This is a genomic window from Fodinicola feengrottensis (genome assembly GCF_039530045.1).
In the GTDB taxonomy this organism is placed as follows: Bacteria; Actinomycetota; Actinomycetes; order Mycobacteriales; family HKI-0501; genus Fodinicola; species Fodinicola feengrottensis.
This window is the reverse complement of sequence record NZ_BAAANY010000005.1, coordinates 267856-324205: the sequence shown is the minus strand read 5'-3', so window position 1 is coordinate 324205 and position 56350 is coordinate 267856. Positions and strand designations below refer to the sequence as shown.

Here is a 56350-nt window from a genome sequence, read left to right as displayed (position 1 = left end):
TGCTGTATATGGAAAGCGCGGCCTTGGCTGCGCTGTAGAGAAGTGGACCGGTGGTCGGCATGCGGCCCGCGATGGACGTGATGTGCACGATCGCTCCGGAGCCTTGGGCGATGAGCGACGGCAGGAATGCCCTGTCCAGCCTGACCGCGGAGAGCAGATTCAGCTCCAACGTCCGCTGCCAGTGCTCGTCGTGGTAGGTGGTCGCCGGCCCCGGCTCAACGTCGTACCCGCCAGCGTTGTGTACGACGATGTCGATCCCGCCGAATATCCGCAAGACCTCCCTCGCAACCTGGTCCGTCCCTTTGCTGGTGCCAATGTCGGCCTTGATGAACAGCTCTGCCTTTGTTGGCGCGGATGATCGCGCGGTGGTGGCTACTCGTACGCCCGCATCGGCCAATCTGGCCACGACGGCGGCACCAATTCCTTTGGTACCGCCAGTGACCAGGGCGCGTTTGCCTTGAAGGGATGGCTCGATGAATGCCGTGCCGGTCATGGTGGGGGTCCTCTCCGGTGTCCTGGTGAGAACGACGTTATCGGCGGCTCGTGAGACGATCCATGGTTGAATATCTCAACTTTATGTCCCATCGTCTCAATGCTGATACTCTGAGGCAGTGGATCTGATAGGCGACGTGCTGGCTTCGATGCGGTCGGGAGCGCCGCTGTCGTCCCGGTGCCGCCTTCAGGCGCCGTGGGGCATGCGGTTCGCGCCGGTCATGGGAGTGGGATTCCACGTGCTCCTGCAGGGCTCGGCCTGGCTCGTGCCACCCGGCGGCGGTGACCCGCTGCGGCTGCAGGTCGGCGACATCGTCTTTGTTTCGCACGGTCGCGGTCACGCGCTGGTCGACTCCCCGGGCGCCATCGAATACGAGGTGCCGCCGGACGCGCAAGGCGATGTCCCGGAAGATCTCGCCATTCCCAACGGATCCGGGGCGCCGACGACGTTGCTTTGCGGGTCGTACATTTTCGGTGACCGCCGGCCGCATCCGCTGATCACCGCGTTGCCCGAGGTGATTCACCTGCCCGCGCGGATCGGCCCGGACCCGGCGATCCGGTCGGTCGTCGATTTGCTCGGCGCCGAGCTGGCCGATCGCGGCGCCGGCTCCAGCGCCGCCGTGCCGGCGCTGCTGGATCTGCTGCTGTTGTACGTGCTGCGTGGCTGGTTCGAGCAGCAGGCTCGTACCGGCGCTGGCGGTTGGGCGGCGGCACTGAACGACCTGTCCATTCGCAACGCCCTCCAACACATCCAGAATGAGCCCGCCGAGCCGTGGACGGTGGCCACGCTCGCCGACCGCGCCGGAATGTCCAGGGCCACCTTCGCCCGGCGCTTCAGCTCCTTGCTGGGCGAGTCGCCGCTGGGCTATCTCACCTGGTGGCGGATGACCAGGGCCGGGCAGCTGCTCACGCTGACCGACGATTCGATGGCCGCCATCGCCAGTCAGGTCGGATACCAGTCCGAATTCGCGTTCGGCAAGGCATTCAAACGTGAGTTCGCGGTGGCTCCCGGCGCGTACCGCCGCCAGCGCCGGACCCCTGGACGGTAGACTGACGGCCGTTTGGCCGTACGAATGGAGGAGATCGCATGGCGCTCGACAGGCCCGAGGTGGACCCGCCCGAGGGTCCGGCGCCGGACTACCTGGATATTCAGGATCTGGTGGTGGGGGACGGAGTCGAGGCGACCAAGGGCACCAACGTCTCGGTGCATTACGTCGGGGTCGCCCACTCGACTGGTGAGCAGTTCGACGCGTCCTGGGACCGCGGCCAGGCCTTCACCTTCCCGCTCGGCGGTGGACGGGTGATCAAGGGCTGGGACATGGGCGTCGTGGGCATGAAGGTCGGCGGCCGTCGCAGGCTGGTCATCCCAGCGCACCTGGGCTACGGCGACCGGGGAGCGGGCGGGGCGATCAAGCCCGGCGAGACGCTGGTGTTTGTCGTCGACCTGTTGAGCGTCGGCTAGCCCCAGCCCATCCGGGTGAGCACATGTCGGACCTGGTAGCGCGGCTCGCGGAACGCATTCCGGAGATCACCGAGCTGGCGGTCCAGGCGGTGTTGCGTGAGTTGCCGTATTACCACCAACTGCCGCCGGCCGCCATCGAGGTCGACGTCCGCGAGATCGCTCGCTTCAATCTCGAGCTTTTCGTTCGTGGTATCGAGCAAAGCCGTCCACCGACCGAGCAGGAGATAGCTCGGATCTCGCATTCGGCGTCCCGGCGGGCGCAGGAAGGCATTCCGCTCGGGCACGTGTTGGCGGCGAACTACATTGGCACTCGCGCCTGCTGGGAGGCGGTCGCCGCGATGGCGGGTCCCAGCGAGGCCGCCGATGTCAGCAGGCTCGGCTCGTACGTCATCGACTATCTTTTGTTGCTCAGCCAGGCGGTCACCGATGGCTATATCGAAACCACGATGGCGGTGGCCGGCCATGATCAACAGGCCCGCGCGGAACTGATCGAGGCTGTCGCGGCGGATCGGGAAGCCCCTGAGCTCTGGGAAAAGGCCGGGCTGCAGCCTTGGCGTGACCGTACCGTGGTGGCGTTGCGGCTGGCGCCGCCCGCTGTTGGCAGCGACATCACCATCGCGGTGGACGGTCGCCGGCGTAATCGGGAAATTCGGGAGGCGCTGTCGGTCGCCGGTCCGATCTTGGACTCGCTCTCCGCGACCGGCGGAATTGTCCTGCTGTCCGGCCGATTCTCGTACGAGCGACTGACCGCCCTTATCCAACCGCTGATGACCGCGAACTGGGCCGGCGGCTGGTCCTGTACGGACGTGCCGGCGGACACCGGGGCGGCCATTCAAGCGGCAACAGAAATCGCCGAAGTGGCGCAGCGGTTGAAATTCCCACCCGCGGTCTACCCCTTGACACAGGTCCTGTTCCAGGTGCAGGTGACCCGGCCCGGTCCTGCCCGTACGGCTCTGCTGGAATCTCTTGCTGTGGTTGAGAAAAACGCCGACCTTTGGTCGACTTTACAGGCGTATCTGGACTGCGGCGGGAATCGCCGGGAATGTGCGCGGCTGCTGACCGTACACGTCAACACCCTCGACTACCGGCTCGGCCGGATCCGGATGCTGACCTCGATCGATCCCACCCAGCGCGAAGGCTGGCTGACGTTCGGAGCGGCCCTGACCGCGCACCGGTACGTCAACGGTTAAGCGTCCTTTGGAGATTGTCACAAACTCGCGAGACAAATTTCGGGACGTTGTCCACTAGCTGTGGCGGTGGCCGGTAGACGATGCTGTGTCCCAGTTCATACCTGGGAGGGGACGCGGATGCGCTCGTCTACACGCCTGCATCGTCGGGCCGGTCTGACCGCGGCAGCGATGGCTTGCCTGGTGATGTCGCCGGTGGCCACGTCGGCTGCCCCGCTCAACTACGTGAACATGGGCGACAGTTACAGCGCGGGCAGCGGAGTCCTGCCGCTGGCCAGCGGAATCACCCCGCTGTGCGCGCAGTCGTCGCGGAATTGGGCGCACGACCTCGCGACCACCGCAGGCTTCCGGCTGACCGATGTCTCCTGTGGCGGAGCACAAACTTCCCATTACACAAACGCCCAGTATCCTGGCACGCCACCGCAGCTCGACGCGCTCTCCTCGGCCACCCAACTGGTCACGATGACCATCGGTGGGAACGACGAGAACACGTTCATCTCCGCCATCGTGGCGTGTGGCTCCGCCGGCGTCCTCACCGGCGGCCAGGGCAGTCCCTGCAAGAACGCGTACGGCGACATGTTCGCGAACACCATCAACAACAAGGTCTATCCGAACATCGTCAAAGCCTTACAGGCTGTGAAAACCAAGGCGCCGAACGCTCGGGTGCTCATCGCCGGCTATCTTTCGATCCTCCCGCCGACCAATGGCTGCTTCCCGTCCATCCCGATCGCGACCGGCGACGTTCCCTATCTCGGCGGAATCCAGGCGACGCTCAATGGCGCGGTAAAGCGCGCCGCGGCGGCCACCGGCGCCACGTACGTGGACCTGACGGCGATTTCGCAAGGCCACGATGCCTGCCAGCCAACCAAAAATCGGTGGGTCGAGCCGCTGTTCGGTGCCAACGGGCTGAGCATCGTCCACCCCAACGCGACCGGTGAACAAGCGATGGCACAACAGACCTTGGCGACTTTGTAAACGGGGGTCTTGGTTTGGTTGCACCCCCCGATCGGGAATTTCTCCTTGATCGTCCCGGCTGACGCCCGTCCTCTCGGGTTGCCGAAACCTCCATGATGGAGAACGACCTGCGGTCCGCGGGCCATCTTTGTCAGTCAAGGAGAGGAAAAGCATGTCCATCGCAGTCGACGACTTCGACCTCGACATCCGGCTCGACGAGGCACTTACCGTGCAGGCGTACGAGATCCCGTCGTGCTCGGATACGAACATCACGGTCGGCCGACCGTGTATCAGCATCAACGCGAGCTGTCACCCGGACTGCAACCACACCACGAACTGCGGCTAAAGGCAGCGGTGAGGCAGCGGGCGGGTCAATTCTGACGACCCCCGCTGCCTCACCGCACATCAACGTCACCGGTCAGTGATGGAAGCTGCTGGCGGCCTCGATGGCCTGGACCGGGCCGGGCTGGTTGGCCAACTCCGGGAGCAGCCGCTCGATGTCGGCGACCAGCATGTCGGCGAGGTCGGGGGAGAATCCGTTCCGTACGACGATCCGTAGCGCGGCCAGGTCGGTGCGGTTTTCCGGGAAAGTGTAGGCCGGCACCTGCCAGCCGCGCTCGCGCAGCCGCCGGGACACGTCGAAGACGTTGTACGCGGTGATCTCGGGTTTGGTGGTGAAGGCAAAGACCGGAAGCTCGTCGCCGCGGGTCAGCAGATCGAACGGCCCGAGTTTCTCCACTCGCAGGGCCAACTCCATCGCGGTGTCGCGGGCGGCTTGCTGGACGACTCGGAAACCTTCTTGGCCGAGCCGCAGAAAAGCGTAGTACTGGGCGGCGACCTGGGCTCCCGGGCGGGAGAAATTCAGCGCGAAGGTCGGCATGTCGCCGCCGAGATAGTTGACCTTGAACACCAGTTCCGCTGGCAGCGCGTCATGATTCCGCCAAACAATCCAGCCGACGCCCGGGTAGACCAGACCGTATTTGTGGCCGGACGTGTTGATCGAGGCGACCCGAGGCAGCCGGAAATCCCACTCGAGGTCCGGATCCAGGAATGGCGCGATCATCGCGCCGGACGCGCCGTCGACGTGCATCGGGATGTCCAGGCCAGTACGGGCCTGCAGGTCGTCGAGGGCGGCGGAGATTTCCGCGATTGGTTCGTAGCTGCCGTCGAAAGTGGACCCGAGAATGCCCACCACGCCGATGGTGTTCTCGTCGCACAGCGCGGCCGCCTCGGTGGCCGAGATCCCGAACCGGTCCCCTTCCATCGGGACGTAGCGCGCTTCGACTTCCCAGTAGTTGCAGAACTTTTCCCAGCAGACCTGCACATTGATGCCCATGACCAGGTTCGGCCGGCCTTTCCCGCCACGATTCTGCCAGCGCCGCTTGAGCGCCATGCCGGCGAGCATGCAGGCCTCGGACGACCCGGTGGTCGAGCAGCCGATCACGTCGGCGGGGTCGGGGCAGTGCCACAGGCTGGAGAGGATGTTCACGCAGCGCTGTTCCAGCTCCGCGGTCTGCGGGTATTCGTCTTTGTCGATCATGTTCTTCTCGGCGCATTCGGCGATGAGCTTGGCCGCCTGCGGCTCCATCCAGGTGGTGACGAAGGTGGCCAGGTTGAGCTTGGCGTTGCCGTCCAACATGAGTTCGTCGTGGATGATCTGGTACGCCGTGTCCGGCGCGATCGGTCCGTAGTTGAGACAATGACAGGGTGGCCGGACATCCTGGCAGGGCACCGGATGCGCCTCGTTCAGGATGGGGTTCGCGGTGGCCCGTACGGGCTTGGCCCGGTGATTGCCGCGGTGCAACGCCATCGGGGAATCCTCTCGTCGTTCTCTCGAATTGCGGCCACGGTCGCACGGGAATGCGAGGTCATGGGGCGGCCCCGGTGGCGGCGATGCGCATTCGGGCAGCGCTTGTATCTTCAGTTTTTCTTGAATAATGCCGATCCCGGCTTTACGGCCGGCTCGCAAATCGCTCGAAGAATCCCACTGTGGCCGGCCGGCGCCAGGTGTTTGGCGCTGTTTCGGTACGGCTTAGTGGTCGCCCTGGGGAGCGGAACGGTCCGATGGACCGCTCCTTCGGACCGGCAGACGTGCCCGAGCAGACTGCCTTTCGTGCTGGCGCCGAACAGCCGGGCTGGCGCCGCCAGTCGAGCCGGTGGTGTCCGTCATCTCCACATAGGACAGTCCAGGGCCGGGGGTCGAGTGTCGCGGAACCGGCGGATAGGGCATGATGTCAGTAAGCGCCGGGACCACATCGCAGCCAGCGCCGACCGATCTCACGGTTGGGCAGGGGCGGGTTATGAAGGTCAGCGCGTCCCGTACGCGGGAAGGCCTCGTTTCCCTGATGTCCCAGGGCGAGGTCGCTTTCCAAAAGGCCGTTAGCTGGGCAGCGGGCAGGACTGTGGCCCGCGGTTTTGGCCGTGGCCGGTGAGAGTGATGCCGACCGGGCCAGGGGCTGCTGCCTGGGTGCTCAGGGTGTCGCGGGCGGTGCAGACGAGTTGGTCGGCGGCCATGGTGGAGAGACTGTTGACATCCGCGGCCAAAGTGAGGGTGGCTTGGCCGGTCTGACCGTACGACAGGGTGACAGGTGCGATATTTCCTGGCACGGCACTGCTGAAACCGCGAGTACGCTCGCTGGGATCCGGTCCGGCGGCGAGCAGGTTGAGGGTTTGCTCAGGGGTCAGCTGCTCACTGGTGGCTCGTAGCACCTGGCTGAGTTTTCCGTCCAACACCAGATAAAGGGTGACGCCCTCGGCCGGGCCGCTCGGGGCGGCGTTGCCGGTGATGACGCCGCTGGAGCGTACGCCGCAGCCGGCGACTGCCATCGCCAGCGCGACGACGGCCAAGAATCGAAGCGTACGAACCATTACTTACCTCCGGGGTGGGCCTCGCGGGGCAGCCGCAGGGTGAAGACCGCGCCGCCGCCCTCGCGGTTGCCGGCCACCAGGCTGCCTTCGCGGCCTGCCGCGTCGCGGTGCAGGCGGGCGTTTTCCCAGGAGATGGCGAGGCCCAGGCCGCTGCCTTCGGAGCGCGTACGAGCCGTGTCGGCCTTGTAGAACCGGTCGAACACCTTCGGCAACACGGCCGGGTCGAGGCCCGGTCCGTGGTCTTCGACCAAAATCTCGACACAGTCGGCGTTTGCCCCCAACCGTACCGATATCGGCGGGGCACCGTGCCGCAGGGCGTTGCCGACCAGGTTCGCGACCATCACGTCCAGCCGTCGTGGGTCCAGCCGTGCGAAAACCCGCGGTGGCAGCTCGGTTCGCACCTGGTCCGACCAGCCGCGGCTGCGCAGGGTGGCGGCGATGGCGGCGGCCACGTCGACGGTGTCCAGGACGAGCGCCGCGCCGCCGGAGTCGAACCGGGAGATTTCGATGAGGTCGTTGACAAGCCGGGTGAGGTTGTGGGTCTCCTGGCTGACCTGCCGGGCGGCTTTGCCGGCATCGCCCGGAAGTTGTGGCGCTTCCTCGTCGAGCACGTCGGTGACCGCGGTCATCGCGGCCAGCGGAGTACGCAGCTCATGCGAGACGTCGGCGACGAAACGCCTCGCGTCCGCTTCCATTCTGCGCAGCTCGGCGACGAGCCGTTCCAGCGCGTCGGCGGTGTTGTTGAAGGTTTCCGCGACCCGCGCCAACTCGTCCGAACCTCGTACGGCCAACCGGGTCGTCAGATCTGCGTCACCCAGCCGGCGGGCCGCCTCGTCGAGCTCGCGTACTGGTCGCAGCACACTCCTTGCCGCCAACAGGGCCAGCAGAACAGCGAAAACCAGCGCGAGGACGCCGTACGAGAATGCGGTCAGCTGGATCTGGCTGATGCTGTTCTGTTCGGCGGACAGGCTGTGCACCAGATAAACTTCCAGGCCGGACGCGTGGGCAGGACCGTTTGGCGCGCCGATCAACAACTCGGTGCCGACCACCACGACCGGCTCGCCGCGGAACCACATTCGCTGCCAGACGACCTGGCCGCTGGTCACCGCCTGCCGCAGTTCGGCCGGGAACATGTCCGGGTCCAGGCTGCCGGCGGACTTTTCGCCTCGGTAAACGACCACCGCGGAGTCGAGTCGGTTCGACAGGGTGCCGGCGATCTGGTCCAGCCGATCCTGGCTGGGTGGCAGGTCGCGGAGCGGGAAGAGTTTCGCGAGCCGGTCGGTCAACGAGGTGACCGCGGTGTCCTGGGCTTTTTGCAGAATGACGTTGCTGGCCTTGTAATAGACCGCACCCGCGACCAGGGTCGCGGTGAGAACACCGAGCAGGGCAAAGGAAATCAGCAGCCGGGTACGAAGGCCCAGAGTTCGGGCGTCCAACCACCAGCGGAGTTTCACAGCGGCCCGAAGCGATAACCGAAGCCGCGTACGGTTTGGACGTAGACCGGCAGGGCCGAGTCGTCCTCGATTTTCGAGCGCAGCCGTTGGACGCACGCGTCGACCAGCCGGGAGTCGCCGAGATATCCGTGTTCCCACACGGCTTCCAGCAGGTGCTGCCGGCTCAACACCCGGCCAGCCGCGCCGGAAAGCTCGAGCAGCAGCCGAAGTTCGGTGGGCGCGAGCGCGATCGGCGTGCCGTTCTTGCTGATCACCAGCCCGGCCCTGTCGATGACCAGGCTGCCGTAATGTTCCAGCCCCGGCTGCTGCGCACCATTGTGCCGCGGCTCCGCGCTGGTACGCCGAAGCACGGCCCGAATGCGGGCCTCCAGCACCCGCGCCCGCACTGGCTTGACGATGTAGTCGTCGGCGCCGGCTTCCAGGCCGGCCACCACATCCATGTCGTCGTTGCGGGCGGTCAGCATGATGATCGGCAGGTCCCCGCTGGCCCGGATCCGCCGGCAGACCTCGAAACCGTCCATGCCGGGCAGCATCAGGTCGAGCACCACCACGTCGGCGGGCGCCGTTCGCAACCGCTCCAAACCCAGCTCGCCGGTCTCCGCCGCGTCCACCGTGTGGCCGTGCCGGGACAGCGCCATCCGCAGGCCGTCCCGTACGGCCTGATCATCTTCGATCAACAACACCCGTGGCATGGCCCCAACTATCCCAGCGCCACCCGGAGTCCGCTTGTCCACCTGTCGCGAGGTCGTGGCCACGCTACCTACCATCGCGCGCGTACGTACCGAAATTGTCCGCGTCTCGTCATGGTTCGGTAACAGCAGGCCAACTGTTACCTTCCGGTGACAGAGCTGAGGACTGGGTCGCACAATCATCGTCGACAGTGGACTCATGACCGTGCTCGCCGCCCGTCCCGGCCGCCTGCGGGACCGCCTTTTCGAGGCGGTCACCAACGTGCTGGCGATCCTCCTGCTGCCGATCGCGTTTGTGCGCCGGCCGGGCAACGCGGCGCAGCTGGCTTGCCAGTGGGCGCTGGGGCTGCGGTTTCCGGCCGAAAATCTGGACGGTCTCACCGTGCTGGCGAAAGCCGCTTTCCAGGCGGCGCGTACGGACGCGTTTTGGTGCGACGGCCAGCTGATCGGCCTGACCTCCGGTCACCGGGACGCGGCCGAACAACATCAGCTGTTCAATGACGAGGTTGTTCGCACTGGCTCGGTAAGCGCGGCCCGCCGGCACGTGTTACCGCCGGAGGAATCCACCCATGTCAAGGGAATCGCGATGGACGTACGGCCGGTGGAAGGCGCGCGCTGGCTGGAGGACAACGGCTGGCGCTATGACCTCTACCGTACGTACGACAACGAGTGGTGGCATTTCGAGCACCGGCCACAAAACCCGGGCCAGGCCCCGCGCCGGCTGCCACATCCGGGCTGGACCAGCCGGCCGTATTTGGTCAGCAGTGGCGAAACCACGCGTTGACGACTATCACCGGCCGTAGCGGCCGTAGCGGCCGTAGCGGCCGTAGCGGCTGCAGTGGTCGGCGATCAGCGTCTGTGTCGGCAAACCCGGCGCCCTCGAAGTAAACCACCGAATGTAGCGAAACGGCGCAAATCCGCACCGTTTCGTTGCGTGCGCGGGAACGCCGTACGCTGGACGGGCGGATCTGTTGCCGCTCCGGGAGGTACGGGTGGGGAGACGATGACGGTCGCGAAGCGTCAGGTGCGGGTGGGGTGCGAGTTCCAGTACACGGCTGAGATCGAGACCGCGACGGTCTTCCAGGTCCAGGCGCTCGGGACCGCGCCGGCCACCGTGCTCAAACAGGAGTGGGCCAGCCAACCGGTTGTCGACCGGCACAGCTACCTGGACTTGTATGGCAACGGGTGCCAGCGCCTGACGCTGCCGGTGGGGGACACGACCGTGCGGTACGAGGCGCTCGTGATGGTCCCGGACGCCTCCGAGGAGGTGGACCTCGACGCGCCTGAGGTGCCGGCGGCGCTGTTGCCCGACGACGTGCTCGTCTACACGCTGCCGAGCCGCTACTGCCTGCCGGACGCCCTCGGCGACGAGGCGTGGCGGTTGTTCGGCGACCATCCGCCGGGCTATCGGCGGGTACGAGCGATCTGCGACCACGTCAACAGCCACCTGAGGTTCAGCTACGGCAGCAGCAACGGCACGACCACCGCGGCTGACGCGTACGCGGCCGGATGGGGTGTCTGCCGCGACTTCGCGCACGTCGCGATCAGCTTCTGCCGGGCGCTCTCGATCCCGGCCCGGTATGTGTTCGGTTACCTTCCGTTCCTGGACGTGCCGGTCGCCGACGAGCCAATGGACTTCGCCGCCTGGATGGAGGTCTACCTCGATGGCCGGTGGTGGACCTTCGACCCGCGCAACAACGTGACCCGCAAGGGGCGAGTGCTGATCGGCCGCGGCCGCGACGCTGTGGACGTGGCGATGGCTACCACTTATGGAGGTCCGGAGCTGCGCAGTATGGAGGTGTGGGCCGATGAAGCCTGAGCAGCGGACGTACGTCTTGAAGCAGCGGTTCGTCTACACGTACGACGAGCCGATCCGGCAGCTCGACCACCGCCTCATCGTCGTCCCACCACCCCGGCACGGTGACCAGCGCCGGCGAGGCTACTCACTGAGTGTTACCGGCGCCGACGCGCAGGTCACCCATCAGCGGGACGCCGCCGGCAACACGATCACCCGGACACTGGCGCCGCTCGTACCGGAGCGGGTGGAGTTCCTGCTGGAGGCGGTCGTCGAGCGGGTCGGGCCGGCCGAAGGCGTACCCGTGCCGACGGTTCATCCGTGGCTGCTGCAGCCCACCCGGTTGACCACCCCGGACGCGAAGATCCGGGAAGTGGCGGCCGCACTGAGTGACGGTGACGCGCTGGCCAGCGCTGAGCGGTTCTGTTCGTACGTACACGACGCCATCGCGTACACACCAGGCTCCACCACCGTCGACACGACCGCCGCACAAGCGCTCGCGGCCGGCCACGGGGTGTGCCAGGACTCCGCCCACCTGATGCTCGCTCTCTGCCGGTCCGCCGGGCTGCCGGCGCGGTACGTCTCCGGCCATCTGCTCGGCGAGGGCGGCACTCATGCGTGGGTCGAGGTCGTCGTACCCGAGGCGCGCGCGGTCGCGTTCGACCCGTGCAACGGGCGACGAGCTGGTTGGGACTACCTGACCGTCGCGACGGGCCGCGACTACGCCGACGTTGCGCCGACCTCTGGGACGTATGTAGGTGCGGCCGGCGGGAGCTTGACCGCCTCTAAACAGGTCGAGGTCGTGTAGGTCTTTTAAGCGGCTTCGCGATTAGTCGGTCAACTTCCGCGCTCCCGTTGTCCCGTTAGCGCGCGGATATCACTCGAGGTAATCATTACTTCGCTGCAGGCATGGATAAATTCTGAATCTTTCCCGAGGCGAGCATTTCTCGATAGCCAATAACATCCCACCAATTTCGTCACCGAACCGTAAGAACACAAGCGAACCAGTTTCCAAAGAAATCGGAGCGGTTGCCGAAGGGTCGGCGAAAAATTAATGCAGAGGATGCAACCATATCGGCAGCTGGAAGGTTCTTGTTGGCGCTAAAGGAAAACTAGAGGGTGAGCTGCCCGTCGAGCAGGGCTGAACCGAGAGCCGTCAGGTCGTGTTGGACGGACATTCCGTTGCGCCGGGTGGTGAGGAGGCCGGCTTCGCGAAGCACCGTGGCGTGGTAGCTGGCCGAGGCGGGGGAGATGGCGGCGCGCTGGCCGAGTTCTGTGGTCGTACATCCGGCGGCGGCCGCGACCAGGACTTTTGCCCTGGTAGGGCCCAAGAGAGCGATCAGTGGCGCGTGATCTTCGGGATCCGGTCGGACGCTGTGGGGGGCGAGCCAGGACGAGCCGCCGTCGATGGGATAGACCAGGACCGGTGCGAGGTCGGCGTCCTCCAACACGGTGGGTACGCCACGGCAGAAAAACGAGGGGATCAGCCGAAGGCCGCGGCCCTGCAGTCGCAGATCGCCGTTCACGTGTTGGCCGGCCAGCTCCAAATGTGGGGCCTGCCAGCGCAAACTTGGATGTAGCCCGGTCAGGAGGCTGCCGACGCCGTCGGTGGCCAGCGCCTCCGTACGGCGTGCGCGATCACTGTTCACTCGGGAAGTGATGTATGACCAACGGGGTTCCAGGACGCCGCGGTGGAATTCCCGGATCGCGACGGACAGGTTCTGCATGGCCGGCGAACGCCCGTCGGCCACGTCCCGCGCCCACGGTCCCAACCGGTGGCCGGCGCCGAGTTTTCCCATTTCCGTTCGTAGTCGAGCCCGTGGAGTGGTCAGGACGGCGTCCAGACCGGCGTCCAGCCCGGCGGCGCCCTCGGCCGGGGTGAGGAAATCGGGTGAATACCCCTGCGCCGGCGCCAGCAGCAGGAGTTGTTTCGCCGCGCCGCTGAGTTGGGTCGCTCCGCACCAGCGCCGGAAGGCCACCGAGGTCGCCTTCGCATTGACCAGATGTAGCGCTAGAAGCGTTTCCCACAATGGGTCTGGCGTGCGGGAAATCGTTATCTTCGTGAGGTCCTGAGGGGAAAACTCGATCCGAAGCGTCATCGAATCGCCTTCGTTGGCAATGTCTTGGTAGTTGCAGCGAACGTTCCCACAACACCAGCATCCCACACCCCGCAACCTGGTCCAGGGGAATTGTGAGCAAGCACAGATTTGACATCTGGCGACAGCCCTTCGAGCCACGCCGAAAGGGTTGCCCGTTCGGGTACTTCTGGGCACTATGCCGATATGTCCGCGAGCGGTCCCACTTTTCTCGCCTCCGCCGGAAAGCCGGCGGCGACGGACAGCGCCAGCGCCGGCCTTCGTATTAGTACACGTCCTTCGTGTTGGTACAGGGGTATTGGTATGGGCCAGTTGAGGGAGCGGGTCGTTAGTCAACACATAATGAATACGGAGTACGCCACCATGGATCTCCTTACAGCTACAGCCGTGCGATCAATCCGGGTTCTGATCGCAGAAGACATGAACTTGATTCGCGGCGCGTTGGTCGCGTTGCTGACGTACGAGGACGGCATTGAGGTCGTCTCGGATGTCGGACGCGGCGACGAGATCGTGCCGGCCGCCGTACGCAGCCGTCCCGATGTCGCGGTACTGGACATCGGCCTGCCGGGCCTGGACGGGATCAGCGCCGCCGCTGAACTCACCAGTCGGCTGCCGGACTGCCGGGTGCTGATGCTCACCGCGATCGGCAGCCCGGCGACCGTACGGCAGGCACTCGCCGTCCCGGTCCGCGGGTTGCTCGCCAAGGACGCACCGGCGGAGCAGTTGGCCAATTCGATCCGGCGGGTGCACGAGGGCGAGTTCGTGCTCGACCCGGAGTTGGTCGGGGCGGCTCTGGAGCACGGCGAAAGCCCACTCACCATTCGCGAGGCAACGCTTTTGCAGGAGGTCGCGAGCGGTGCGCCGATGGTCGAGATCGGCACCCGGCTGCGGCTGTCCAGCGGGACCGTCCGTAACTACTTGTCCAACGTCATCGCGAAACTTGGCGCCCGCAACCGGCTGGACGCCATTCGCATCGCCCGCGAGGCCGGCTGGATCTAGTAGTAGCCGAACCGAATGCGCGTACGTCCGGCCCATGTGGAAAGTCCACATGGGCCGGACGTACGTTTTTCCCAGGACGAGAGGGCGTGCGCGGCCTCGGCCTGTTGAGCTACATCCCGCGGATGTGCAGGTAACGCCGGATGTCTCCGACCGACATGAGGCCCATGACAATGACAGTCAGGACGGCGATGGCGAGCAGGACGACGAAAATGTAACCGAGAACCATCATGGGAGTCTCCTCTACCCGGTCCAGAGAGTGAGTGTACCGCCGCGGAGCGGATCGGACCATCCCACGCGGTTGCCTCCGATGGGGGATGACCACGGCGGCGATGGGCGGGAAACTGGTACCGGGCCGCGGGAACCGCGGCGAGGAGGCGGCAATGACCCCGCATGGGCTGGGGTTGGCCGACCCGGAGCGCGAGAACGCCCTGTTGGTGGGCATTATCGAGGCGATTTCGGCCGGACCCGAGGTGGGTGCGCTGGCGGCCCGGGTGGCCGCGCTGATCGTGGCGGCGACCGCCACCGACATCTGTTTCGTGCACGTGCTCGACGACACCGACCGGTCGTTGACGCTGGCCGGCGCCACCGCGCCTTTCGACCGCGAGGTCGGCAAGATCAGCCTGCCGCTGGGCGAAGGAGTGGCCGGCTGGGCGGCGTACCACCAGCGGCCGGTTTTCATCCTGGAGGGCAAGGAAAACGACCCGCGCTACCGGTATTTCCCACAGCTGCGTGGTGAGGACTACACGTCGATGGCGTCGGTGCCGATGGCGAGTTCGCCCGGCGGGTTGGTGGGGGTACTGAATGTCCACACCCGGATGCGGCGGGAATTCACCGATCGGGACGCAAGGCTGCTGACCTCCATCGGGACCCTGATAGCCGGCGCCATCCACCAAGCCCGGATGCACCGCCGGCTGGCCGCCCGAGAGCGGGCGCATGAGCGGTTCACCGAGCAGGTAATCCAAGCGCAGGAAGCGGAAAGACGCCGCCTCGCCGCGGATATTCACGATGGCATCACGCAACGCCTGTGCAGCCTGCAATTCCATCTGGACGCGGCGATGGAGGCGCTCGCCGACGACCGCGACTTTGCCTTGGAACAACTGACGAAGGCGCATGAGCACACCCATCTGACCATTGCCGAGGCGCGGGCCGCGATCAATCTGCTGCGCCCGCCGGTGCTCGACGACCTCGGCCTCGCGGACAGCCTCGCGAGCCTTGCCCGCTCGGCGCCGGGCGTTGAGGCGCACGTCGAGGTGGACCAGTGTGCGCTGTCCGAACATGTGGAAATAGCGCTCTATCGCATTGCTCAGGAGGCAATGCAGAACGTTGTCAAACACGCGCACGCGGCCCGGATCGAGCTGCGCCTTTTCCGGCGTGGATCCGGTGTCGTCCTGCAGGTGACCGACGACGGCCGCGGATTCGACCGCGAGGCCGCGGTGCAAGACATCTCTCAGGGCGGATACGGAATGGGCAGCATGGCCGAGCGTGCCGAGCTGATAGGTGGCCGACTGGAAGTCGAGTCACGGCCTGGTGTCGGGACGACGGTTTCCGCGACCGTCCCGGTTTCCTGACGTCCTATGTGGAGGACCTGGCGCGACGCGATGGAGATCGCTTTGTACGGCGACGGGGGCTTCTATCGCAACGCGGTGCCGCGGAGCGACCATTTCCGTACGTCCGTACACACCTCCCTGCGGTTCGCCGATGCGGTGGTGAAAATCCTGACAAGAATCGACGGTGAACTGAGGAGTCCCGCGCGGTTGGATTTCGTCGACGTTGGTGCCGGTGGTGGTGAGTTGGTGGAGGCTGTGTGGCGGCTGGCGCCAACGGAACTGCGGGACCGGTTAGTGCTGACGGCGGTGGAGGTGGGTGACCGGCCATCCGGACTGACCGAGGCGGCGCGGTGGCGGAGCGAGATTCCGATGAGCATTCGTGGGTTGCTTTTTGCCAACGAATGGCTGGACAACGTGCCCGTCGACGTGGTCGTACGAACGCCGGACGGGCCGCGGCTGGTGCTGGTCGACCCGGCTGGTCGCGAGCGGTGTTCGGCGGATCTGGTGGACGGTGAATGGCTGGATACCTGGTGGCCACTGTCCACAGTGGACGACCGGGCCGAAGTTGGGCGTACCCGCGATGTCGCCTGGGCTTGCGCGGTGCGGCGGCTGGCGGCCGGCGCGGCCATCGCGGTGGACTACGGGCACGTACGATCCGCGCGTCCGTCAGCCGGGACCTTGACCGGTTACCGGCAAGGCCGTCAGGTCATACCGGTGCCGGACGGGCGTACCGATATCACCGCGCACGTGGCGATAGATGCCTGCGCGGAAGCGGGAATGCGAGCGGTGCCGGGATCCGTGGAAGTGGCGACCCAGCGAGAGGTGTTGCGATCGCTGGGATGTGACGGCCGGCGCCCCGCGTTGGACTGTGCTCGTACCGATCAGGTTGGCTACCTCGGTCGTTTGCGAGCCGCCAGCGAGGAAGCGGAGCTGATCGATCCGGCCGGGCTCGGCGGCTATTTCTGGCTGATTCATTCGGTGGGCATATGTTCACCGGTGTCTTTACATGGGACAATAAGGCAATGACGACCGACCTGACCGTCGGCGTTGGGGTGGATGCGGCTGAATTCGACGGTGGCCAGGACATGGTCCTCAACATCGGTCCGCAGCACCCGGCGACCCACGGTGTCCTGCGGCTGCGGCTGATCCTGGACGGCGAGCGGATCCGTACGGCCGAACCCATCATCGGCTATATGCACCGCGGCGCCGAAAAACTCTTCGAGGCTCGGGATTACCGGCAGATCATCATGCTGGCCAACCGGCATGACTGGCTGTCCGCCTTCTGCAACGAGCTCGGGGTGGTGCTGGTGGTCGAGCGGATGCTCGGCATCGAGGTGCCGGTCCGCGCGGTCTGGCTGCGAACGCTGCTCGCCGAGCTCAACAGGGTGCTGAACCACCTGATGTTCCTGGGGTCCTATCCGCTGGAATTGGGCGCGATCACCCCGGTCTTCTATGCGTTCCGGGAGCGGGAGAAGCTGCAGCATCTGATGGAGGAGGTCTCCGGCGGCCGCATGCACTACATGTTCAACCGGGTCGGCGGCTTGAAGCAGGACCTGCCGACGGGTTGGCTGGACCATGCGCGGCTGACCGTCGCCGACGTTCGGAACAGCCTGTCGGACCTGGAAAACCTGATCTTCGGCAACGAGATCTTCCTGGCTCGGACCAAGGGCATCGGCGTGTTGTCAGTCGAGCAAATCGACCAGTTCGGGATCTCCGGCCCGATCGCGCGGGCCAGCGGAGTGGATGTCGATTTGCGCCGAGACGATCCGTATCTGGCCTACGACGAGCTGGATGTTCCTGTCGTCACTCGCAAAACCGGGGACTGTCTGGCTCGTTTCGAATGTCTGCTGGAGCAGGTCCACGTGTCTTTGACACTGGCAGACGACTGTCTGGACCGGATCGTCGACCTGCCGCCCGGGCCGATCTGCGCGCGGACATCCAAGGTGATTCGCCCGCCGGCCGGGCACGCGTACGCGTGGACCGAGAATCCGCTCGGAATCAATGGCTACTATCTGGTGTCGCGTGCGGAGCGGACGCCGTGGCGGCTGAAGCTGCGATCGGCTTCTTTCAACAATATCCAGGTGCTGTCCGAGCTGCTGCCGGGCAACCTGGTCGCCGACATGGTGGCGATTCTGGGCTCAATGTTCTTTGTCGTCGGCGACATCGACCGGTGAAGGCAGTGCGAAGGTCGACAGGGTCAGCGCGGTGACCTCACCCGCCGCGACCCGGATCCGCACTCGTTGGCCCGGTCGCAAGGTCCGCAGTCCACTGTGGAGGAAGACGGCGGTGCTGAAAGGCAGTAAATGGCCGTTGTCCAGGATCACCGATCCGGACCGATCCGGATCCAGGCGTGCCACGGTTGCCTGCATAGTTGCCTTCTCTCACGGGGAAAAGCCGAGCACAAGCCCGGGAACCACGGACAACAGCGCGGTGCCGGCGGTGGCGGCCGCGATGGCGGCGGCCACCGGCCGGGGGACCGGTCCGGATCCCACTGTCAGACCGGCCGGGCGGCGGTCGAACAGCCGGACGGCCCAGGAAAGGTAGTACGAGAGCCCGATCACCGCGTTGATCGCCATCAGCACGGCCAGCCAGCCGTAGCCGCCGGCGACCGTGGCCCGGAACACGAAGATCTTCGCGAAGAAGCCGGCCAGGCCGGGTGGAACCCCGGCCAGGCTCGCGAGCAGGAAAGCCAGGCACAGGGCCACCAACGGGTGTGATCGGGCGAGCCCGCGATAGTCGTCCAGCGCGCCGCCGCCGTACGGGCCGACCCAGCCGGCGAAAGAGACCACGGCGAAGACGCCGATCGTCATGAGGGCGTAGATCGCGAGATAGCCAACCGCGGCGCCGACGAGGCCGCGCACCAGCTCCGGCCGGTCGGCGACGCCAGCTAACGCGGCCAGCGGCGTCAGCATGTAGCCGGCGTGCGCGATCGACGACCACGCGAGCAATCGGACGATCCGGGTTTGTCGCAGCGCGACCAGGTTTCCCATTGTCATGGTGATCGCCGCGAGCACCGCGAGCCATGGCCCCCAGATCACCGCGTACCGGCCGAAAGCGGTGACCAGGACCAGGATCAACCCGGCGAGGCCACCAGCCTTGGAGATCACCGACAGAAAACCGGCGACCGACACCGGCGCGCCCGAATAGGTGTCCGGGGCCCAGAAATGGAACGGCACCAACGAGATCTTGAAGCCGAACCCGACCACGACCAGGAGTATCGCCAGCCAGGTCAGTGGTCCGCCGCCGTCGAACACCGCGATCCGGCTCAGGAAAACCGTGCCGGAGATGCCGTAGATCAGGCTGACACCGTAAAGCATCACGGCTGTGGAAACGAGCGAGAAGAGGAACATCTTGACGGCTGCCTCGGAGGACCTGCGGTCCCGGCGGCGAATGGCCGCCAGTGCCAGGACCGGCAGCGTCAGCGTTTCCAGCGCCACCACGAGAGTAACCAGGTCACCGGCGGCGGTCAGCACCAGAATGCCGGCCAGCGACGACAACAACAGGAAGCCGAATTCACCGGCCGGCAGTTCGGTGGCGCAGATTTCGGCGCTGGCGATCAAAACCACCACCGCGGCCGAGAACAGTACGACCAGATCGAGCAACAGGGTGAAGGAGCTCAAGTGGTACGAGCAGGCCGCCGGCCCGCCCGGTACGCAGAACGTGGTGCGGGGCAACGGACCGACGGCGAGCAAGCCCACCGCGACAGCGGCGGCGAAAATGCCGGCCAGCGACAGGGTTGCCACCTGCCGTACGCCGGCATCAGGCAGGAACGCCTCGAAAAGCAGCAGCGCGATCGCGGCGACCGCGAGAATCAGCGGTGGCGCGACGGCCAGGTAGTCGATGCTTTGGATCATGTCAGCCCAACCCGAGAACGGCTCGTACGGCCGGCGCGCTGACTGTCAGCAGGGTGGCCGGCCAGACGCCGAGCAGGACCACCCCGGCGATCAGCGGCGTCCACGCCAGCCATTCCCGGCCGCTCACGTCCGAGATTCGGACGGCTCGCCAGAGTGGGCCGACCGGTCCCTGCGCCACCCGGTGGAGCATGGCGAGGAAATAGCCGGCGGTGAGGACGGCCCCGATGCCGGCGGTCGCCATCAAGACCAGGTAAAGGCCGCGGCTGAGTCCGGCGGCGGGCTGGAAAGCCGCCTGCAGAGCCAACATCTCGCCCCAGAATCCGGCGAGGCCGGGCAGGCCCAGGCTCGCCACCGACGCGAACACCAGCAGGCTTCCCAACCTGGGTGCCTTGGCCAGCAGACCGCCGCCCAGCCGGTCGAGCTCGGTGCTGTGGTATCGCTGGGAAATCCCGCCGACCAGGAAGAACAGCAACCCGGTAATGAGCCCGTGAGCGATGTTGGCGAACAGGGCCGCGTTAAGGCCGATCGGGGTCAGCGAAGCGATCCCGAGCAGTACGAATCCCATGTGGCCGACGCTGGAAAAGGCGATCAGGCGTTTCAGGTCGCGCTGCGCGAGGCAGGCCAGCGCCGCGTAAATGATCCCGATGACGGCGAAGGTTCCCAGCCAGGGCGCCCATAACCGGGCGCCGTCCGGCAGGATGGGCAGCGCGACTCGGACAAAGCCATAGGTGCCCATTTTCAGCAGGACACCTGCGAGCAACACCGACCCGACCGTTGGTGCCTGGGTGTGGGCGTCCGGCAGCCACGAATGCAGCGGCCACATGGGTGTCTTGACAGCGAAACCGATGGCCATCGCGAGGAACGCGATGATTTGCACGGTCCGGTTCATCCCCGAGCCGGCGGTCAACGCGACCATGTCCAGCGTGCCCGTCTGAACAGCGACGATGAGGATACCGACCAGCAGGAAACCAGATCCGAGCAAGGTGTAGAGGATGAATTGATTCGCCGCGGGTCGTCGCCGTGATCCGCCCCATCCGGCGATCAACGAGTACATCGGGACCAACACCAGCTCGAAGGCGACGAAGAACAGCAGCAGGTCCAGCGCGATGAAGGTGCCCAGCGTGCCGACTTCCATGAGCAGCACCAAAGCGACGAAGGCGCGGGGCCGCTCGGGCCGGCTCGCCCGCGGCATCAGGTAGGCCGTGCAAAGAAAAGTCAGCAGAGCGGTGAGGACGATGAGTGGCAGTGAGATGCCGTCGAGGCCGAGGTGGAAGCGGCTCCCGAGCTCCGGGATCCACGGTTTGTCGACCTGGAACTGGATTTTTCCCGAGAGGTGGAAAAGCGCGATCACCGCGACTGTGTCGGCGAGCACCGTCGCGGTGGTGATTACGCCCATGAGAGTTGCCCATCTTTCCGGCAACAGCAGGGTGAAAAGACAGCCGGCGGTGGGTACGAGCAGCAACAGGACGGTCAGCCAGCCGGTCATCGCAGCACCACCAGACCGAGGGCGAGCAGCGCGGTGCCGGCCAGCATGCCGGTCAGGTACGCCTGCAGGTTTCCGTTCTGCGCCAGCCGAAGTACGGCTCCCAGTCGACCGGCGGCACGGCCGGTGCCGGTGACTGTGCGGCTGATCGCCCGGTCGTCAAAGCGGGCAACCGTACGGGAAAGCTGCATGACTGCTGGCAAAACGGTCCGCTCGTACATCGTGTCGGTTCCAAAGGCGCTGGCCAGCAGCGGCCGCGCGGCGCCCAGCAGGGCGGCCGGATCGCCGGCCGATCGCAGCCGCCATGGCACGTACGCGGCGATGATGCCCGCGGTGACCAGGACCGCGGATTCGGCCGCGACGAACGGATCCGGGAGCAGCTCAGGGACGTAGCGCACGGCAAGACCGAGCAACAGGGCCGTACCGGCCAGCCCGACCAGCGGCGCGGCCATGCTCGGCCCCGGATCGCCCATGACCGTTTTCGTCCGCTCGCCGAAGAAGATCAGCAGCCATGCTCGGGTGGCGTAAGCGGCGGTGACCACGGTGGTGAGCATCGTGCAACCGACGACGAAGACAGCAGTCGCAGGGGACACCACCGAGCTCGGCTGGGCGGCCGCTGCCAGAATGGCGTCCTTACTGAAGAATCCGGCCGTCGGTGGCACCGCGGCCAGCGCCGCCCAACCGATGGTCATGCAGACGCAGGTCAGCGGCATGGTGCGGCGCAGGCCGCCCATCCGGGCCAGAAGAGTGCTGCCGACCGCGACGATCACCGTGCCGGTGGCCAGGAAGAGCAGTGCTTTGAAGGCTCCGTGGGAAATCAGGTGTGCGATGGCGGCCAGCCGGCCGCCGACGGCCAGCGCGGCGAGCATCAGCCCCACCTGGCTGATGGTCGAATAGGCCAGCAACCGCTTGAGATCTTCGGCCGCGAGGGCCGCGAGAGCTGCGCCGACGGCGGAGATTCCGGCCAGCACCGCGAGAACTGTGAGGGCGGCCGGCGCGGCGAGGAAAACCGGGTAGAGCCGGGCCACCACGTACGAGCCGGCCGCCACCATGGTGGCCGCGTGGATCAGCGCGCTCACCGGGGCCGGGCCGGCCATCGCGTCGGGAAGCCAGCCGTGCAACGGAAACTGGCCGGCCTTCGCGACCACGCCGAGAGTCAGGAGCACGGCCGCCAGCAGCACCAGACCGGCCGGCAGCCGCGGCACAGCGGCCAGCACTGTGGAGATCCGGAATGAACCGGCCGCGAAGCCCAAGGTGAAAATGCCGAACAGAAAGCCGACATCGCCCACTCTGGTCATCAGGAATGCCTTGATGGCGGCAGTTGTGTTCTTTCGTTCCTCCCACTGGTGCCCGATCAACAGGTACGAGCAGAGGCCCATGATTTCCCAGCCGACATACAGCACCATCAGGTCGGAGCCCAGCACCACGAGCAGCATTGCCGCGGTGAACAAGGAAACCATGGCCGCGTAAGAGCTGTGCCTGACCCGTACATATCGGAGGGAGAACACCTGGATGGCCAGCGCCACCGCCGAAACCATCACCGCGACGGAGGCCGACAGCGTGTCGACCCGTACGCCAGCGGTGATCGCGATGCCTCCGGTAGGGGTGAGGGGAACCGCGTAGTCGACGGCCTGGGGCAGCGAAGATATCATCACCAGCAGGAAAACTGAGGCAGCGGTCGCCGCCAGGGTGCCGGTGACGGCGATCGCACCCGGGCCGCCGGGCACCTGGGAGCCGTGCAGGAGCCCGACGGCCGCGGCGATCAGCGGCGCCAGCACGGCGAACGCGGCCAGCGCCGCGATCAGGTCGTCCGCCTTCATCACGAGGCTCTGTCCACGGTCGCCGGGTCTCGGTCGGCGTGATCTCGTACGGCGTCGATGGCGATCGTGCCGTGGTTTCGGTACACCAGCAGCACAATGGCGAGGCCGAGACCCAGCTCGGCGGCCGCGATGGCGATCACGAAAAGTGCGAGGACCTGACCGGACCGCAGCCGATCGTGGTGCAGAAGGTCGAAAGCCACCAGGTTCAGGTTGACCGCGCCGAGCATCAGCTCGATGGACATCAACACCAGGATGGCATTGCGGCGTACGAGAACTCCGTAGACGCCGACGGTGAACAGGGCCGCGGAAAGAGCGATCGCAAGAGCGAGATGCATTACCGTCTCCCGGCGCCGATGGCCGGCCCACGGCCGCTGCTGGAACGCGCCAAAACCGGCCGGTCCGAGCGGCCGGTCTTGGCGCGGGTCAGGACCACTGCCGCGACCAGAGCGGCGAGCAGCAGCAACGAAAGCAGCTCGAAAGGCAGTACCCAGAACCGGAAAAGGGCCGTGCCGAGCACTTTCGCGGATCCGGCCGAGCTGGCGCTGAGCGGAAGATACGTCGACCAGAACGGGCCGATCGCCGTGCTGGCCAGCAAAGCACCGACGGCGAGCGCGACCGTGCGGGCCGGCCAACGATTCCGGGTGTCCACATCGGACGATGGACCGGTCGGAGAGCGGGTGAGCATGATGCCGAACAGCAGCAGGACCACGATCGCGCCGACGTAGATCAGCACCTGCACCCAGGCCACGATTTCGGCGGTCAACAGCAGGTAACAGGCTGCCAGGGCGGCGAAACTGACCACTAGCCAGAGGGCCGCGTGCACCAACTGTTTGGTCGTCACCACCGCCACCGCAGCCGCCAGCATCAGTAAGCCGAAGCCAAGGACGGCGACATCGAGGCCGGTCATGAGGGGACCGTGGGCAACCAGGAGGCAAGCACGTCCCGCTCCTGGAGCAGCTCGGATACATCATCGGTGGCATAAGAAAACTCCGGCGACCAGAACAACGCGTCGAAGGGGCAGACCTCAATGCAGATGCCGCAGTACATGCACAGCGAATAATCGATCGCGAACCGGTCGAGCGAGTTCGTCGTACGCGCTCGGCCGCCTTCGACCTGGGGTGGCGCGGTCTCCTTGTGCGACTCGATATAGATGCACCAGTCCGGGCATTCTCGCGCGCACAGCATGCAGGAGGTGCAGTTTTCCGCTAGTAGTGCGATAACTCCGCGGCTGCGTGAGGGGAGGTCGGGCTCCGCGTGTGGATACTGCCGGGTTACTGATCGGCGCACCATCGTCCGCGCCGTGATCAGCAGCCCGTGCACCAGGCCGGTCCCAGGTACCCGCATCTCACCCCACCACCCTCACCACGCCGGTCACGGCCAGTTGGATCAGTGCCAGCGGAACCAGGACTTTCCACGCCAGCTGTTGAAGTTGGTCCGCGCGCAGCCGGGGATAGGTCGCGCGCATCCAGATGACCACAAAGGACAGTGCGAAGGTTTTGAGCAGCATCCAGAGCCAGCCGAGCTGCTGTTCGTACGGGCCGCGCCAACCACCGAGGAAAAGGGTCGCGGTCAACGCACATAGCACCACGATGCCGGCATATTCGGCCAGCAGGAAGAAGGCGAACCGCAGGCCGGTGTATTCGGTGTAAGGGCCCATGATGATCTCGCTGTCGGCGACCGGCATGTCGAATGGCGGCCGGTGCAGTTCGGCGAGTCCGGCGGTAAAGAAGACCACCGCGCCGATGCCCTGCCAGCCGAGCCACCACAGCGACCAGGCCGCAACGATGCCAGGCAGCGAAAGGGTGCCGGCGGCCATCGCGACCGATCCGGCCACCAGCACCAGCGGTAGTTCGTAGGCCATCAGTTGGGCGGCGGACCGCATGCCGCCGAGCTGCGCGTATTTGTTTCCGCTGGCCCATCCCGCCATCACCGCGCCCAGCACGCTCACGCCCATCGCCGCCAGTACGAACAAAAGTCCGGCGTCCAGGTCGACGCCCAGCAAGCTCGGCCCGAGCGGGATGACCACCAGGATGACCAGGTACGGCAGTAAAGCGAGCGCCGGCGCGAGCGAGAACATCGCCCTGTCGGCGCGGTCGGGCAGCACGTGTTCCTTCTGGACGAACTTGACGCCGTCGGCGACCAGTTGGGCCCAGCCGTGAAACCGGCCGGCCTCCATCGGACCGAGCCGGGCCTGCATGTGCGCCATCGCCTTGTGCTCGAGCTGGCCAACCAGCAGCGGCAGCACCAAAAACCCGGTCAACACGGCGGCCAGCCGGATCCCGATCGTCAGCACGGCCATCATGTCGTACCGCAGGTGGAGCCGCCCCACTCGTCGGGCTTCGGTACGCCGAGCGGAAGTTTCGGGCGTCTACGGCCGCGAGCTTCGCTGGCGGACTGGCCCGGATCCACCGCTCCGGGCCATTGTTTGACCACTCGGGAGGCGAGCACGAAGCTCTTCTTCAGCGGACAACCTTCGAAACCGTCGGGCAGCAGCAGCGGCCGCGGGTAGGGATGGCCGTCAAAGCGAACCCCAAACATCTCATGGGTTTCTCGTTCATGCCAGTTAGCGCCCCGAAAGATTCCGCTGGCGGTCGGCAGCACAGGCCAGCCCGGTGGCAGCAGAGTGCGGACCAACAGGTGGTGTCGACGGGTACGGGACCACAGGTGAGCCCGCACCGAAAGGCCGTTCTCCAGTTCGTCGACGGCGGAAAGCCAGTCAAAATACGTACAGCCAAGATCGTCACGGGCGTACGTGAGCGCCTCGATCCACTGTTTTGGTTCGACATCCAGGACAAGCAGGCCGTGGCTGACGCTGGTCGCGTCCGGGCCGAACCGATCGGCGAGGTGGTCGGTCAGGCGGCCCGTCACGGGACCGGGTCCCGATATCGGTCGCCGAGCGTCTCGGCCGCGATCTTCTTCTGCAGCAGGACAATGCCCTGAAGCAGTGCTTCCGGTCGAGGTGGGCATCCCGGTACGTACACGTCGACCGGCACGAGCTGGTCGACGCCTTTGGTGACGCAGTACGAATCCCAGTACGGGCCGCCGGAGTTGGCGCAGGAGCCGAACGAAATCACGTACTTCGGCTCCGGCATCTGGTCGTACAACCGCCTGATCGCCGGTGCCATCTTGTCGGTCACCGTGCCGGAGACGACCATCAGGTCGGCCTGGCGCGGGCCGGGCGCGAACGGAATCACGCCGAGCCGAATGAAATCGTGCCGGCTCATCGAGGTGGCGATGAACTCGATCGCGCAGCAGGCCAGCCCGAAGTTGAAGCACCACAGCGAATACCGGCGGCCCCAGTTCAGGACGAACTTGATGGGTTGTGGCACCTGCGCGGCGAGCCCGGCCCGTCCGGCCGGCGGCCCGACGCCCGGGCTGGGCAGGTCGATCACACCCATGACAGCACCCCTTTTCGCCAGGTGTAGCAGATGCCAGTGGCCAGCACACCGAGGAAGACGAACATTTCCAGCAGCGTGGCGGTGCCGAATCCGACGGTGGCCAAGATGGTGGCCCACGGGAAGACGAAGACGGCGTCGACGGCGAAAACCACGTACAGATAAGCGAAAACGTAATAGCGAATGTACGACTGTGCCCAGCCGCCGTCGGTGGGCTCGACACCGCATTCGTAGGTGCTTTGCTTTCCTGGCGAGGGGCGCGAAGGCCGCAGCAATGCGTTGGCGCCGAAGCTGGTGGCCACGAATCCGATGCCCAGCACGATCAGGAGCCCGACGAGCGCGTATCCGCTGAAATAGTGATCCACCGCGTGCACCTCCCTGGCCGGACCTGATTCCGTGTGCCGCCTGACGGGGCGTTCATGGAAGATAAGCCGTGCGACCATCGCACTGTCCATCAGGAGTTCGCAGCTGACACTGAAGCGCAAACCTCGGTTTCGGGTTCACCCGTGGGCCTCCCCCGTTTGGGGGGATGAACGCCGCTTGATCGCTGGTAAGGTGGTCCATTCCAGGTCGAGTTTTGCTTATCTGAAAGGCATTTTCCCGGGAAATTTATCGTAGCCACGGTGGCTTCACGGCGTTGGGAGGCCATCGATGGGCGTACGAATGCGGGCCGAACCCGTACTCAGCCTGACCGAGGCGGTGGGGTCGCTGCCGGATTATCTTGCTGTCGGCGGTGGTGCTGGGCTCGCGCTGGTCCGCGAGCTCAGCCCGGACCAAGTCATCGCGCGAGTCCGTGAGTCCGGGTTACGCGGTCGTGGTGGCTCGGGCTTTCCGTCCGCCCCGAAGTGGGAAACCCTCCGTTCGACCGGACGGGCCGGCTACCTGACCTGTGGGCTGGCCGATGGCGAGCCTGGCACTTTCAAGGACCGGTTCATTCTCCGGCGCAATCCCTACCAAGTGGTGGAGGGGATGATGATCGCCGCGGCGGTGCTGGAAGTGGCCGGCGTTTTCGTGGTGATCGACAGGAGTTACCGGACCGAGATCATCGCGCTGCGCCGGGCACTGTCGGAAATGACCGCCGACGGGTTGCTCGGCGGCGTCGTGGTGCGATGGGTGCTGGACCCGGATCGGGATTCCTCCATCGGAGAAAGGTGCCGCGCAGGGGGTACTCACAATGTCGAGACCCTGGCGCACCTGCCGAGCATCCTGCGCCGGGGCAGCGAATGGTTCCGGTCGGCCGGCACCGAGAACTCTCCCGGAACAACGGTTTTCACTGTCTGTGGGGACGTACGGCTGCCTGGAGTGTACGAGCTGCCGCTTGGGTTGCCGTTGACGGTGCTGTTGGATCTGGTTTGCGCCGGCGCTGCGAACGGCGGTCGCATCAAAGCGGTGTTCCCGGGAGCGTCGGTGGCTCCCGTGCCGGCGTCACGGTTTGACACCCCGCTGGATTTCGACCAGCTGCGGGCCGTCGGGTCGGGGCTGGGAGCCGCGGGCTTCATAGCGTACGACGACTCAGCCTGCGTAGTGGCGGCGACCCGGCTGCTGGCTCGTGACCAGTGCCCAGAGACCTCCGAGATCCTGCAAAAGATCGAGGCCGGCGACGCAAACGTAGCCGATTTACTGACGCTGCGGTCCAAAGGCCGGATGGTGGCCGGCGCGTTGGCCGCTTTTGAGGATGAGTTCGTGGCGCATCTGGGTCGCGGTTGCCCGCATCCGCGACAGCTGGAGAGGCCGAAACTGGTGGACTTCGATGAGGAGCGGGACTGTACGGTGAAGAGTTGAGGTTGGCACGATGATTCCTGATGGTGCGCAGAAGCATCGGTGGCCACGATGGAGTCGCTGGGCTACCTGCGGAGGTCATCGTGAGTGATCGTTGGAATGCCGGCGTTATCCCGTACGCCGAGATGGGCTACTGGCAACCGGACTACCAGCCGAAACCGTCGGACATTCTGTGCGCTTTCCGGATCAGCCCACAGCCCGGCGTCCCTCCGGAGGAGGCCGGCGCGGCCGTCGCGGGAGAGTCGTCCACCGCGACGTGGACGGTGGTGTGGACCGACCGGCTCACCGCATACGAGCACTACCAGGCCAAGTGCTATCGGCTGGAAGCGGTGCCGGGCGCGCCCGACCAGTTCATCGCGTATATCGCCTATGACATCGATCTTTTCGAAGAAGGCTCGATCGCGAACCTGACCTCCTCGATCATCGGCAACGTCTTCGGTTTCAAGGCCCTGCGGGCGTTGCGACTGGAGGACATGCGGATTTCCCCGCACTACCTGAAATCGTTCCAAGGACCCGCGCATGGCATCGTGATGGAGCGGGAATACCTGAGCAAATACGGCCGGCCACTGCTGGGCGCCACCACGAAGCCCAAACTCGGCCTCTCGGCCCGAAACTACGGCCGGGTGGTGTTCGAGGCGCTGCGCGGCGGGTTGGATTTCACCAAGGACGACGAGAACATCAACTCCCAGCCGTTCATGCGCTGGCGTGATCGCTATCTCTACTGCATGGAGGCGGTCAACCGGGCCCAGGCCGAGACCGGCGAAATCAAGGGCCACTACCTGAACGTGACCGCCGCGACGATGGAGGACATGTACGAGCGGGCCGAGTTCGCTCGCGAGCTCGGCACTGTCGTGGTGATGGTCGACCTGACGATTGGCTATACCGCGATTCAGTCCATGGCCAAATGGGCCCGCCGCAACGGAGTGATCCTGCATCTGCACCGAGCGGGCCACGGCACGTACACCCGGCAGAAGAACCACGGCGTGAGTTTCCGGGTGATTGCCAAGTGGATGCGGATGGCCGGCGTCGACCATATTCACGCCGGCACCGTGGTGGGAAAACTCGAAGGCGACCCGAACATTGTCGCCGGTTTCTACGACACTTTGCGACTCGATCATGTTGCCGCTGATCCTGTGAAGGGTCTCTATTTCGACCAGGACTGGGCATCCATGCCCGGCACCATGCCGGTCGCCTCCGGCGGCATTCACGCCGGCCAGATGCACCAGCTGCTGCACTATCTGGGCGAGGACGTGGTGCTGCAGTTCGGCGGCGGCACCATTGGCCATCCGATGGGCATCGCGGCCGGTGCGACCGCGAACCGGGTCGCGTTGGAGGCGATGGTCAAGGCTCGCAACGAAGGCCGGGACTATTTCGCCGAGGGCGACGACATCCTTCGAGCCGCCGCCAAGAAAAGCCGGGAGCTCGACGTCGCGCTGGCGACCTGGGGGGACATCACCTTCACCTACGCGTCGACCGACACCCCGGATGTCATGCCCACCCCGACGATCTAAGGACGGAAGATGCGCATCACCCAAGGCACGTTTTCCTACCTGCCGGACTTTTCCGATGACGAGATCATCGCCCAACTTGAGTACGCGCTCCAGGAAGGGTGGCCGATTTCGGTGGAGTTCACCGACGATCCACACCCGCGCAACACCTATTGGGACATGTGGGGCCTGCCGATGTTCGACCTGGTCGATCCGGCTGGAGTGCTGCTGGAGATCAATGCCTGCCGCACCGCGCACCCGGACCGTTACGTACGGGTCAACGCGTACGACGCGCGGCTCGGCCGGCAGACGGTGGCGTTGTCCTTCCTGGTCCAGCGGCCGGTCGAGGAGCCCGGTTTCCGGTTGGAACGGCAGGAAACAGCGGACCGCCGCATCGCTTACACGAACTACAGCTACGCCACCGGCCGCCCCGCCGGCGACCGCTACCAGCCGGGTTGATCGTGCTGGAACCGATGGGGCGGGCCGCCGAAGCCGTATCGCGACAGGGATTCGCGATGCGATCTGGTGGCGCGCCGGCACCGGAGAGCGTTCTCGACCCGCATGAGCGGGTGGATCTCGCCGAGTTGCTCGCCGAGTCGGGGTTGACCGACCTGTTGACGCGGCTGGACCGCGAGTTGGTGGGGCTGCGGCCGGTGAAGTCCCGGATCCGGGAGATTTCCGCGCTGTTGCTGGTGGATCGGCTGCGGGAGCGCTTTGGCATCGACACCGCCCGGCCGAACCTGCACATGTGTTTCACCGGCAACCCGGGCACCGGCAAGACCACGGTGGCCTTGCGGATGGCCGAACTTCTGCGGCTGATCGGATACCTGCGCCGCGGCCATCTGGTGGCCGTCACTCGCGACGATCTGGTGGGGCAGTATGTTGGCCACACCGCGCCGAAAACCAAAGATGTCATCAAGCGCGCGATGGGCGGAGTGCTTTTTGTCGACGAGGCCTATTATCTTTACCGTACGGACAACGACCGTGATTACGGCCAGGAGACAATCGAGATCCTCCTGCAGGTGATGGAAAGCAACCGGGACGACCTGGTGGTGATCCTGGCCGGCTACGCCGACCGGATGGATGTCTTCTTCCAGTCCAATCCGGGCATGGGATCGCGGATCGCGCACCACCTCGACTTCCCGGACTTCACGGTGGATGAACTGGTCCGGATCGGCTTGCTGATGGCGGACCAGCTGGGATACCGATTTTCCGGACCGGCGTTGCCAGTGTTGCGGGAATACCTGGAAAGGCGGCGCGGTCGGCCGCTTTTCGCCAATGCCCGCAGCGTACGCAACGCGGTGGAGCGGGCCCGACTGCGGCACGCCGGCCGGCTGCTCGCCGCCCCCGGCTTGGTCGGCCGCGCCGAGGTGACCACCCTGTTGCCGGAAGACCTGTTGGCCAGCAGGGTCTTCGAGACCGGGAGCGCGCGATGACGACAAATGCCCGCCTGCGTACGCTGGTGGAATTGGCCGATACCGGCTCCGTCCGTGTCGCCGCCCAACGGCTCTTCGTCAGCGAGTCGTCGGTATCGGCCGCGATAGGCGCGCTGGCCGTGATGTTGGCGTTCCGTTGGTGGAAAAACAGGGTCGCGGGATCCGGCTCACCGCGGCCGGGCAGGTTTACGCACGTTATGCGCGGACAATCCTGGGCACGTACGAGCAGGCGCTGGCGGCGGCCCGCAGCCAGCATTGTTCGGAGACCGGCATGGTGCGGATCGGCGCCGCAACTACCGCTGGCGAACACATTTTGCCCCATCTGCTCGCCTCTTTCCGGGTGGCCTACCCGCGGGTGGAGATCGGGTTGGAGGTGGCTCGGCGGAGCCAGGTATGGGAGATGCTTGAGCACCGGGAGACCGATCTCGCGGTGGCCGGCCGGCCACCGCGACGGCTGCCCGTACGGACCAGGGCGGTGCGTACGAACGATCTGGTCGTGGTGGGATCCCCAGCTGTCGCTGAGAAGTTCGTGGCCGAGGAGGCGACCTGGTTGCTGCGTGAGGACGGCTCCGGCACCCGGGCCGCCTGTCTCGAACTGTTGACGACGCTGGACCGGATGCCCGGTGTGCTCACGCTCGGCTCAAATGGGGCCGCGGTGGCCGCCGCGGTGGCCGGACTTGGGGTGACCCTGGTGTCGCGCGACGCGGTACGGGTGCGCTGTGCCGCGGCGGAGTTGGTGGAGCTGCCGATGGCGGGAACGCCGATGAACAGGCCCTGGCACGTGGTGACCCACGTGGAGATTTCGCCGACCACGCGGCTGATGCTGCGGCATTTGCTGGCGGATCCGACCGACGGATGGCAGCGGGCCCGAATATCGCCGGCTGGGCCATAGCTACGGAACGAAAATGCGCAAAAGTCTAGTAGTGGCGGCGCTGGTAGGCATTCAGAGAGCGCTCGTCCAGCGCGAGCACTTTACAGACGGCGGTCAAAAAGGCCACGGTAGGGCCCTGGACACCCTGTTCTACCTTGCGCAGCAGCCAAATGCTCACGTTCGCGCGGGTCGCGAGCTCGCGTTGGCTGAGGCCTTGGGCCGTCCGAGCCGCGGCGATCCGGCGTCCGACGACCCTGGTGCGTTCATCCATCCTGGTCCCGTCCGATGCGTGAGAAGTGGTCAGCACGGGTTTCCCGGTTGACGACTTTCTCCATTTATCGAGACTCGTCGAGCATATGGTAGAGCAAAATCAGCTGGGTGATGGCCAACGGCTCACTGCGCTCGCCGTTGGCGAGGTGGCCCAGCGTGTGGATAGGGTCGCCCGGTTCCAGGCCCAACTGGGCCCAGATCGCTTTTTCCACCTCCTGGCTGTCCTCTCGCGGCGCGTAGCCGTGAATATGCAGGGCATCGACCGGACGTCCGTTTTCTTCGCGATCCAGCTTGAGATGAATTGTCCAGCGACGATCCCCGGCCAACACCTTGCTGAGGTCCGGATGTCGGATAGTGGGGCGAAGCAACAACTTCGCGGACAGTGGGGTGCCAGGTGGATCTTCGCGCTCGCTGATCGGCGCGAACCGGACGACCACGTCGGCGTACTCGCGTTGCGGGCGGATGAAGTCCGCGGACTCCTGCTCGCGGCGCTGCAACTCGGCCTCGACCTGATGTTTGTCGTACCCTCGTTTTCCCACGCCGCGGTCGATTTTCCAGCGCCGCCGGATCTCCTCGGGCGGGTCCAGGTAGACGGCGATGTCGAAGCAGGCCCGCGCGAGCTTGGTATGCAACGGAAGCAACCCCTCGGCGATCACGAAATCGCCTGGACAGACCAACTCCGGGCGGGCCAGCTGGCCGGTTCGGTGGTCGTACACAGGTTTCAGAATCGGTTCACCAGTGGCCAGCAGTTGCAGGTGCTGCTCCATGATGCCGATGTAGTTACAGTCCGGGTGCAGCGCGGTGAACGGCAGTTTTCGGCGTTCTTCGCGGTCATAGCGGTGATAGTCGTCCACGCAGATGGTGGTGACCCGGCCCGGCCCGAGAAGGGTGGCGAGGCCACCGCTGAGAGTGGTTTTGCCGGCCGCGCTGTCGCCGGCGATGGCGATCATGACCGGCCGCCGCGCCGGAGCCCGGACCGCCGTCGCCCTCGCGATCCGTTGCAGCCGCAGGACCCGGTCCGGCATCGAGCCTCCTTCGGGGTCGCGCTGCTTTTTGAGGCTATCCGCGGTTGATCGGTCCGGCATCCCCCCGGATGGTGAGTGGCGAGGGGAAGTCCGCGCTTTTGTACGTCTTGCCACCTTCCGGACAGGGCTTAAACTTCCGGCATGCCTCAGCCGCTGCGGCTCGTCCTGGTCGACGACCATGAGATGGTCCTCGAGGGCATCAAGGCCGTCCTCGCGCGGTTTCGCGGTCGCGTACGGGTGCTCGCGCAGGCGGTGTCCGCGGACCAGGCGGAGGCGTTGGTGGCGACGCTGGATCCGGACGTGGTGGTCGCGGACGTACGGCTGCGGGGTCACAGCAGCGGGCTCGACCTGTGCCGCCGGCTGGTCCTGGCCGCGCCCCAGCGGCGGGTGGTGTTGCTCAGCGCGTACGACGATGAACAATATCTGTTCCAGGCGATCCGGGCCGGCGCGGCCGGCTATTTGCTGAAATCGATTGGCGGGGAGGAACTGGTCCGCCAGCTCGAGCGCGCCGCCGAGGGTGAAACGGTGGTGGACCCGACGATGGCTGGCCGCGCGGTGGCGTCGGCGGCGCGGCTGCAGGCCGGCGAGTTCTGGCCGGGCGCGCATCTTGGTCTCACCCAACGAGAAAGCGAGGTGCTGGGCTATCTGGTGACCGGGATGTCCAACCGGGCCATCGCGATGGAACTGGTGCTCGCCGACGAGACGGTGAAGAGTCATGTACGTTCGATTTACCGCAAACTGGAGGTGGGGGACCGGGCCAGCGCGGTCGCGGTCGCCCTTCGGGAAGGAATTTTCCGGTGACAGCAGAAGTTTTCCGCACGCCTGACGAGCGCTTCGAGAATCTGCCGGGATGGCCGTACGAGCCGCGCTATGTCGACGTGGACGGCCTGCGGATTCATTACGTCGATGAAGGCGCCGGCGACCCGGTGGTGTGTTTCCACGGCGAGCCGACCTGGTCCTATCTCTATCGGAAAATGATTCCGCCGCTGGTTTCCGCGGGACACCGGGTGATCTGTTTCGACTACGCCGGATTTGGCCGGTCCGACAAGCCAACCGATCGAGGCTGGTACACGTACGACAGGCACAGCGCCATCGCCGCCGCCGTGCTCGGACCGCTGGAGCTGCGCGCCGCCACTGTTGTCGTACAGGACTGGGGCGGCCCGATCGGGTTGCGGTGGGCGGTGGACAACGACGATCGGGTGAGCCGGCTGGTCATCCTCAATACCGGACTGTTCACCGGGCGGGTGAGCAGGGGATTCCTCGCCTGGCGGGATTTCGCCGCCCGGAATCCGGATTTGCCGGTGGGATCCGTGCTGCAGGGTGCGACGGCCACCGAGCTTGCCGATGACGTGGTGGCCGCGTACGAGGCACCGTTCCCGACCGTGGAGTCCAAGGCCGGCGCCGCGGAGTTTCCTTTGCTGGTCCCCACCGAGCCGGGTGCGGCCGGCGCGACCGAGATGGCCGCCGTGCAGGAATCGTTGGGACGGTGGGAGAAACCGGCGCTGATCGCGTTCAGCGACTCGGACCCGGTCTTCCCGTACCCGAAATCCGGCACTGTTTTCACCGACCTGATCCCTGGCGCCGGCGAGCAGGTACGAATCGAAGGGGCGGCGCATTTCCTCCAAGAAGACCAAGGAGAGAAAATCGCCGCTCACCTCCTGGAATGGCATTCATAATTCGCAGACAGACCACTAAGCCGGGAGTGTCATTTTGAAGGTGGCCGAATAGTCCGTGCCGGTTTTGTGGGTGAGCTGCGCGGACGGCATCGCTGGTGGCCCGGTGCAGGTGACCGTTTGGCCCTCCGACACATCGGGACAGGTGAAGGCATCCAGGGCCGGGGCCGCGGCGCCGACGGACAGCAGCGCCTTCTGGGCGATCGACCACACCGCGTATTTCGCTGGAATTCCGTCCTGCAGGGTGACGTCGTCGCTGACGGTGCCGTCGGCGGCGACCGGAAATCCCCATTTATACTCAGTGTTGGAGACCACATACGTGTATTTGCCAGAGGTCCTTTTGCCGACCAGGACGGACCCGGTCGCGTAGCCATAACGACCGTTTCCGTCCCGGAGCCGGCAATGCCATTCGTGGTCGGCCGATGGTGTTTCGCAGACCGCGGTGACCGTGGTGTGCTGGTATGCGGGCAGTTGCTGGGAAAGTTGACGTTCGCTTTCGGTCTTGCTGGGCACGCTGGGTGATTTGCTCCAGATCACGTACGCGATGACCGCGACCACCGCCACCACGGCGCCGATGGCGATGGACAGCAGGGTCTTTCGCGGCGAACTCGGGCTCATCTGGTCAAGGTAGCAACCCTGGGCTAAGGACAAGTTTGCCGCGGAGGCCGCCTTTCGCGGTGAGTTCGTGGGCCACCGCGATGTCGGCCAGCGGCAGGGTTTCCTGGATCCGCAACGTGATCCGGCCGGCATCCACCAGAGCGGCGAGCTCGGCCAGCCGGCCGCCGTCGGCGAAGACCTCCTGGACGATGACGGTGGTGGCGCGCAGCGGCGGCGGCGCGAAGGGGGCTACCAGGGCGACGAAGGTGCCGCCGCCGCGCAGGGCTTCGTGGGCCGGTACGCCGACCACCGCGGCGTCAATGACCGCGTCCACCCCGCCGGGGGCGAGCCGGCGTACGGCGGCTGGCGAAAAGACCTTCCGGGGTACGAAGTCGGTGGCGCCGAGGTCGCGTACCAGCCGCTCGTCGTCGGCGACCGCGATCGTACGGATGCCGCGCAGCGCGGCCAGTTGCAGCACGACCCCGCCGACGCCGCCACCCGCGCCGGTCACGAGCACTGTCTGGCCGCGGTGCAAGCCGGCAAGCCTCAGTGACCGGTCGGCGGTCAGCGCCATCAGGGGAAGAGCCGCCGCCTCTACGAGAGAGACGGTCGTCGGCGCCGGGGCGACCGCCGATTCGTCGAGTACGACGTAGTCGGCCTGCGTACCGCCGGCGGACAGCACGTCACGCAGCCCAACGACGGCGTCGCCGCTGGTGAACCGGCTCGCGCCAGGGCCGAGCGCGTCCACCTGGCCGGACACGTCCCAGCCGAGGTACGTCTGGGGTGCCGGCGCGAGCAACCCGGCCTGGGCGAGGGCTCCGTTGCGAGTGGAGATGTCGATCTTGTTGACGGCGGCCCCGGCTACCCGTACGCGGACCTGGCCGGGTCCGGGTTCCGGGTCGGCGACGGTGGCGATCTCTAGGACTTCCGGGCCGCCGAATCGGCGGACGAGTGTGGTTCTCATGACACGCACCGTAAGAAAGCTACGATCTGGTGGAAAGGACGCACTTCAAGGTGCGTAACCGACCCGGGAGGTCGACATGGCGACGCTGTCAGCGGCCGGCCGGCGGGACGCCGAGAGCCGGGACTACAACGCCAACCTGGCCGAATGCCCTGGTCATCAGCTGTTGGCGACGCTCAGCGACAAGTGGGTGACGTTGGTGTTGAGCGCGCTCGCGGACGGCCCGCTGCGCTACAGCGGGATCTCCCGGATCGTGGCCGGCGCGAGCCAGAAGATGCTCACCCAGACGCTCCGCAAGCTCGAGCGTGACGGTCTCGTCGCACGTTCGGTCACCCCATCCGTGCCGGTACGGGTTGACTATGAACTGACGGCGTTGGGCGAGTCGCTTCTGCCCGTACAACGTGCCATTAAGACGTGGGCCGAGACGCATATCGAGGACGTGGCGACGGCCCGCGAAGCGTACGACCAGCGCTGATCGGACGTGTGTTCGCACACTTCTCGGCCACGCTTACGCAACACAGTGTTCATTTGTCGTATCCTCAACCGTCAGTGCCGGACGGATCACCTGATGAGAGCACCGTCTGGATGAATGGTTGGCCTCGGAAGGTGTGAGATGGGCTTTTGCCTGGTCGTGTCCGATGACGTACGCGGCAGTGTTGCCGTTGTGCGCCGCATGAAGGCCGTTCCAGCCCGGTGACCGCCGTCCTCACCGCGACCGTCCCTGTTCGGGCCGAGGCGCCTCGTCAGCGCGCGCTCTTCGAGTCCGGGGCGGCCGCGCCGGCCCGGACACTCCTCGACATTTTCCGCGAAACGGTCGCACGGCACCCGACTGTGGACGCCATCGACGACGGCAAGACCGTCCTGACCTACCGACAGCTCGCCGACGAGGTCGAGGTCGTACGCGCGAGCCTCGCCGCCGCCGGTATCGGCACCGGCGAGCGGGTCGGCGTTCGGATCTCGTCCGGCCGCGCCGAGTTGTACGTGGCGATTCTCGCCGTCATCGCGGCCGGCGCGGCCTATGTGCCGGTCGACGCGGACGACCCCGACGAGCGCGCCGAGCTGGTGTTCACCGAGGCCGGCGTGTGTGCGGTGCTGGGCGACAACGGCGCGATGGAGATCGTGGGCGCGCCGCTGGGCGGCGCCGCCGAACCGACCGTACGCGACGACGCCTGGATCATTTTCACGTCCGGTTCGACTGGCAAACCCAAGGGTGTGGCGGTCAGCCACCGGGCCGCGGCGGCGTTCGTGGATGCCGAGGCGCGGCTGTTCCTGACCGACGAGCCGATCGGCCCGGACGACCGGGTGCTGGCCGGCCTGTCGGTCGCGTTCGACGCGTCCTGCGAGGAAATGTGGTTGGCCTGGCGTTATGGCGCGTGCCTGGTGCCGGCGCCGCGCTCGCTCGTACGCACCGGCGTCGACCTTGGTCCGTGGCTGGTCGCTCAGGGCATCACCATCGTGTCGACGGTGCCCACGCTCGCCGCGCTGTGGCCGACGGACGCGCTGGACGAGGTCCGGCTGCTGATTTTCGGCGGCGAGGCGTGCCCGCCTGAGCTGGCCGAACGGGTCGTCGTCGAGGGCCGCGAGGTCTGGAACACGTACGGACCGACCGAGGCGACCGTGGTCGCGTGCGCCGCCCAGCTGACCGGCGACGGTCCGGTCCGGATCGGCCTGCCGCTGGCTGGCTGGCAGCTCGCCGTGGTCGGCAACGACGGCGAGCCGGTGGCGATGGGGGAGACCGGCGAGCTGGTGATTGGCGGCGCCGGGCTGGCCCGCTATCTGGACGAGGCCAAGGACGCCGAGAAGTTCGCGCCGCAACGCGCTTTGGGCTGGCAGCGGGCATATCGCAGTGGCGATGTGGTACGAGCCGAGCCCGACGGCCTGCTTTTCGTTGGCCGCGCTGACGAACAGGTCAAGCTCGGCGGCCGGCGGATCGAGCTGGGCGAGGTCGACGCGGCTCTGCAGTCGCTGCCCGATGTCGCCGGCGCCGCTTGCGCGGTGCAGAAAACGCCTGCCGGCAACCAAATTCTGGTCGGGTATGTCGTCCCGCTGGGGAAGTCCTTCGATCAGGACGCGGCCGCCAAGCGGCTTCGCGAGCATTTGCCGGCCGCTTTGGTGCCGTTGCTCGCGGTTGTCGACGACCTGCCGACGCGTACGTCCGGCAAGGTCGACCGGGCCGCGCTGCCGTGGCCACTGTCCCATGTGGACACTTCGGCCGCCGACCTGACACCCACCGAGGTCTGGCTGGCGGCCAGCTGGGCGGACATTCTCGGCATTGCGGTGAGTACGCCGAACGCCGACTTTTTCTCCAACGGCGGCGGAAGTCTGACGGCCGCGCAGCTGGTCGCGCGGATTCGCGAACGGCACCCGCAGGTCGCGATCGTCGACATTTACCAGAATCCGAAGCTGGGCGCGCTCGCTCGGGTGTTGGACGCCGACGACAGCGCACATGAGGCTCGTCGCGATGTCGCGCCGACCCCGCTCCGGACCGGCATTTTGCAGTCACTGCTGATGATTCCGCTGATGACCCTGGTCGGGTTGCGGTGGGCGGTGGTGGCCGCCGCGATCAGCAACGTGTTGCCGGTGGTCTGGGCGCCGTCGGTTTCCTGGTGGTGGATCGCGTTCGGCTGGCTGCTGCTTTTCAGCCCGCCTGGACGCATACTGGTCGCCGCTGGGACGGCCCGGCTGTTGCTCCGGGGTGTACGTCCCGGCACGTACCCGCGTGGCGGCTCCGTCCACTTGCGACTGTGGACGGCCGAGAAGCTGGTGGATCTGAGCGGTGTCACCAATGTCGCTGGTGCTTCGTGGATGACGCATTACGCGAAGGCGCTTGGCGCGAAGGTCGGCAAGGATGTCGATCTGCATTCGCCGCCGCCGGTGACCGGCCTGCTCAAGCTCGGTCGCGGTGCCGCGGTCGAACCCGAGGTCGACTTGTCCGGTTACTGGGTCGACGGGGATCGCGTTCATATCGGCAAAATCCGGATCGGCGCCGGGGCCCGCATCGGCGGTCGCAGCACCTTGCTCCCGGGCGTACGGATCGGCAAGGGTGCCGAGGTCGGCGCTGGCTCGACGGTTCGCGGCGCGGTGCCGGCCGGACAGCGCTGGGCCGGCTCGCCGGCCGGTCGTACGACCGGTGGCAGCGGGATGAAGTGGCCGACCGCGACCAGCGAGCGGTCGCGTTTCTGGGCCGGAATGTACGGCGTGACCTCGCTGCTGCTCGGCCTCGTGCCGGTGGTCGCCGCGGTGCCCGCACTGGCGATTTTGGGTTGGTCGGTCTCGGGAACGACCACTGTGACGAGTGCGCTGGGCTGGGCGCTGGCTGCGGTGCCAGCTGCCACGGTCGCTTATTTTGTTGCGTACGCGCTGATCGTGTTGATCGGCGTACGCGGACTGAGCATCGGTCTGGTCGCCGGGTATCACCCCGTCCATGGGCGGCGGGCCTGGCAGGTGTGGGCGACCGAGCGGCTGATGGACCTCGCTCGGGTGGGGCTTTTCCCGCTCTACGCCAGCCTTTTCACGCCGGTCTGGCTGCGGCTGCTGGGCGCGAAGGTCGGTCGTGGCGTCGAGGCGTCCACGGTTTTGGCCGTGCCGAAGATGACCAAGGTCGCGGACGGCGCGTTTTTGGCCGATGACACGATGGTTGCCACGTACGAACTCGGCCACGGCTATCTGCACGTGGCGCCGGCCCGGATTGGCAAGCAGGCATTCCTTGGTAACTCCGGAATGACCGCCGCCGGTCGCGCGGTGCCCAAGAAAGGTCTGGTCGGCGTGCTGTCGTCGACGCCGGCCAACGCGAAGAAGGGTTCGTCCTGGCTCGGCATGCCACCGATCCCGTTGCGCCGCTCGGTCGACAAGACCGATGGCAGCCGCACTTTCCGGCCGCGCCGCCGGTTGAAGCTCGCCCGCGCCGCGGTGGAGCTGTGCCGGATCGTGCCGGTGATGTGCTCGACCGCGCTCGCGGTGCTCACCCTGGCGGCTCTGTTGGCACTGTCCAAGGTGGCCGGTTTCGGCGTCGCGGCCGTGCTCAGCGGCGTCGTTCTGCTGGCGGCCGGCGTTGTTGGTTCCGTGCTGACGACCGCGATGAAGTGGTTGCTGGTCGGGAAATTCCAGGCCACCGAGCGTCCACTGTGGAGCTCTTTCGTCTGGCGCAACGAGCTGGCTGACACGTTTGTCGAGGTCGTGGCGGTGCCCTGGCTGGTTGGCGCGCTCGGTGGTACGCCGCTGCTGCCGGCTTGGCTGCGTACGATGGGCGCCAAGATCGGCCGTGGCACCTGGCTGGAGACGTACTGGCTGCCGGAGTCCGATCTGGTCCGGCTCGGTGACGGCACCACGATCAACCGGGGGTGTGTTGTGCAGACGCACCTCTTCCATGATCGGATCATGCGCATGGACCAGGTCACGCTGGACGAGGGCGCGACGCTCGGACCGCACGGCATCGTGCTGCCGGGGGCGCGCATCGGTGCTCGTACGACGGTGGGTCCGGGCTCGTTGGTGACCCGCGGTGACGCGGTGCCGGCCGACTCGGCGTGGCTGGGCAACCCGATCTCGATCTGGTCGTCGGGTCGCGGGTGAGTCCGAAATCCCCACGGCCCGCGGTTCCGACCCCTGGCGCTGACCACTCGACCGATCCCTATCTTCCCGAGCACGGTAACGGCGGTTACCAGGTGGAGCATTACGCGCTCGACCTGGACTATCGGGTCGGGCCGAATCGGCTGGCTGGTCAGGCCAGCCTGACCGCGGTGTCGACGCAGCCGCTCTCGCGCCTGAGCCTGGACCTGTCCGGGTTCCGGCTGGACCGCGTCGCGGTCGACGGCCGGGCCGCGAAATTCACTCGTACCGGGGAAAAACTGCACATCCGGCCGGCTCGCCCGGTGCCGGTCAACACCCGTTTCCAGGTCGACATTCGGTACGCCGGCAATCCCGCACCGGTGCCTGGCCGATGGGGGGACATCGGCTGGGACGAACTCACCAACGGATCTTTGGTGGCCAGCCAGCCCATTGGCGCGCCGTCGTGGTTTCCGTGCAACGACCACCCCAGTGACCGGGCCAGCTATCGGATCGCGGTGACGACGGACTCGCCGTATTCGGTGCAGGTAACGGGAAACCTGGTGTCGCGGCGGCGCCGCGCGAGCACCACCACGTGGACGTACGAGCGACCGGAGCCGACTCCGTCCTACCTCATGAGTGTCCAAATTGGACAGTACGACGAGGTGTCGCTCGCGACCTCGCCGGTGCGCCAGCGGGCCGCTGTGCCGGCCCGGCTGCGCAAGCCTTTCGGTCGGGATTTTGGCCGACAGGAACAGATCATGAAGACGCTGGAGGGGTATTTCGGGCCGTACCCGTTCGGGGAGTACGTGGTGGTTGTTACCGACGACGCCCTGGACGACCCGATAGAGGCGCAGGGGATGTCGATTTTTGGCGCCAATCACGTGGATGGGCGGCGGACGTACGAACGACTGGCAGTTCACGAGCTGGCGCACCAGTGGTTCGGCAACAGTCTGACGGTGGCCGACTGGCGGCAGATCTGGCTGAACGAGGGCTTTGCCACCTACGCGGAGTGGCTCTGGTCCGAGGCGACCGGCGGCCGGTCCGCGGCGGCTCATGCCGGTGAATGGTACGACCGGCTTTCGGCCGGCCCGAACGACATTCTGGTCGCGGACCCGGGCGTTGACCGGATGTTCGATCCGCAGCTGTACAAACGCGGGGGCCTGACCCTGCACGCGCTGCGCCAGCGGCTCGGCGACGACCGGTTTTTCCCACTCGTACGCGACTGGGCCACCATGCGCCGGCACAGCCCAGTCACCACCGAACAGTTCACCACCTTCACCGAGGCGCATGCGGGCGAGTCACTGACCGACCTCTTCGCCGCCTGGCTGTGGACCAAACCGCTGCCCCTCTTCCCAGCTAGGTGACGAAAGTAAGCTGAGTTGTCAGCCTTTTGTCATGAATTCCTGGCTTTTCGGTAAGAAGTCTTGTCAGTCATGATTTGCCGGGTGAAAATCTGCGTGCCCACTCGGGTGAAATTCCCCGCGTACCTGTGGAGGACCAAGGTATGAAGGCAACGCCCCGCGTTCGTACGGCCGTAGTGGCGGCCCTGCTCGGCACCACCTGCCTGCTCAGCACCGGCATCGCGGCGCAGGCCGCCCCGGCTGGTGACCCCGGCTGCGGCTCGCCCGGCGACGCGCAGCAGGTCGACTACAAGCCGGTGTATTCGACGGTCAATGACGATGTCGCCAACGTCTACCTGTTTTACAGCCCTTCGACCAAATGTGTGATGGGTCGGGTCACCGGCGTGTACGAGCACGGAGAGGCGCCGGAGATCTGGCTCGACCGTGGCAGTCCCTCGAACTACACCGGGATGCTGGGCAAGGCCAGCATCATCTCGCCCAGCAATGTCGCGCAAACCGGCTGGTTCAACGACAACGGCGTGGTGGCGAGGGCCTGTGGTACGTCCGGTCCGGACGATCACGACATCACGTGCACGAAGTGGTACTAGTGTCCTGCCCCTTGGGTAGCCTGGAGATATGCACAACCGGCTGACCCTTCAGGTGCGTACACCGCCGGAGTCCCGTTGGACCGGTGTCGAGCTGCGGGTGCTGGTGGACGGGCGCGACGTGGTCGCCGACGTTTTCGAGGCGGGGCCGAACGGTGACCCGGACGAGCTGCTCGGGCCGCTGGCGCCCGAGCGGCTCTCGCGCGAGGTGCAGCTGGCCGAGGCGGACTGCACGGAGGGCTGCTGCGGCGCGATTTACGTCAGTGTCAAACGCGATGGCGACGACGTGGTCTGGGATGGCTGGCGGAACCCGGACGCGGTCGGCGTCGAGATCGGGCCGTTCCGCTTCGACGCCGAGCAGTACGGCGCCGAGCTGGCCCGGGCCAACGGCGAGCGTGGCTGGGAGTGGCCCGGTCGTACGATCGCGCGCTTGGTTCGACAGGCGCTGGGCGACGACCCGGATGTGTTGGGGGAGTGGAACAGCAGCGTCGATTTCCTGCAGAGCCGGCCGTCCAGCCGGGCGGAGATCGAGCTGGTGTTCACCTCGCCGCCAGCCGAGACAGTCACCGAGTTCTACCGGATTTTCGAGCGAGCGATGGAACACCGGCAGTTCCGCCTCCGGCTGCCCGTTTCCGATGAACCGGTGATGGACCAGGCGCAGGGGATCGTGGATGCTCTCAGCGGGTCGGATCCCCGAGAACGAGCCGAAATCTGTGGCGGCTACGGCAACTCGATCATGTGACGACAGACGTCGGCCCGGGGAGCTGCGATGCGCCGATACCGAAACCTGCTGACAACCTGGGGTTCGTTGGAGAGTTGGTGCCGTTAGAACGGTGGTGGTGGGTATTCGTCGTTGGGTGTGACGTCGTACGTTCGTCCGGTGGGGCTGGTCCACAGGAATCGTCCTGGTGTGGGTTGGGTGACGGTCCAGCCGTGTTCTTTGATGTCGTTGTGGAATTTGCAGGCTGGTCCGGCGCTGTCGTACGCGGTCTTCCCTTCCGGATCGCGGAAAGGGATGGTGTGGTCGAACTCGCAGGTCGCCGCTGGCCTGTTGCAGGCGGGTCCGCAGCATCGCTGGTCGCGGGCGTTCACCAGGTCCCGTAGCGCCTTGGTGGGGCGGTAGCGCGTACGGCCGTGGTCGATCACGACACCGCTGACGGGGTCGGTGAGGATTCGGTACCATTCGCTGTTTTCGTCGCCGGCGAGTTCGCGTGCGCGTTGCGCGGTCATGGGGCCGTAGCCACTCAGGATGGCTGGGTTGTCGTCCAATCCCATGAGGGTGCTGGCGTCGACGCGGAGTTCGATTTTGGTGCGTACGTTGCTCGGCACACCCAGACAAAGGTCGGTAAGAGCGTCGGCGCGGAGCGCGTCCATGGTGCGGGACTCGTCTTTGGCTTTAAGCTTGCGAGCGATCGCGTCGATAAGACGGTAGATCGCCTCCGCTGATTCGGCGGGCAGGAACGCGCCCAGCAGAGCCATCCCGTCTTCGCAGGGTTGTTTTTCTACTCGCCTCTCGGAGACCAGTTTCTTGCGGCGGGCTTCGGCGGCGGCGGGGTCGATTTTGATGACCTCCCGGCGGGCCCGGTCTCGGATCGATCGAGGGGTCTTGGAGTCGGCGCCGGGTAGGACCTTTTCTTCGACTTTGCGGGCGTCTTCGGGTGAGAGGTGGCTGACCTGGTCCGCGAACGTGAACGCTTTACGCAAGTCGAGGTCACCGTGAGACATTCCCGCCATGGTGCCCGGCAGCTCATGGACCAGTTGGTACGCCAAATTCAACCGCTTCTGAGCCGCTGACACGCTCCACGTGAGCGAGGCGGCGATTTCACCGGCCGCGTATTTGGAGAATGGTGCGCCGACGGCGGGGCGGGCGTTGGTGAAGCGGTCCATGAACCGCATCTGCATCGCCTGCGTATACGAAATCACCTTATCCAAGGTTTCGATCGCGGCCAGCGCGGTGTCCGCGTCGGCTCGGCCGTACCGGTCGAGTTCCTCCAGCATTTGCAGAGGAACCCAGCTGGGTGGCATGGTGCGCCATGGCTGTTTGTTTGGGTCGGTGAATTCCGGTCGCCTTCGTTTTCTGCTCATGACCCGATTTTACCGGCTGCCACCGACAGTCTGGTCGCCGATTTTGTTTCTGTGGATAAGAAATAGGCCAGCGGAATGTCCTTGTTGATAACTCCTATTCAAGACGCGCGCTCTGGCTCGATACCCAACGTTGCTTGTTCGGGCACTGGTAGTATTTTGTTCTGCTTCGTAGGATTTGGTGGCAGGTATGACATGCGCCGGCCCACGTGGCGAGGATGTGCTGGATTTCTCGTATTATGGATCGCCCGGCCCACAGTACGGGATCTGGCGAGCCGTTGGTGCGTAGGTGGTGGCTGGGCGTATGAAACGGGGCGACGCCACCGCGCTCGAACCGCGAAACGGTAGCAGAATGTGGTTCTTGCGACCCTCGCGCGCCACCGGATTCGCACCCGTCACGCCCGTCGCCAAGGCTGGGCGTCGAAGAAACCATCGCCTCCTCCATGGCGTTTGTTGTCCACTACGACACGGCCTGGTTCAAGGGACCTGCAGCTTCTTTCGCAGGGTGGCTTGCAGCTCGAAGGCGCGCGGATGATCGCCCAGCTCGGCCATCAGCACCTGGGCATCAGCCAGGAAGCGCGCCGCCAGTTGCGGATGGCGGGCGGCGCCCAGGGTGCGGGCGATCTCGAGCAACGCAAGGGCCTCCCAGCGCTTGCTGTCGAGGGCCCGAAAGAGTCCGAGGGTCCGACGGAAGCACCGGATGGCCTGGGTGTACTGGCCGCTCGCGGCGTAGGCGAGACCCAGGTTGTACAGGCTGGACGCGGTGGCGTCCCGCTCGCCGAATTCCTGGAAGATCACGTCGGCGCGGCGGTGGTACTCCAGGGTTCCTTGATGGTCGCCGGCTCCGGCGCAGGCCACCCCGAGGTTGTCCAGATTCTGCGCGACACCACGGCGGTAGCCTGACTTCCTGCTGAGCTCGAGTGCGACGAGACCGATCCGCTGACCTTGCTCGTACTCGCCCAGATGCGAGCAGGTGAGCCCCAGGTTCCCCAACGCCATCGCCTCTCCCGGCACGTTGAAGACCTCCCGGAAGCACTCGACGGACTTCTCGTAACAGGCCCGTGCCTGCTCCCAGCCGCCCTGGTCGAGGTGGATGCAGCCGAGCGAGTTGAGGGTGTAGCCGGCGCCGACTCGGTCCTCCACCGAGCGGGCCGCATGCAGCGCCGCCTCCAGGAGCTCAATGCCCTCCCGCCACGGGATCCGGCGGTCCAGGAAGGTGACCATCGAGATAGCGATCCGCCATGCGTGGGAGGCCCAGCCGCGGGCCGCCGCCCATCGGGAGACCGAGCACAGCGTGTCGTACTCCCGCTCGAACCAGGCCATCGCCGCACTCTGGTCGCCGAATTCGGGCACCGGCATCGTCGGCTCGTACGGCTCGACGAAGGCGCGCCGCCGGTGCGGGGTCAGCATCCGGTCGGCGGCCACCGTGGCATGCAGATACCAGTCGCAGACCCGGCCGACGGCGCTGTGCAGCTCGGTGAAGCTGTCGTGCTGGCGTGCCTGGTCGGCGGCGTACAGCCGGATCAGGTCGTGCAGCTCGTACCGGTCCGGGCGGCGCTGTTCGACCATGTGCGCGGCGACCAGCCGGTCCAGCGCCTCCTTGGCCTGCCGCACCGGCAGGTCGGCCAGCGCGGCGGCGACCTCGGCGCCGAACTCGTTCGGTGGATGCAGGCCCAGTCGCCGGAACATCCCGGCGGCTACCGGGTCCAGCGCCTGGTACGACCACGCGAGCGCGGCCCGCAGGTCCGTGTGCGGGTCTCCTTCGGAACCCGCGCCGAGGGCGTCCAGCCGCTCCTTCTCGTCGGCCAGCGCGTCAGCCACCGCACCGATCGAGTCGGCGCGTTGCACCCGCTCGGCGACCACTGCCAGGGCCAGCGGCAGACCATCACATAGCCGGGTCAGCTCCGCGGCCGCCGCCGGCTCGGCGTCCACCCGCTCCGGCCCGACGATGGTGCCCAACAGGGCGACCGCCTCCGGCGTGCCAAGGCGCTCCAGCGTGACCCGGTGTGCGCCGTCCCGGATCGACAGCGCGCGCAACTGGTTGCGGCTGGTGACCACTACCAGGCTGCCGGCACTGGGGATCAGTGGCCGGACCTGGGCCGCGTCGCGGGCGTTGTCCAGCAGCACTAGCGCCCGGCGGCCGGCGAGGCTGCTGCGCAGCAGGGCCGAGCGCTCGTCGAGGTCGGCCGGGATCCTTTCGGTGGCCACCCCGAGCGCCCGGAGCACGATTTCCAACGCCGCCGCCGGCTGAACCGGGTCGGCGGTCGAGTAGCCGCGCAGGTTCAGGTACACCTGCACGTCCGGGTACCGGTCTTTCACGCGGTACGCCCAGTGCACCGCCAGCGTGGTTTTGCCGGTGCCGGGGGCGCCGTCGATGGCCACGATGGTGGTCGGGTGACTGGCTGACTGGCCGTCGGTGAGCAGCTCGTCCAACGCTGCCAGCTCGCGGTCCCGGCCGCTGAACTTGGCGTTGTCGTACGGCAGCTGGTGTGGCCCGGTAGGGAGCTCGCCAGCCGCCGTGGTCTCGGCGGACCCGTTGTCCCGCAGCACGAACAGGTGGGCGCGTTGCAGTTCCTCGCACGGGTCGAGGCCGATCTCCTCGCTCAGCGCCGCCCTGATCTGCTGGTACGTGGTGAGCGCGTCGGCCCGGCGGCCGGCGGCGTGCAGTACCAGGATCAGCCGGCACCACAGAGACTCGCGGAGCGGGTACGTCTGGGTGAGCTTGCGCAGCTCGGTGATCAGGGCGCTGGACGGTCCGCGCGCCAGTTCCAGGTCGATTCGCCGCTCGGTCGCGGTGAGCCACTCCTCGGCCAACGCCGGCACCACGTCGTGGTCCAGCCACGGCGAGTCGATGCCGGTGAACGGCTGGCCACGCCACAGGTTCAGCGCCTCCAGCAACATGCTCAGCTCACCTTCGGCCGAAGCGGTCTGCCGCGAATCCTGGACCAGCTCGCGGAAGCGATGCAGGTCGACCCGCGCCGCCGGGACCCCCAGCCGATAGCCGATCCCGAGGCAGGTCAGGATCGTGTCCGGGCCCAGCACCTGGCGCAGCCGCGCCACGTACGTGGTCAGCGCCGAGCGCGCCTTGGCCGGCTGCCGGTCACCCCAGAGATGCTCGGCAAGGGTCGCGATCGGCACCGGTTCGCCACCGGCCAGCAGGATCAGTGCGAGCAGCGTTCGCAGATGCCCCACAGGCACTGTCAGCTCGCCATCCGTCGACTTGACCTGCCACGGTCCCAGCACTGCGAAATCGATTTCCACGCAAACCCTCTCTCGTATTGCCCAGTCTGCCAGGGCGTGCGATCAACTATCGGGCCGTACGGCCTCCAGCTGATCCGAAATCGCCATGCTTACGATCAAAAGCTATTGGCGGACAAGAGTGCTAATTCCAGGTGGATGCGCGGCGATGCGTTCTGGTGAAATTTGGCAAAAATCTCACCAGAGTGTCGTGCCGAGGTATTCGCCTACGCGGCGACCTGGACTCCTCATCCCATTTGACTGATCGATGACATCGATCTGAGGTCGATCAGTCAGTCTCGTCGATTACGTTCGACAGGCCATCCCATTTTATTGCATCGCGGGATTGTGCCCACTCCTACTCCGAGGGAAGTCTTGTGAACCTCAAAAGCAAACTCATCGTCACCGCCGGTTGTGCTTTCGCCGTGGCCGGTGTCCTTGCCGCGGCGCCGGTCGCGGCTCAGGCGGCATCGTCCCTACCGTCAGTGGTCGCCGCGCCCGCGTCGAACGGCTGGCATGCGGAAGGCCCACCCACCGACGCGCTCACCTGCGAAGAGAACGCCAACTGGTACGAGGACAACGGTGCTCGCGCAACCCGGTGCGACAGTGTCGGCAACGGCCTGTACCAGCTTTGGGCATTGATCGACAACTGATCACCTGGCGATGTTCTGTTGGCCATGGCCAAAATCGGTTTTGTGATGGTCATGCGGCAGACTGAATCTATACACGGCACCGTGATGCCGAGTGTCCGGCAGTCAGTTTCTTTGGCGGCCTTGCCTTCTCCGGCGCAGTGACGCTCGGCGTCGAGTGCCGCACAATGTCCCGCAGTCGGCGTCGAGTGCGGGACATTGTGCCGCGGTCGACGAACCGCCGCCGCGGGTGGGATGCCGGTGAGGCACGCCTGCCAGGTCACGTTGGCCACTTAGTTCAAGTATCTGAAAAGGCCACCCATCTGGACGTCCGCTTTAGTCCACTTCGCCATGTGCACTTCACGGGGACGCAATCTCCTTGGCACAGTGTTATGCGTCGTTACTCTCCCGATGCTCGGCGAAGGGGTCACTCATGCGACTTTCCTCTGCGGTGGCGGCGGTGGCTTTGGCCGCCGCTTCGCTGGTTGCGGTCAGTCCGGCCGTACAGGCGGATTCCCCGAAGATCTCCGAAACGACAGTGGTGGGTGTGCACAACACGTACGACCCCGGCCAGTACGCGTTTCTGGCGCAGGCGTTGGATGCCGGATCGTCGCTGATCGAGCTGGACGTGTGGCCGGATGTTTTCACCCATGAGTGGAAAGTGAGCCACGACAGCCTGACCAGCAACAAAAACAACTGCGTCAACGCCAGTACGGCGGCGGATCTCTACACCGGTGGGGCGAACAAGGACCTGGAGTCCTGCCTCGACGACATCCGGGTGTGGCTGGACGCACATCCGGGCAAGGGCCCGATCACGATCAAACTGGAGATGAAGACTGGCTTCTCCGCGAACAACGGTCTCGGACCGGCCCAGTTGGACGCGAGTTTCCGGGGACACCTGGCCGGTCACGTGTTCCGGCCGGTGGATCTTCTCGGCGGTTACGCCACCCTTGATGACGCGGCGAAGGCGAACAACTGGCCGACTCGGGCCTCGATGGCCGGCAAGGTTTTCGTGGAGGCCATCCCGGGCACGGTCGAGGAGGGCAACCCGACCGACACACTGCACACCGATGTCGAGGAGGCGCAGTATCTGCAGTCGCTGCAGAGCTCCGGCCATCTCGGCGACGGCCAGGTCTTCCCGACCGAGCACGGCGCGGTGGGCGGCGATCCGCGGGACAAGTACGCGGCGGCGCTGCGGCCGTGGTTTGTCTTCTTCGATGGCGATGCGAGCGGTTGGGTCAATGACACCGGACCGTCGTGGTACGACACCAACCACTACTTCGTGGTGATGACGGACGCGCAGAATGTCGCGCCGGCCATCGATGATCGCAACCCAACTGTCGACCAGGCCACCCAGCGGGTCACCGACCTGGCCCATCAGCACGCGTCGGTCGTCACATCCGACTGGGTCAGCCTGAACACCGTCCTCCCGTTGGTACTCCCGCGAGGCTGAGTTATGGCGGCAGTTCCTGCCGCGGCGCATCCGGCTGGCGGGGTTGGGATGGAAATCCGTACGGCGTTTTCGTTGTGTCGGCTTGCCGGCGGAGGTCAGGGACCTCAAGGTCAACGGCCGGTGTCTCAAGGTCGGAGGTCTGGGTCAAGGGCGAAGGTCAAGGGCGAAGGTCAAGGGCGAAGGTCAAGGGCGAAGGTCAAGGGCGAAGGTCAAGGGCGAAGGTCAAGGGCGAAGGTCAAGGGCGAAGGTCAAGGGCGAAGGTCAAGGTCTGCCCTGCGGGCGGCGCCTCCAGGGAGAACGGGTTTGGGTGCGGGTGGTGCGTTGGGTGGGTGGTTGGGCTGCTTGTTCTTCCCGTCGGCGCCTGGGGGTTACCACTTTTCCGGGGCGGCGGCGGAGCTTGGGTGGGTGGTCGCTTGAGGTTTGCCGCCGCCGCCCCGGAAAAGTGGTAGGGCTGTGCCCGCCGACGGGGAGAACAAGCAGCCCACACTCGCGAAAAAGCACATCCCCTCACCCCACTCCATCGACGCCTCGCGCGCCCCACCCACTTTCGCCGACCCTCACGCGACCCCGGCCCTCCACCGACCTCGCTACTCTGCGCTACCACACTTCCCGGATTCGGCTACCTTCCGCGACGTCCGTTGTTGATCTTGGTTAGTTTGCCTACCCAACCCAGACATTTCAGACCGATGTCCGGTTTGAGTAGACCAACTAACCAAGATCAACAACTATCGTCCCAAAGAGTGGGACGAGCGGGTCGCAGGAGTCACAGGGACCCCATCAGTCCCAGCTGTCACAGGCGAGGGGTCGAGTGCGGTACAAAAGCCCGCACTCGACGTCGAGCGGTGCACAAAAGTCCCGCACTCGGCGAGCGATACCCGGGAAACGACTCGGGAAACGCGACAAACAGGGCACAGAACTAAGCAACGTCATCACCAGCAGCGCGAGGTGTCCGGTCTCCCCGTCGGCGGGCGTAGCCCTGCACATTTCCTGGCCCGGCGGCGGCGACCCAAACGCAACCACCCACCCAAGCTCCGCCGCCGGGCCAGGAAATGTGCTGCCCTTGGGCGCCGACGGGGAGAACGGACCACCGCAACCCCGCACCCAAACGCCACGCCACCCAGCCAAACAAGCCAACCCGGGATCCACCCTCCCCGGAGGCAACCGCCGCTTTTGACCTTGACCTTCGCCCTCGACCTTGACCTTCGCCCCTGACCTTTGCCCTTGCCGTTGACCTTCGGCGCCTGACCTTCGCCCTTGCGACCTTCCCCCTGCGGGACTGGTTGCTGGCCGGGTTGGTGAGAGCTATTCTGACTCGTGACTGGATTTCGTATCTGGTCATGAGTCAAGGTGGAGGATGGATGGCCGAGCTGGCGGTGCTGGACGAGCGGGCCGTACGGATCCTGGACGCGGCCGCGGAGTTGTTGCTGCGCTGGGGATATCGCAAGATCACCGTCGAGGACATCGCCCGCGAGGCGGGTGTCGGCAAGGGCACTGTCTACCTGCACTGGAAGACAAAACCGGATGTCTTCTACAGCGCCTTCATGCGCGAGGGTCTGGAGTTGGCGCGCGCGCTGCTCGCTCGGATGCGCGAGGACGTCGACTGTGTGCTGCCGGGGCCGATGACCGCGGCGATGTTCCTGCTGGTGATGGAGCGTCCGATCTCCCGGGCCATGTTCACCGGCAACACTGACATGCTGGGGGATCTGATCGACCCGACCAGCTCACGGCCGGCGCAAATCGCGTCCGCGTCCGCGTCGTACGGCCGATACCTGGAACTGTTGCGTGACAACGGTTTCATTCGTACGGACCTGACGACGGAAGAGCTTTTCTACCTCATCGACGCGAGCAGCCTGGGTTTCTACTTCATCCAGGATCCGTCGCCGTTGGTGACCAATCTTTCGCTGCCAGCACGAGCGAAGATGTTGGCCGATGCGGTCGACCGCGCGATCGCGCCGGCCCGCAAGCCGGACCGTCGCCGGCTGCCGCGGCTGCAAGGCGCGGCGCTGGAGGTTTTCCAGCAAATGGAGGACCAGATGTTTGAAGTCCTCGCGAAATCCCAGGTTTCCTAGTTCGAAGAACAGAAGGAGCTCGCCATGCACCAACCACCCTCGGTGGCCGACGGCGGCCGGGAAATGCTCGCCTGGCTACGCGAGATGCGGGACAACGAGCCGGTCAGCGTCGACCAGTACGGCATGTATCACGTCTTTCGGTACGACGACGTGCAAAAGGTCACCACGGATCCGGCGGTTTTCTCCAACGACTTCACCCGGATCATGCCGCAGATCGCCGAAGGCGCGAAGGGCAACCTGCTGGCGGTCGACCCGCCGGTGCACCGCAAACTCCGCCAGTTGGTGAGTTCTGCTTTCACCCCGAAAATGGTCGCCTCGCTGGAGCCGCGGATCGCCGAGGTGACCAACGAACTGCTGGACGACATCGACGGCACGGGCGTCGATCTGGTGGAAAGCCTCGCCTATCCGCTGCCGGTGATCGTGATCGCCGAGATGCTGGGCGTTCCGGCGAGTGATCGCGGGCTTTTCCGGAAATGGGCGGATGACCTGCTCACCAGCCAGAACATGGATTTCAACGATCCGAAGTTTGTGGAAGAGGCGAAGGAAAAGGTCCGAGACCTGGACGCGTATTTGCTGGAACACATCGTCGCCCGCCGCAAGCAGGGTCGCGACGATCTGTTGAGCAAGCTGGTGGAGGCCGAGATCGACGGTGAGGGGCTCGACGACGGGGAGATCACCAACTTCTCCCGGTTGTTGCTGGTGGCCGGTCACATCACCACCACGATGTTGCTCGGGAACGCGATGCTCTGTTTCCACGACAATCCCGAAGCCGCCGCGGACGTACGCGCGAATCCCACGCTTTTGCCGTCCGCGGTCGAGGAAATCCTGCGCGTACGCTCACCCTTCCTTTTCAGCGCACGGATCACCGCGGTGGACACCGAGCTGGCTGGTACGCCGATCCCGGCCAACAAGATGGTCGCGCCGTGGTTGCTGTCCGCGAACCACGACGAGCGGCAGTTCCCCGACCCCGAACGCTTCGATCCGCACCGCGATCCCAACCGGCAGTCCGGTTTCGGGCACGGCATTCACTTCTGCCTGGGCGCTCCGCTGGCCCGGCTGGAGGCCCGGGTCGCGCTGGCCGCGTTGCTGAACCGCTTCTCCGACATCGAGATCGCGGACCCGGCGGCGGTCGTCTATCGGGAGTCACCCGGCATGTACGGCGTGAAGGTGCTGCCCCTGGAGGTCAGGAGATAGGCGTCCGAAAGATGTAGCGCAGGCTCGGTCCGACGCAGGACGAGACCGCATACCCGCGGATGCGAACCTTTTCGGGTGGATGCGCAGACGGCAAGACGTAGCGGGCCGCAGGTGGTGGCCTGGGTGGCCGGGATCGGGTTGGCGGGCGGGCTGCCGTACGAGGTGGCGTCCGCCTGGTCGCCGTACGCGGGCTTTCTCGCCGGCCTCGCCACCACGGCTCTCTTGCTGCTGCTTTATTCGATAGCGCAAGGAAATCCGCGGCTGGCGCCGGCCGCCGGGGCGTTGGCGATCTTCGCGTCGCTGTCGGTCTTCGGCTGGTTCGGCACGGTCGTCACCGCCATCCCGGCGGTCGCGGACTGGCTGGCCACCGCACCCGTACCGCTGGCGTTCCTGGTGGTCAACGCGACGAAGTTCGGGTCAGTGGTGCCGGCGGCGGTGGTGGCGTACAAACGCGGGTGGACGCGGGACGAGCTGAACCTGCGAATCGGCAACCTGAACGCCCGGGCGGTCGGGCCGCTGCGGTGGCCGGTGGTCGGGCCGGCGGTGATCGTGGTGGTGCTGGCGTTGTTCCTGGTCGGCACGCACGGATACGAAACGGTGGTGCCGTGGGTGCCGGTGATCCTGCTGGGCACCGTGCTGAACGCGGCCGCCGAGGAGTTCCTCTACCGACACACCGCGATCCGCGCGCTGACCGACGCGATGGGAGTGGCCGGCGCGGTGGCGCTGACCTCGGTGGTCTTCGGGCTCGCGCACCTGACCGGCAACCCTGGTGGCTGGACCGGCGTGCTTTTTACCACTGCGTTCGGCCTGATCTGCGCCCTCGCGATGGTGCGTACGCGCGGATTTGGCTGGAACCTGCTCATCCACGTCTGTGGTGACATAGGAGTGGTGCTGGCGCTGTCCCTGACGACTCAGCGATAAGCGGAACCACCAGGGCAACGAACCTGCGAGGATTGTTCGCATGAGCAGTAAGCCCATTCTGATGACTGTTGACGACGACCCGGCCGTATCCCGGGCGGTGGCTCGCGATTTGCGCCGAAAGTACGGATCTGACTACCGCGTGATGCGCGCTGACTCTGGCGCGGACGCGCTGGAGGCCCTGCGTGAGATCAAGCTGCGCGGGGACGCGGTGGCGGCGATCCTCGCTGACTACCGGATGCCGCAGATGGACGGCATCGCCTTCCTGGAACAGGCGATGGACCTCTTCCCACGGGCCCGCCGCGCGCTGCTGACCGCGTACGCGGACACCGACGCGGCCATCCAGGCGATCAACGTGGTCGACGTCGACCACTACCTGCTCAAGCCGTGGGAGCCACCGGAGGAGAAGCTCTATCCGGTGGTCGACGCGCTGGTCGAGCTCTGGCGGGCCACCGGCGACCGGGCGGTCGAGGAGACCAAGGTGGTCGGGCACCGTTGGTCGGCGCCGTCGTACGAGGTCCGCGAGTTCCTGGCCCGCAACTCGGTGCCCTACAAGTGGTATTCGGTGGATGACGCGGAGGGTTGCCGGCTGCTGGAGGCGTGCGGCGCCGACCCGGTCGACATCCCGGTGGTGATCACCGCGGACGGCCGGTCGTTGCGCAATCCGACCGGCGCCGAGATCGCCGAGGCCGTCGGCCTGTCGACGCAGCCCGCGTCGGCGTTCTACGACCTGGTCGTGATCGGCGGCGGCCCGGCCGGCCTCGGCGCCTCTGTCTATGGCGCGTCCGAAGGTCTGCGTACGGTCCTGGTCGAGCGGCAGGCGACCGGCGGCCAGGCCGGACAAAGCTCCCGAATCGAGAACTACCTGGGCTTCCCGGATGGTGTTTCCGGTGCTCAGCTCACCGATCGGGCCCGCAGGCAGGCGCAGAAGTTCGGCGCCGAGGTGTTGACCGCGCGCGATGTCGTCGCCTTGGAGGAACGCGGGTCGGCCCGGGTCGTACGGTTCGGGGACGGCACCGAAATCGCCGCGCACGCCGTCGTACTCGCCACCGGGGTGTCCTATAGAGCACTAGACGCTCCTGGCGCCGAGAACCTGACCGGCCGCGGGGTCTACTACGGATCCGCGACGACCGAGGCGGCCGACACCCGCGGCGAGGACGTCTACATCGTCGGCGGCGCCAACTCGGCTGGGCAGGCGGCGGTCTTCTTCTCAAAGTACGCGAAAACCGTGAACCTGCTGGTCAGGGGCAAGTCGCTGGAAGCGTCCATGTCCCACTACCTGATCCAGCAGCTGAAGGCCATCGACAACGTGCACGTACGACTGCGGACCTCAGTCGAGGAAGCACACGGCACCGATCACCTCGAAGAGCTGACCCTCCGGGACGCGAATACCGATACCACCGAGCGGGTGGCCGCGGACCACGTGTTCGTCTTTATCGGCGCGGCGCCGCGTACGGACTGGATCGGCGACGCGCTCGTCCGCGACTCGCACGGCTTCGTGCTGACCGGTCCGGACCTGCTGGTCGAGGGCAAGCGGCCGGTCGGCTGGCCGATGGACCGCGATCCGTTCTACTTGGAGTCTTCGCTGCCGGGCGTGTTCGTGGCCGGGGATGTTCGGGCGCAGTCGGTCAAGCGGGTCGCGTCCGCCGTCGGCGAGGGTGCGATGGCGGTCACTCTTGTGCATCAGTATCTGGTCGACGGGCGTTGATCCCGGTGCGACGTATTCTCGAGGTGGAGGCGTCATGAGTACACCGGCACTGTCGCACGAAGAGCTGCGCAGCCTGTTCCTGTTCGAGGGGTTGGCCGACGAGCAGCTGGACTGGATCGCCGAGAACGGCCGGGTCGAGGAATTCCCGTCCGGCGGCGTGGTGGCCCGCGAAGGCGAGCCGGCGACCTGCTTCTACGTTCTGCTGCATGGCACGCTGCGGATGACGCGGATGGTGCGCGGCGACGAGCTGGAAATCAACCGGACCGACCAGCGTGGGGTCTATTGCGGCGCGATCCAGATCGCGGTGCAGCAGGGCAACGAGTCGTACGGTTCCTCGGTTTACGCAATTGCCGACACGACTTTCCTCGCGTTGCCG

The 56350-nt window shown here is 66.1% G+C and carries 55 protein-coding genes and 1 pseudogene (2 of these 56 running past the window's edge); 32 read left to right on the top strand and 24 right to left on the bottom strand.

The window, feature by feature from the left end; genetic code table 11:
* On the bottom strand, positions 1–493 hold the 5' portion of the coding sequence (locus ABD301_RS07680; protein WP_344308453.1) for an SDR family oxidoreductase. Its footprint begins 287 nt before the window's first position; only the first 493 of its 780 coding nucleotides appear in the window; the start codon lies at positions 491–493; the stop codon falls past the left edge of the window.
* A 118-nt stretch (positions 494–611) separates the two neighbouring features.
* Here ABD301_RS07680 and ABD301_RS07675 point away from each other — a divergent pair, with 118 nt between their 5' ends.
* The 5 genes from ABD301_RS07675 to ABD301_RS07655 all read left to right on the top strand — a co-directional run bounded on the left by ABD301_RS07675 (position 612) and on the right by ABD301_RS07655 (position 4441).
* Positions 612–1541, top strand: coding sequence for an AraC family transcriptional regulator (locus tag ABD301_RS07675; RefSeq protein ID WP_344308451.1), 930 nt, complete (start codon positions 612–614; stop codon positions 1539–1541).
* A 38-nt stretch (positions 1542–1579) separates the two neighbouring features.
* Positions 1580–1954: an FKBP-type peptidyl-prolyl cis-trans isomerase gene (locus ABD301_RS07670; RefSeq protein ID WP_163566617.1), complete on the top strand. Its 375-nt coding sequence runs from the start codon at positions 1580–1582 to the stop codon at positions 1952–1954.
* A 23-nt stretch (positions 1955–1977) separates the two neighbouring features.
* Positions 1978–3144 carry a PucR family transcriptional regulator gene (locus ABD301_RS07665; RefSeq protein WP_344308449.1) on the top strand — a complete coding sequence of 389 codons (1167 nt, stop codon included), beginning with the start codon at positions 1978–1980 and terminating at the stop codon, positions 3142–3144.
* 117 nt (positions 3145–3261) lie between these two features.
* The gene (locus ABD301_RS07660) at positions 3262–4116 is read left to right on the top strand and encodes an SGNH/GDSL hydrolase family protein (RefSeq protein WP_163566619.1); all 855 of its coding nucleotides are present in this window, start codon (positions 3262–3264) and stop codon (positions 4114–4116) included.
* Positions 4117–4267: 151 nt separating this feature from the next.
* Entirely contained in the window at positions 4268–4441 is a 174-nt protein-coding gene (locus tag ABD301_RS07655; RefSeq protein WP_163566620.1) for a hypothetical protein, read from the top strand.
* A 72-nt stretch (positions 4442–4513) separates the two neighbouring features.
* Here ABD301_RS07655 and gad read toward each other — a convergent pair whose 3' ends face one another.
* The 4 genes from gad to ABD301_RS07635 form a co-directional block, all read right to left on the bottom strand.
* Positions 4514–5905, bottom strand: a complete 1392-nt coding sequence (gene gad, locus ABD301_RS07650) for a glutamate decarboxylase (RefSeq protein ID WP_344308445.1) — start codon at positions 5903–5905, stop codon at positions 4514–4516.
* A 569-nt stretch (positions 5906–6474) separates the two neighbouring features.
* On the bottom strand, positions 6475–6942 hold the full coding sequence (locus ABD301_RS07645; protein ID WP_344308443.1) for a hypothetical protein: 468 nt from the start codon (positions 6940–6942) through the stop codon (positions 6475–6477).
* A gap of 20 nt (positions 6943–6962) precedes the next feature.
* Positions 6963–8399, bottom strand: coding sequence for an ATP-binding protein (locus ABD301_RS07640; RefSeq protein ID WP_344308441.1), 1437 nt, complete (start codon positions 8397–8399; stop codon positions 6963–6965).
* A gap of 14 nt (positions 8400–8413) precedes the next feature.
* Positions 8414–9109, bottom strand: a complete 696-nt coding sequence (locus ABD301_RS07635; RefSeq protein WP_344308439.1) for a response regulator — start codon at positions 9107–9109, stop codon at positions 8414–8416.
* Positions 9110–9305: 196 nt separating this feature from the next.
* On the opposite strand from ABD301_RS07635, the gene vanY-N reads away from it, so the two are divergent.
* From vanY-N to ABD301_RS07620, 3 genes are all read left to right on the top strand, one after another.
* Positions 9306–9890 (top strand): D,D-peptidase/D,D-carboxypeptidase VanY-N, encoded by a 585-nt coding sequence (gene vanY-N, locus ABD301_RS07630; protein WP_163566622.1) that lies wholly within the window; start codon positions 9306–9308, stop codon positions 9888–9890.
* 219 nt (positions 9891–10109) lie between these two features.
* Positions 10110–10925: a transglutaminase-like domain-containing protein gene (locus ABD301_RS07625; protein ID WP_344308436.1), complete on the top strand. Its 816-nt coding sequence runs from the start codon at positions 10110–10112 to the stop codon at positions 10923–10925.
* On the top strand, positions 10915–11709 hold the full coding sequence (locus tag ABD301_RS07620) for a transglutaminase family protein (RefSeq protein ID WP_344308434.1): 795 nt from the start codon (positions 10915–10917) through the stop codon (positions 11707–11709). The genes ABD301_RS07625 and ABD301_RS07620 overlap by 11 nt, the downstream gene beginning before the upstream one ends.
* Positions 11710–12013: 304 nt before the next feature.
* Here the strand turns inward: ABD301_RS07620 and ABD301_RS07615 are convergent, their stop codons facing one another.
* Positions 12014–13000 carry an ArsR/SmtB family transcription factor gene (locus ABD301_RS07615; RefSeq protein WP_344308432.1) on the bottom strand — a complete coding sequence of 329 codons (987 nt, stop codon included), beginning with the start codon at positions 12998–13000 and terminating at the stop codon, positions 12014–12016.
* A gap of 339 nt (positions 13001–13339) precedes the next feature.
* On the opposite strand from ABD301_RS07615, the gene ABD301_RS07610 reads away from it, so the two are divergent.
* Entirely contained in the window at positions 13340–13996 is a 657-nt protein-coding gene (locus ABD301_RS07610) for a response regulator transcription factor (RefSeq protein ID WP_344308430.1), read from the top strand.
* Positions 13997–14105: 109 nt separating this feature from the next.
* On the opposite strand, the gene ABD301_RS42335 is transcribed toward ABD301_RS07610, so the two are convergent.
* On the bottom strand, positions 14106–14225 hold the full coding sequence (locus ABD301_RS42335; RefSeq protein WP_425551897.1) for a DUF6893 family small protein: 120 nt from the start codon (positions 14223–14225) through the stop codon (positions 14106–14108).
* Positions 14226–14376: 151 nt separating this feature from the next.
* Here ABD301_RS42335 and ABD301_RS07605 point away from each other — a divergent pair, with 151 nt between their 5' ends.
* From ABD301_RS07605 to ABD301_RS07595, 3 genes are read left to right on the top strand one after another with little or no spacing between them, the layout of a single operon-like run.
* Positions 14377–15564 carry a GAF domain-containing sensor histidine kinase gene (locus ABD301_RS07605; protein WP_344308428.1) on the top strand — a complete coding sequence of 396 codons (1188 nt, stop codon included), beginning with the start codon at positions 14377–14379 and terminating at the stop codon, positions 15562–15564.
* Positions 15565–15570: 6 nt separating this feature from the next.
* Positions 15571–16569 (top strand): SAM-dependent methyltransferase, encoded by a 999-nt coding sequence (locus ABD301_RS07600; protein WP_344308426.1) that lies wholly within the window; start codon positions 15571–15573, stop codon positions 16567–16569.
* The gene (locus tag ABD301_RS07595) at positions 16566–17717 is read left to right on the top strand and encodes an NADH-quinone oxidoreductase subunit D (protein ID WP_344308424.1); all 1152 of its coding nucleotides are present in this window, start codon (positions 16566–16568) and stop codon (positions 17715–17717) included. The genes ABD301_RS07600 and ABD301_RS07595 overlap by 4 nt, the downstream gene beginning before the upstream one ends.
* Here ABD301_RS07595 and ABD301_RS07590 read toward each other — a convergent pair.
* The 11 genes from ABD301_RS07590 to ABD301_RS07540 are packed head-to-tail and all read right to left on the bottom strand — an operon-like array spanning position 17682 to position 26460.
* On the bottom strand, positions 17682–17912 hold the full coding sequence (locus ABD301_RS07590; protein WP_163566624.1) for a hypothetical protein: 231 nt from the start codon (positions 17910–17912) through the stop codon (positions 17682–17684). The two genes, ABD301_RS07595 and ABD301_RS07590, sit on opposite strands and share 36 nt — an antisense overlap.
* Positions 17913–17924: 12 nt before the next feature.
* Entirely contained in the window at positions 17925–19397 is a 1473-nt protein-coding gene (locus ABD301_RS07585) for an NADH-quinone oxidoreductase subunit N (protein WP_344308422.1), read from the bottom strand.
* Position 19398: 1 nt separating this feature from the next.
* Positions 19399–20883, bottom strand: coding sequence for a complex I subunit 4 family protein (locus tag ABD301_RS07580; RefSeq protein ID WP_344308420.1), 1485 nt, complete (start codon positions 20881–20883; stop codon positions 19399–19401).
* Positions 20880–22700, bottom strand: coding sequence for an NADH-quinone oxidoreductase subunit 5 family protein (locus tag ABD301_RS07575; RefSeq protein WP_344308418.1), 1821 nt, complete (start codon positions 22698–22700; stop codon positions 20880–20882). Before ABD301_RS07575 ends, ABD301_RS07580 begins: the two co-directional genes overlap by 4 nt.
* Positions 22700–23035, bottom strand: coding sequence for an NADH-quinone oxidoreductase subunit NuoK (gene nuoK, locus ABD301_RS07570; protein ID WP_163566625.1), 336 nt, complete (start codon positions 23033–23035; stop codon positions 22700–22702). The genes ABD301_RS07575 and nuoK overlap by 1 nt, the downstream gene beginning before the upstream one ends.
* The gene (locus ABD301_RS07565; RefSeq protein WP_163566626.1) at positions 23035–23607 is read right to left on the bottom strand and encodes an NADH-quinone oxidoreductase subunit J family protein; all 573 of its coding nucleotides are present in this window, start codon (positions 23605–23607) and stop codon (positions 23035–23037) included. Before ABD301_RS07565 ends, nuoK begins: the two co-directional genes overlap by 1 nt.
* Positions 23604–24044 (bottom strand): 4Fe-4S binding protein, encoded by a 441-nt coding sequence (locus ABD301_RS07560; RefSeq protein ID WP_344308415.1) that lies wholly within the window; start codon positions 24042–24044, stop codon positions 23604–23606. Before ABD301_RS07560 ends, ABD301_RS07565 begins: the two co-directional genes overlap by 4 nt.
* A 1-nt stretch (position 24045) precedes the next feature.
* Entirely contained in the window at positions 24046–25029 is a 984-nt protein-coding gene (locus ABD301_RS07555; RefSeq protein WP_344308413.1) for a complex I subunit 1/NuoH family protein, read from the bottom strand.
* Positions 24999–25568 carry an NADH-quinone oxidoreductase subunit C gene (locus ABD301_RS07550; RefSeq protein WP_344308411.1) on the bottom strand — a complete coding sequence of 190 codons (570 nt, stop codon included), beginning with the start codon at positions 25566–25568 and terminating at the stop codon, positions 24999–25001. The genes ABD301_RS07555 and ABD301_RS07550 overlap by 31 nt, the downstream gene beginning before the upstream one ends.
* Positions 25565–26098 (bottom strand): NADH-quinone oxidoreductase subunit B, encoded by a 534-nt coding sequence (locus tag ABD301_RS07545; protein WP_425551896.1) that lies wholly within the window; start codon positions 26096–26098, stop codon positions 25565–25567. The genes ABD301_RS07550 and ABD301_RS07545 overlap by 4 nt, the downstream gene beginning before the upstream one ends.
* Complete coding sequence (locus tag ABD301_RS07540; protein WP_279578950.1) at positions 26089–26460, bottom strand: NADH-quinone oxidoreductase subunit A; 372 nt, start codon at positions 26458–26460, stop codon at positions 26089–26091. Before ABD301_RS07540 ends, ABD301_RS07545 begins: the two co-directional genes overlap by 10 nt.
* A 286-nt stretch (positions 26461–26746) precedes the next feature.
* Here ABD301_RS07540 and ABD301_RS07535 point away from each other — a divergent pair, with 286 nt between their 5' ends.
* The 6 genes and pseudogenes from ABD301_RS07535 (at position 26747) to ABD301_RS07515 (ending at position 31689) form a co-directional block, all read left to right on the top strand.
* Positions 26747–27877 (top strand): hypothetical protein, encoded by a 1131-nt coding sequence (locus ABD301_RS07535; RefSeq protein ID WP_344308408.1) that lies wholly within the window; start codon positions 26747–26749, stop codon positions 27875–27877.
* An 80-nt stretch (positions 27878–27957) separates the two neighbouring features.
* The gene (locus tag ABD301_RS07530) at positions 27958–29385 is read left to right on the top strand and encodes a form I ribulose bisphosphate carboxylase large subunit (protein ID WP_344308406.1); all 1428 of its coding nucleotides are present in this window, start codon (positions 27958–27960) and stop codon (positions 29383–29385) included.
* Between the two features lie 9 nt (positions 29386–29394).
* Positions 29395–29820, top strand: coding sequence for a ribulose bisphosphate carboxylase small subunit (locus ABD301_RS07525; protein WP_344308404.1), 426 nt, complete (start codon positions 29395–29397; stop codon positions 29818–29820).
* A 56-nt stretch (positions 29821–29876) separates the two neighbouring features.
* Complete coding sequence (locus ABD301_RS07520; RefSeq protein ID WP_344308402.1) at positions 29877–30797, top strand: AAA family ATPase; 921 nt, start codon at positions 29877–29879, stop codon at positions 30795–30797.
* Positions 30794–30871, top strand: a pseudogene (locus tag ABD301_RS42330) (hypothetical protein); the annotation flags it as partial. The gene ABD301_RS07520 and the pseudogene ABD301_RS42330, both read left to right, overlap by 4 nt.
* Positions 30872–30936: 65 nt before the next feature.
* On the top strand, positions 30937–31689 hold the full coding sequence (locus ABD301_RS07515; RefSeq protein ID WP_279578953.1) for a LysR substrate-binding domain-containing protein: 753 nt from the start codon (positions 30937–30939) through the stop codon (positions 31687–31689).
* 25 nt (positions 31690–31714) lie between these two features.
* Here ABD301_RS07515 and ABD301_RS07510 read toward each other — a convergent pair whose 3' ends face one another.
* Complete coding sequence (locus tag ABD301_RS07510) at positions 31715–31939, bottom strand: helix-turn-helix domain-containing protein (RefSeq protein WP_163566631.1); 225 nt, start codon at positions 31937–31939, stop codon at positions 31715–31717.
* A gap of 64 nt (positions 31940–32003) precedes the next feature.
* The gene (locus ABD301_RS07505; RefSeq protein WP_163566632.1) at positions 32004–32963 is read right to left on the bottom strand and encodes a phosphoribulokinase; all 960 of its coding nucleotides are present in this window, start codon (positions 32961–32963) and stop codon (positions 32004–32006) included.
* A 141-nt stretch (positions 32964–33104) separates the two neighbouring features.
* On the opposite strand from ABD301_RS07505, the gene ABD301_RS07500 reads away from it, so the two are divergent.
* A complete protein-coding gene (locus ABD301_RS07500) occupies positions 33105–33764 on the top strand; it encodes a response regulator (RefSeq protein ID WP_344308397.1) in 660 nt (219 codons plus the stop codon).
* Positions 33761–34639 (top strand): haloalkane dehalogenase, encoded by an 879-nt coding sequence (locus tag ABD301_RS07495; protein WP_344308395.1) that lies wholly within the window; start codon positions 33761–33763, stop codon positions 34637–34639. Before ABD301_RS07500 ends, ABD301_RS07495 begins: the two co-directional genes overlap by 4 nt.
* Before the next feature lie 15 nt (positions 34640–34654).
* Here the strand turns inward: ABD301_RS07495 and ABD301_RS07490 are convergent, their stop codons facing one another.
* Positions 34655–35254, bottom strand: a complete 600-nt coding sequence (locus ABD301_RS07490) for a hypothetical protein (RefSeq protein WP_344308393.1) — start codon at positions 35252–35254, stop codon at positions 34655–34657.
* Positions 35255–35258: 4 nt separating this feature from the next.
* A complete protein-coding gene (locus tag ABD301_RS07485) occupies positions 35259–36197 on the bottom strand; it encodes an NADP-dependent oxidoreductase (protein ID WP_344308391.1) in 939 nt (312 codons plus the stop codon).
* 76 nt (positions 36198–36273) lie between these two features.
* Between ABD301_RS07485 and ABD301_RS07480 the strand changes: the two genes are divergently transcribed.
* The 5 genes from ABD301_RS07480 (at position 36274) to ABD301_RS07460 (ending at position 43426) form a co-directional block, all read left to right on the top strand.
* Positions 36274–36669, top strand: coding sequence for a winged helix-turn-helix transcriptional regulator (locus ABD301_RS07480; RefSeq protein WP_344308389.1), 396 nt, complete (start codon positions 36274–36276; stop codon positions 36667–36669).
* Between the two features lie 218 nt (positions 36670–36887).
* Entirely contained in the window at positions 36888–40763 is a 3876-nt protein-coding gene (locus tag ABD301_RS07475) for a Pls/PosA family non-ribosomal peptide synthetase (protein WP_344308387.1), read from the top strand.
* Complete coding sequence (locus tag ABD301_RS07470) at positions 40760–42103, top strand: M1 family metallopeptidase (RefSeq protein ID WP_425551900.1); 1344 nt, start codon at positions 40760–40762, stop codon at positions 42101–42103. Before ABD301_RS07475 ends, ABD301_RS07470 begins: the two co-directional genes overlap by 4 nt.
* Positions 42104–42243: 140 nt before the next feature.
* Complete coding sequence (locus ABD301_RS07465; protein ID WP_163566634.1) at positions 42244–42687, top strand: hypothetical protein; 444 nt, start codon at positions 42244–42246, stop codon at positions 42685–42687.
* A 28-nt stretch (positions 42688–42715) separates the two neighbouring features.
* Positions 42716–43426 carry a hypothetical protein gene (locus ABD301_RS07460; RefSeq protein ID WP_344308383.1) on the top strand — a complete coding sequence of 237 codons (711 nt, stop codon included), beginning with the start codon at positions 42716–42718 and terminating at the stop codon, positions 43424–43426.
* 83 nt (positions 43427–43509) lie between these two features.
* On the opposite strand, the gene ABD301_RS07455 is transcribed toward ABD301_RS07460, so the two are convergent.
* Together ABD301_RS07455 and ABD301_RS07450 are read right to left on the bottom strand one after the other, a co-directional pair.
* Positions 43510–44769, bottom strand: coding sequence for a DUF222 domain-containing protein (locus ABD301_RS07455; RefSeq protein ID WP_344308381.1), 1260 nt, complete (start codon positions 44767–44769; stop codon positions 43510–43512).
* Positions 44770–45243: 474 nt separating this feature from the next.
* Positions 45244–48027: an AfsR/SARP family transcriptional regulator gene (locus tag ABD301_RS07450; RefSeq protein WP_344308379.1), complete on the bottom strand. Its 2784-nt coding sequence runs from the start codon at positions 48025–48027 to the stop codon at positions 45244–45246.
* A 353-nt stretch (positions 48028–48380) separates the two neighbouring features.
* On the opposite strand from ABD301_RS07450, the gene ABD301_RS07445 reads away from it, so the two are divergent.
* The 7 genes from ABD301_RS07445 to ABD301_RS07415 all read left to right on the top strand — a co-directional run.
* Positions 48381–48656 carry a hypothetical protein gene (locus ABD301_RS07445; protein ID WP_163566640.1) on the top strand — a complete coding sequence of 92 codons (276 nt, stop codon included), beginning with the start codon at positions 48381–48383 and terminating at the stop codon, positions 48654–48656.
* A gap of 409 nt (positions 48657–49065) precedes the next feature.
* A complete protein-coding gene (locus tag ABD301_RS07440; RefSeq protein ID WP_344308376.1) occupies positions 49066–50085 on the top strand; it encodes a phosphatidylinositol-specific phospholipase C domain-containing protein in 1020 nt (339 codons plus the stop codon).
* Between the two features lie 1358 nt (positions 50086–51443).
* Positions 51444–52154, top strand: coding sequence for a TetR family transcriptional regulator (locus ABD301_RS07435; protein WP_344308374.1), 711 nt, complete (start codon positions 51444–51446; stop codon positions 52152–52154).
* A 24-nt stretch (positions 52155–52178) separates the two neighbouring features.
* Positions 52179–53348, top strand: a complete 1170-nt coding sequence (locus ABD301_RS07430) for a cytochrome P450 (RefSeq protein ID WP_344308372.1) — start codon at positions 52179–52181, stop codon at positions 53346–53348.
* Between the two features lie 75 nt (positions 53349–53423).
* Entirely contained in the window at positions 53424–54269 is an 846-nt protein-coding gene (locus tag ABD301_RS07425) for a CPBP family intramembrane glutamic endopeptidase (RefSeq protein ID WP_344308370.1), read from the top strand.
* A 40-nt stretch (positions 54270–54309) separates the two neighbouring features.
* Entirely contained in the window at positions 54310–55974 is a 1665-nt protein-coding gene (locus ABD301_RS07420; RefSeq protein WP_344308368.1) for an NAD(P)/FAD-dependent oxidoreductase, read from the top strand.
* 34 nt (positions 55975–56008) lie between these two features.
* Positions 56009–56350, top strand: the 5' end (the start) of a protein-coding gene (locus tag ABD301_RS07415) for an ATP-binding protein (protein ID WP_344308366.1). The gene runs 1098 nt beyond the window's last position; 342 of the gene's 1440 nt are visible here — the first part of the coding sequence; it begins with the start codon at positions 56009–56011; its stop codon lies beyond the right edge, outside the window.

Coding starts and splice junctions, on each gene's coding strand:
- ABD301_RS07670 (WP_163566617.1), top strand. CDS start 1,580: ATGGCGCTCGACAGGCCCGAGGTGGACCCGCCCGAGGGTCCGGCGCCG.
- ABD301_RS07665 (WP_344308449.1), top strand. CDS start 1,978: ATGTCGGACCTGGTAGCGCGGCTCGCGGAACGCATTCCGGAGATCACC.
- ABD301_RS07660 (WP_163566619.1), top strand. CDS start 3,262: ATGCGCTCGTCTACACGCCTGCATCGTCGGGCCGGTCTGACCGCGGCA.
- ABD301_RS07655 (WP_163566620.1), top strand. CDS start 4,268: ATGTCCATCGCAGTCGACGACTTCGACCTCGACATCCGGCTCGACGAG.
- gad (WP_344308445.1), bottom strand. CDS start 5,905: ATGGCGTTGCACCGCGGCAATCACCGGGCCAAGCCCGTACGGGCCACC.
- ABD301_RS07635 (WP_344308439.1), bottom strand. CDS start 9,109: ATGCCACGGGTGTTGTTGATCGAAGATGATCAGGCCGTACGGGACGGC.
- vanY-N (WP_163566622.1), top strand. CDS start 9,306: ATGACCGTGCTCGCCGCCCGTCCCGGCCGCCTGCGGGACCGCCTTTTC.
- ABD301_RS07625 (WP_344308436.1), top strand. CDS start 10,110: ATGACGGTCGCGAAGCGTCAGGTGCGGGTGGGGTGCGAGTTCCAGTAC.
- ABD301_RS07620 (WP_344308434.1), top strand. CDS start 10,915: ATGAAGCCTGAGCAGCGGACGTACGTCTTGAAGCAGCGGTTCGTCTAC.
- ABD301_RS07615 (WP_344308432.1), bottom strand. CDS start 13,000: ATGACGCTTCGGATCGAGTTTTCCCCTCAGGACCTCACGAAGATAACG.
- ABD301_RS07610 (WP_344308430.1), top strand. CDS start 13,340: ATGAATACGGAGTACGCCACCATGGATCTCCTTACAGCTACAGCCGTG.
- ABD301_RS42335 (WP_425551897.1), bottom strand. CDS start 14,225: ATGATGGTTCTCGGTTACATTTTCGTCGTCCTGCTCGCCATCGCCGTC.
- ABD301_RS07605 (WP_344308428.1), top strand. CDS start 14,377: ATGACCCCGCATGGGCTGGGGTTGGCCGACCCGGAGCGCGAGAACGCC.
- ABD301_RS07600 (WP_344308426.1), top strand. CDS start 15,571: ATGTGGAGGACCTGGCGCGACGCGATGGAGATCGCTTTGTACGGCGAC.
- ABD301_RS07595 (WP_344308424.1), top strand. CDS start 16,566: ATGACGACCGACCTGACCGTCGGCGTTGGGGTGGATGCGGCTGAATTC.
- ABD301_RS07590 (WP_163566624.1), bottom strand. CDS start 17,912: ATGCAGGCAACCGTGGCACGCCTGGATCCGGATCGGTCCGGATCGGTG.
- ABD301_RS07585 (WP_344308422.1), bottom strand. CDS start 19,397: ATGATCCAAAGCATCGACTACCTGGCCGTCGCGCCACCGCTGATTCTC.
- ABD301_RS07580 (WP_344308420.1), bottom strand. CDS start 20,883: ATGACCGGCTGGCTGACCGTCCTGTTGCTGCTCGTACCCACCGCCGGC.
- ABD301_RS07575 (WP_344308418.1), bottom strand. CDS start 22,700: ATGAAGGCGGACGACCTGATCGCGGCGCTGGCCGCGTTCGCCGTGCTG.
- nuoK (WP_163566625.1), bottom strand. CDS start 23,035: ATGCATCTCGCTCTTGCGATCGCTCTTTCCGCGGCCCTGTTCACCGTC.
- ABD301_RS07565 (WP_163566626.1), bottom strand. CDS start 23,607: ATGACCGGCCTCGATGTCGCCGTCCTTGGCTTCGGCTTACTGATGCTG.
- ABD301_RS07560 (WP_344308415.1), bottom strand. CDS start 24,044: ATGCGGGTACCTGGGACCGGCCTGGTGCACGGGCTGCTGATCACGGCG.
- ABD301_RS07545 (WP_425551896.1), bottom strand. CDS start 26,098: ATGGGTGTGATCGACCTGCCCAGCCCGGGCGTCGGGCCGCCGGCCGGA.
- ABD301_RS07535 (WP_344308408.1), top strand. CDS start 26,747: ATGGGCGTACGAATGCGGGCCGAACCCGTACTCAGCCTGACCGAGGCG.
- ABD301_RS07525 (WP_344308404.1), top strand. CDS start 29,395: ATGCGCATCACCCAAGGCACGTTTTCCTACCTGCCGGACTTTTCCGAT.
- ABD301_RS07520 (WP_344308402.1), top strand. CDS start 29,877: ATGCGATCTGGTGGCGCGCCGGCACCGGAGAGCGTTCTCGACCCGCAT.
- ABD301_RS07510 (WP_163566631.1), bottom strand. CDS start 31,939: ATGGATGAACGCACCAGGGTCGTCGGACGCCGGATCGCCGCGGCTCGG.
- ABD301_RS07505 (WP_163566632.1), bottom strand. CDS start 32,963: ATGCCGGACCGGGTCCTGCGGCTGCAACGGATCGCGAGGGCGACGGCG.
- ABD301_RS07500 (WP_344308397.1), top strand. CDS start 33,105: ATGCCTCAGCCGCTGCGGCTCGTCCTGGTCGACGACCATGAGATGGTC.
- ABD301_RS07490 (WP_344308393.1), bottom strand. CDS start 35,254: ATGAGCCCGAGTTCGCCGCGAAAGACCCTGCTGTCCATCGCCATCGGC.
- ABD301_RS07485 (WP_344308391.1), bottom strand. CDS start 36,197: ATGAGAACCACACTCGTCCGCCGATTCGGCGGCCCGGAAGTCCTAGAG.
- ABD301_RS07480 (WP_344308389.1), top strand. CDS start 36,274: ATGGCGACGCTGTCAGCGGCCGGCCGGCGGGACGCCGAGAGCCGGGAC.
- ABD301_RS07465 (WP_163566634.1), top strand. CDS start 42,244: ATGAAGGCAACGCCCCGCGTTCGTACGGCCGTAGTGGCGGCCCTGCTC.
- ABD301_RS07460 (WP_344308383.1), top strand. CDS start 42,716: ATGCACAACCGGCTGACCCTTCAGGTGCGTACACCGCCGGAGTCCCGT.
- ABD301_RS07455 (WP_344308381.1), bottom strand. CDS start 44,769: ATGAGCAGAAAACGAAGGCGACCGGAATTCACCGACCCAAACAAACAG.
- ABD301_RS07440 (WP_344308376.1), top strand. CDS start 49,066: ATGCGACTTTCCTCTGCGGTGGCGGCGGTGGCTTTGGCCGCCGCTTCG.
- ABD301_RS07435 (WP_344308374.1), top strand. CDS start 51,444: ATGGCCGAGCTGGCGGTGCTGGACGAGCGGGCCGTACGGATCCTGGAC.
- ABD301_RS07430 (WP_344308372.1), top strand. CDS start 52,179: ATGCACCAACCACCCTCGGTGGCCGACGGCGGCCGGGAAATGCTCGCC.
- ABD301_RS07420 (WP_344308368.1), top strand. CDS start 54,310: ATGAGCAGTAAGCCCATTCTGATGACTGTTGACGACGACCCGGCCGTA.